This is a genomic window from Streptomyces sp. NPDC101152 (assembly GCF_044768275.1).
GTDB lineage: Bacteria > Actinomycetota > Actinomycetes > Streptomycetales > Streptomycetaceae > Streptomyces.
This window is the reverse complement of the sequence record NZ_JBIWPO010000005.1, coordinates 203911-254137: the sequence shown is the minus strand read 5'-3', so window position 1 is coordinate 254137 and position 50227 is coordinate 203911. Positions and strand designations below refer to the sequence as shown.

At 70.7% G+C, this 50227-nt stretch carries 45 protein-coding genes and 1 pseudogene (1 of these 46 cut by a window edge); 10 read left to right on the top strand and 36 right to left on the bottom strand.

Going from position 1 to position 50227, the window contains the following annotated elements:
* Positions 1-202 precede the first annotated feature (202 nt).
* From nusB to ACIRVK_RS09195, 13 genes are all read right to left on the bottom strand, one after another.
* Entirely contained in the window at positions 203-637 is a 435-nt protein-coding gene (gene nusB / locus ACIRVK_RS09255) for a transcription antitermination factor NusB (protein WP_404244817.1), read from the bottom strand.
* Between the two features lie 2 nt (positions 638-639).
* Complete coding sequence (gene efp / locus ACIRVK_RS09250; protein ID WP_037742222.1) at positions 640-1206, bottom strand: elongation factor P; 567 nt, start codon at positions 1204-1206, stop codon at positions 640-642.
* Positions 1207-1255: 49 nt separating this feature from the next.
* On the bottom strand, positions 1256-2359 hold the full coding sequence (locus tag ACIRVK_RS09245; protein WP_404244816.1) for an aminopeptidase P family protein: 1104 nt from the start codon (positions 2357-2359) through the stop codon (positions 1256-1258).
* Between the two features lie 98 nt (positions 2360-2457).
* Complete coding sequence (locus ACIRVK_RS09240; RefSeq protein ID WP_404244815.1) at positions 2458-3306, bottom strand: Pro-rich N-terminal domain-containing protein; 849 nt, start codon at positions 3304-3306, stop codon at positions 2458-2460.
* A 162-nt stretch (positions 3307-3468) separates the two neighbouring features.
* On the bottom strand, positions 3469-4560 hold the full coding sequence (gene aroB / locus ACIRVK_RS09235) for a 3-dehydroquinate synthase (protein WP_404244814.1): 1092 nt from the start codon (positions 4558-4560) through the stop codon (positions 3469-3471).
* Positions 4557-5072 (bottom strand): shikimate kinase, encoded by a 516-nt coding sequence (locus ACIRVK_RS09230; protein ID WP_404244813.1) that lies wholly within the window; start codon positions 5070-5072, stop codon positions 4557-4559. Before ACIRVK_RS09230 ends, aroB begins: the two co-directional genes overlap by 4 nt.
* Entirely contained in the window at positions 5069-6253 is a 1185-nt protein-coding gene (gene aroC / locus ACIRVK_RS09225) for a chorismate synthase (protein ID WP_404244812.1), read from the bottom strand. The genes ACIRVK_RS09230 and aroC overlap by 4 nt, the downstream gene beginning before the upstream one ends.
* Before the next feature lie 154 nt (positions 6254-6407).
* Positions 6408-7223, bottom strand: a complete 816-nt coding sequence (locus ACIRVK_RS09220; RefSeq protein WP_404244811.1) for a shikimate dehydrogenase — start codon at positions 7221-7223, stop codon at positions 6408-6410.
* Complete coding sequence (gene mltG / locus ACIRVK_RS09215; RefSeq protein WP_404244810.1) at positions 7223-8887, bottom strand: endolytic transglycosylase MltG; 1665 nt, start codon at positions 8885-8887, stop codon at positions 7223-7225. The genes ACIRVK_RS09220 and mltG overlap by 1 nt, the downstream gene beginning before the upstream one ends.
* Before the next feature lie 130 nt (positions 8888-9017).
* Positions 9018-9482 carry a Holliday junction resolvase RuvX gene (ruvX, locus tag ACIRVK_RS09210; protein WP_404244941.1) on the bottom strand — a complete coding sequence of 155 codons (465 nt, stop codon included), beginning with the start codon at positions 9480-9482 and terminating at the stop codon, positions 9018-9020.
* Positions 9483-9484: 2 nt separating this feature from the next.
* A complete protein-coding gene (gene alaS / locus ACIRVK_RS09205) occupies positions 9485-12157 on the bottom strand; it encodes an alanine--tRNA ligase (RefSeq protein ID WP_404244808.1) in 2673 nt (890 codons plus the stop codon).
* Positions 12157-12510: a hypothetical protein gene (locus tag ACIRVK_RS09200; protein ID WP_404244807.1), complete on the bottom strand. Its 354-nt coding sequence runs from the start codon at positions 12508-12510 to the stop codon at positions 12157-12159. The genes alaS and ACIRVK_RS09200 overlap by 1 nt, the downstream gene beginning before the upstream one ends.
* 8 nt (positions 12511-12518) lie before the next feature.
* On the bottom strand, positions 12519-12983 hold the full coding sequence (locus ACIRVK_RS09195) for a DUF948 domain-containing protein (protein WP_404244806.1): 465 nt from the start codon (positions 12981-12983) through the stop codon (positions 12519-12521).
* Between the two features lie 152 nt (positions 12984-13135).
* Between ACIRVK_RS09195 and ACIRVK_RS09190 the strand changes: the two genes are divergently transcribed.
* On the top strand, positions 13136-15289 hold the full coding sequence (locus ACIRVK_RS09190) for an ATP-binding protein (protein ID WP_404244805.1): 2154 nt from the start codon (positions 13136-13138) through the stop codon (positions 15287-15289).
* A gap of 27 nt (positions 15290-15316) precedes the next feature.
* On the opposite strand, the gene rpsD is transcribed toward ACIRVK_RS09190, so the two are convergent.
* From rpsD to ACIRVK_RS09175, 3 genes are all read right to left on the bottom strand, one after another.
* The gene (gene rpsD / locus ACIRVK_RS09185; RefSeq protein WP_133044873.1) at positions 15317-15931 is read right to left on the bottom strand and encodes a 30S ribosomal protein S4; all 615 of its coding nucleotides are present in this window, start codon (positions 15929-15931) and stop codon (positions 15317-15319) included.
* A gap of 299 nt (positions 15932-16230) precedes the next feature.
* Entirely contained in the window at positions 16231-17586 is a 1356-nt protein-coding gene (locus ACIRVK_RS09180; protein ID WP_404244804.1) for a replication-associated recombination protein A, read from the bottom strand.
* A 56-nt stretch (positions 17587-17642) separates the two neighbouring features.
* On the bottom strand, positions 17643-18299 hold the full coding sequence (locus tag ACIRVK_RS09175) for a vitamin K epoxide reductase family protein (protein ID WP_404244803.1): 657 nt from the start codon (positions 18297-18299) through the stop codon (positions 17643-17645).
* Positions 18300-18445: 146 nt separating this feature from the next.
* Between ACIRVK_RS09175 and ACIRVK_RS09170 the strand changes: the two genes are divergently transcribed.
* From ACIRVK_RS09170 to ACIRVK_RS09155, 4 genes are read left to right on the top strand one after another with little or no spacing between them, the layout of a single operon-like run.
* Positions 18446-19312 (top strand): ABC transporter ATP-binding protein, encoded by an 867-nt coding sequence (locus ACIRVK_RS09170; protein ID WP_404244802.1) that lies wholly within the window; start codon positions 18446-18448, stop codon positions 19310-19312.
* Positions 19309-20154 carry an ABC transporter permease gene (locus tag ACIRVK_RS09165; RefSeq protein WP_404244801.1) on the top strand — a complete coding sequence of 282 codons (846 nt, stop codon included), beginning with the start codon at positions 19309-19311 and terminating at the stop codon, positions 20152-20154. Before ACIRVK_RS09170 ends, ACIRVK_RS09165 begins: the two co-directional genes overlap by 4 nt.
* Complete coding sequence (locus ACIRVK_RS09160) at positions 20151-21350, top strand: sensor histidine kinase (protein ID WP_404244800.1); 1200 nt, start codon at positions 20151-20153, stop codon at positions 21348-21350. Before ACIRVK_RS09165 ends, ACIRVK_RS09160 begins: the two co-directional genes overlap by 4 nt.
* Complete coding sequence (locus tag ACIRVK_RS09155; RefSeq protein ID WP_404244799.1) at positions 21347-21970, top strand: response regulator; 624 nt, start codon at positions 21347-21349, stop codon at positions 21968-21970. The genes ACIRVK_RS09160 and ACIRVK_RS09155 overlap by 4 nt, the downstream gene beginning before the upstream one ends.
* Before the next feature lie 59 nt (positions 21971-22029).
* Here ACIRVK_RS09155 and hisS read toward each other — a convergent pair whose 3' ends face one another.
* Positions 22030-23292: a histidine--tRNA ligase gene (gene hisS / locus ACIRVK_RS09150; RefSeq protein WP_404244798.1), complete on the bottom strand. Its 1263-nt coding sequence runs from the start codon at positions 23290-23292 to the stop codon at positions 22030-22032.
* Positions 23293-23304: 12 nt separating this feature from the next.
* Positions 23305-24018, bottom strand: a complete 714-nt coding sequence (locus ACIRVK_RS09145; protein WP_404244796.1) for an MBL fold metallo-hydrolase — start codon at positions 24016-24018, stop codon at positions 23305-23307.
* A 190-nt stretch (positions 24019-24208) separates the two neighbouring features.
* Here ACIRVK_RS09145 and ACIRVK_RS09140 point away from each other — a divergent pair, with 190 nt between their 5' ends.
* Together ACIRVK_RS09140 and ACIRVK_RS09135 are read left to right on the top strand one after the other, a co-directional pair.
* Positions 24209-25033: a peptidylprolyl isomerase gene (locus ACIRVK_RS09140; RefSeq protein WP_404244794.1), complete on the top strand. Its 825-nt coding sequence runs from the start codon at positions 24209-24211 to the stop codon at positions 25031-25033.
* Between the two features lie 157 nt (positions 25034-25190).
* A complete protein-coding gene (locus ACIRVK_RS09135) occupies positions 25191-26420 on the top strand; it encodes a DUF349 domain-containing protein (RefSeq protein WP_404244792.1) in 1230 nt (409 codons plus the stop codon).
* A gap of 73 nt (positions 26421-26493) precedes the next feature.
* Here the strand turns inward: ACIRVK_RS09135 and relA are convergent, their stop codons facing one another.
* The 15 genes and pseudogenes from relA to pgsA all read right to left on the bottom strand — a co-directional run bounded on the left by relA (position 26494) and on the right by pgsA (position 41799).
* Positions 26494-29022 (bottom strand): GTP pyrophosphokinase, encoded by a 2529-nt coding sequence (relA, locus tag ACIRVK_RS09130; RefSeq protein WP_404244791.1) that lies wholly within the window; start codon positions 29020-29022, stop codon positions 26494-26496.
* Between the two features lie 231 nt (positions 29023-29253).
* Positions 29254-29793: an adenine phosphoribosyltransferase gene (locus ACIRVK_RS09125; protein WP_404244790.1), complete on the bottom strand. Its 540-nt coding sequence runs from the start codon at positions 29791-29793 to the stop codon at positions 29254-29256.
* Complete coding sequence (gene secF, locus ACIRVK_RS09120; RefSeq protein WP_404244788.1) at positions 29790-30905, bottom strand: protein translocase subunit SecF; 1116 nt, start codon at positions 30903-30905, stop codon at positions 29790-29792. The genes ACIRVK_RS09125 and secF overlap by 4 nt, the downstream gene beginning before the upstream one ends.
* Position 30906: 1 nt before the next feature.
* On the bottom strand, positions 30907-32685 hold the full coding sequence (secD, locus tag ACIRVK_RS09115) for a protein translocase subunit SecD (RefSeq protein ID WP_404244787.1): 1779 nt from the start codon (positions 32683-32685) through the stop codon (positions 30907-30909).
* A 135-nt stretch (positions 32686-32820) separates the two neighbouring features.
* Positions 32821-33312 (bottom strand): preprotein translocase subunit YajC, encoded by a 492-nt coding sequence (yajC, locus tag ACIRVK_RS09110; RefSeq protein ID WP_404244939.1) that lies wholly within the window; start codon positions 33310-33312, stop codon positions 32821-32823.
* 187 nt (positions 33313-33499) lie between these two features.
* Positions 33500-34570 carry a Holliday junction branch migration DNA helicase RuvB gene (gene ruvB, locus ACIRVK_RS09105; RefSeq protein WP_404244786.1) on the bottom strand — a complete coding sequence of 357 codons (1071 nt, stop codon included), beginning with the start codon at positions 34568-34570 and terminating at the stop codon, positions 33500-33502.
* Positions 34571-34623: 53 nt separating this feature from the next.
* On the bottom strand, positions 34624-35232 hold the full coding sequence (gene ruvA, locus ACIRVK_RS09100) for a Holliday junction branch migration protein RuvA (protein ID WP_404244785.1): 609 nt from the start codon (positions 35230-35232) through the stop codon (positions 34624-34626).
* Positions 35229-35768: a crossover junction endodeoxyribonuclease RuvC gene (gene ruvC / locus ACIRVK_RS09095; protein WP_404244783.1), complete on the bottom strand. Its 540-nt coding sequence runs from the start codon at positions 35766-35768 to the stop codon at positions 35229-35231. The genes ruvA and ruvC overlap by 4 nt, the downstream gene beginning before the upstream one ends.
* A gap of 133 nt (positions 35769-35901) precedes the next feature.
* Complete coding sequence (locus ACIRVK_RS09090; protein ID WP_208781059.1) at positions 35902-36654, bottom strand: YebC/PmpR family DNA-binding transcriptional regulator; 753 nt, start codon at positions 36652-36654, stop codon at positions 35902-35904.
* Positions 36655-36706: 52 nt separating this feature from the next.
* The gene (gene pdxT, locus ACIRVK_RS09085; RefSeq protein ID WP_404244782.1) at positions 36707-37339 is read right to left on the bottom strand and encodes a pyridoxal 5'-phosphate synthase glutaminase subunit PdxT; all 633 of its coding nucleotides are present in this window, start codon (positions 37337-37339) and stop codon (positions 36707-36709) included.
* Positions 37340-37345: 6 nt separating this feature from the next.
* The gene (gene pdxS, locus ACIRVK_RS09080) at positions 37346-38257 is read right to left on the bottom strand and encodes a pyridoxal 5'-phosphate synthase lyase subunit PdxS (protein WP_404244781.1); all 912 of its coding nucleotides are present in this window, start codon (positions 38255-38257) and stop codon (positions 37346-37348) included.
* Positions 38258-38373: 116 nt separating this feature from the next.
* Positions 38374-38916, bottom strand: a complete 543-nt coding sequence (locus tag ACIRVK_RS09075; protein WP_404244780.1) for a hypothetical protein — start codon at positions 38914-38916, stop codon at positions 38374-38376.
* 49 nt (positions 38917-38965) lie between these two features.
* The gene (locus ACIRVK_RS09070; RefSeq protein WP_404244779.1) at positions 38966-40135 is read right to left on the bottom strand and encodes a glycosyltransferase family 4 protein; all 1170 of its coding nucleotides are present in this window, start codon (positions 40133-40135) and stop codon (positions 38966-38968) included.
* Positions 40132-41073, bottom strand: a complete 942-nt coding sequence (locus tag ACIRVK_RS09065) for a phosphatidylinositol mannoside acyltransferase (RefSeq protein WP_404244778.1) — start codon at positions 41071-41073, stop codon at positions 40132-40134. The genes ACIRVK_RS09070 and ACIRVK_RS09065 overlap by 4 nt, the downstream gene beginning before the upstream one ends.
* Positions 41070-41799 (bottom strand): annotated as a pseudogene (pgsA, locus tag ACIRVK_RS09060) (phosphatidylinositol phosphate synthase). Before pgsA ends, ACIRVK_RS09065 begins: the two are co-directional and overlap by 4 nt.
* Before the next feature lie 222 nt (positions 41800-42021).
* On the opposite strand from pgsA, the gene ACIRVK_RS09055 reads away from it, so the two are divergent.
* Positions 42022-44220 (top strand): elongation factor G-like protein EF-G2, encoded by a 2199-nt coding sequence (locus tag ACIRVK_RS09055; protein WP_404244776.1) that lies wholly within the window; start codon positions 42022-42024, stop codon positions 44218-44220.
* Between the two features lie 199 nt (positions 44221-44419).
* Positions 44420-46081, top strand: coding sequence for a hypothetical protein (locus ACIRVK_RS09050; RefSeq protein ID WP_404244775.1), 1662 nt, complete (start codon positions 44420-44422; stop codon positions 46079-46081).
* Between the two features lie 61 nt (positions 46082-46142).
* On the opposite strand, the gene ACIRVK_RS09045 is transcribed toward ACIRVK_RS09050, so the two are convergent.
* The gene (locus ACIRVK_RS09045) at positions 46143-46700 is read right to left on the bottom strand and encodes an HIT family protein (RefSeq protein WP_404244773.1); all 558 of its coding nucleotides are present in this window, start codon (positions 46698-46700) and stop codon (positions 46143-46145) included.
* Positions 46701-46767: 67 nt separating this feature from the next.
* Here ACIRVK_RS09045 and ACIRVK_RS09040 point away from each other — a divergent pair, with 67 nt between their 5' ends.
* On the top strand, positions 46768-47424 hold the full coding sequence (locus tag ACIRVK_RS09040) for a potassium channel family protein (protein WP_404244772.1): 657 nt from the start codon (positions 46768-46770) through the stop codon (positions 47422-47424).
* Positions 47425-47456: 32 nt separating this feature from the next.
* Here ACIRVK_RS09040 and thrS read toward each other — a convergent pair whose 3' ends face one another.
* Complete coding sequence (thrS, locus tag ACIRVK_RS09035; RefSeq protein ID WP_404244771.1) at positions 47457-49433, bottom strand: threonine--tRNA ligase; 1977 nt, start codon at positions 49431-49433, stop codon at positions 47457-47459.
* A 110-nt stretch (positions 49434-49543) separates the two neighbouring features.
* Positions 49544-50227, bottom strand: the 3' portion of a protein-coding gene (locus tag ACIRVK_RS09030; RefSeq protein WP_404244770.1) for a hypothetical protein. It continues 552 nt past the right edge of the window; the window shows 684 of its 1236 coding nt (coding positions 553-1236); its start codon lies off the right edge, out of view — the gene reads right to left on this strand; it ends in the stop codon at positions 49544-49546.

The window sequence follows — 50227 nt, the reverse complement described above, 5'->3', positions numbered from 1 at the left end:
GCGGGGGGGCGGGGCGCCCCCCCCCCGCCGGGGCGCGGCCCGGCCCCGGCCCCCCTCTCCCCCGGCGCGGGGGGGGGGCCTTTTTCGCGGCCCCCCCCCCCCCCCCGGCGGCTTTCTGCGGCCATGGGACCACGCTGGGGCACCGGAACGCCAGGGGGCCCGCAGCGTCACCGCTGCGGGCCCCCTGGCGTTGCCGTACCTCTCAGGCCTCTTCGCGGCGCAGCGAGGGCTTGAGTTCCTTGAGCCGGCCCAGCAGTCCGTTGACGAACGCGGGCGACTCGTCCGTGGAGAACTCCTTCGCCAGCTGCACCATCTCGTCGAGGACGACGGCGTCCGGGGTCTCGTCGACCCAGATCAGCTCGTAGGCGCCGAGGCGCAGGATGTTGCGGTCCACGACCGGCATCCGGTCCAGCGTCCAGCCGACCGAGTACTGCGCGATCAGCTCGTCGATGCGCTTCGCCCGCTTGGCGTAGCCCTCGACCAGCTGCATCGTGTACTCGCTCACCGGCGGCTGCCGGGTGTCGTCCCGGGAGAGCCGGATCCAGTCCGCGAGGACCGTCAGGACGTCGGCGCCGCGCTGGTCGCCCTCGAAGAGGATCTGGAAGGCGCGCTTGCGGGCCGTGTTGCGGGCAGCCACGGTTAGCTGTTCACCCGGCCGAGGTAGTCGCTCGTACGGGTGTCGACCTTGATCTTCTCACCGGTGGTGATGAAGAGCGGGACCTGGATCTGGTGGCCGGTCTCCAGGGTGGCGGGCTTGGTGCCACCGGTGGAGCGGTCGCCCTGGACGCCCGGCTCGGTCTCCTGGACGACGAGTTCGACGGCGGCCGGCAGCTCGACGAAGAGCACCTCGCCCTCGTGCTGGGCGACGGTGGCGGTGAAGCCCTCGATGAGGAAGTTGGCGGCGTCGCCGACGGCCTTGCGGTCGACCATCAGCTGGTCGTACGTCTCCATGTCCATGAAGACGAAGTACTCGCCGTCCATGTACGAGAACTGCATGTCGCGCTTGTCGACAGTGGCCGTCTCGACCTTGACGCCGGCGTTGAAGGTCTTGTCGACCACCTTGCCGGAGAGCACGTTCTTGAGCTTGGTGCGCACGAATGCAGGGCCCTTGCCGGGCTTGACGTGCTGGAACTCGACGACGGACCAGAGCTGGCCGCCTTCGAGCTTGAGCACCAGGCCGTTCTTGAGGTCGTTCGTGGAAGCCACGGTTGCGGAATCTCCTGGACTGACGTGGACGACCCCGGGGCACGCACTCCTACAGCGCGAGCAGCTCCTTGGTCGTGATGGTGAGTAGCTCGGGTCCGCCGTCCGCCTCGGGGCGGACGACGAGCGTGTCATCGATCCGGACGCCGCCCCTGCCCGGGAGGTGGACCCCCGGTTCGACGGTGACCGGCACGCAAGCGTCCAGTTTACCCATGGCCGCGGGGGCCAACTGCGGGTCCTCGTCGATTTCGAGCCCGACGCCGTGACCGGTGAGGGGCGACAGGCCCTGGGTGTGCCCCGAGGAGTCCAGCACCTGGCGTGCCGCGCGGTCCACGTCGCGACAGGCGGCGCCGGGGGCGAGAGCCTCGCGGCCGGCCCGCTGAGCGGCGAAGACGAGGTCGTAGAGGTCGATCTGCCAGTTCGCGGGAGACGTGCCGATGACGAAGGTCCGGCCGATCTCGCAGCGGTAGCCGCGGTAGGTCGCGCCCAGGCAGACGGAGAGGAAGTCGCCCTCCTCCACGCGGCGGTCGGTGGGGCGGTGCCCGCGGCGGCCGGCGTTCGGGCCGGTGGCGACCGAGGTCGGGAAGGCGGGGGCGTCGGCGCCGTGGTCGATCAGGCGGCGCTCCAGCTCCAGCGCGAGGTGGCGTTCGGTGCGGCCGACCAGGATCGACTCCAGGAGTTCACCCAGGGCCTGGTCGGCGATCTCCGCGCCGATGCGCAGGCAGGAGATCTCCTCCTCGTCCTTGACGATCCTGAGCTGGTCGACGGCGCCGCCCAGGTCCCCGACGCGCAGCGCCGGGGCGACCGAGCGCAGTGCCCGGTGCCGGGCGACGGTCAGGTGGTGTTCCTCCACGGCCAGGGAGTCGGAGTTCTGGGCCGCGGCGAGGTCGGCGGCGGCGACCGCGGGGTCTCCGGGGCCGGGGAGGGTGTACAGACGGAGGGCGTCGTCGGGACGGCCGTCGGCCGGGCGGTCCTCCGGGGGATCGGCGCTGACCAGGACGTCCTCGGTCTTGCCGAGGAGGAGGACGGCGCCCTGCGGGGCGGGGCCGGCGAGGTAGCGGACGTTGGCGGGGCGGGAGACGAGCGCTGCCGCGTTGCCGGCGGCGTTGAACTGCTCCCTGAGCCGGGTTCGGCGGATCGCGTACATCTCTGACATGAGATGAGCGTAGGAGGGGTGGGTGATTTGTGCCGGTTGGGAGGGTGCCGTTCGGGGGACGGGATACCCGAAGGACCACGCTCGACCCCCGACCGGGCCTACCAGTTCGGTGGGCTCGCGATCGCGCGGGCCAGGACGTCGTCGAGGAGCCTTGCCGTCCGGGGGATGTCCAGCTGGCTGTTGTCGATGATCGGGAGGCCCGAGCCGTACCAGCCCGCCATGCGGCCGTGGATGCGGGCCACCTCCTCGTCGGTGAGGCGGCGGTTGCCGGAGCGTTCGGCGTTGCGTTCCAGCACGATCTCCAGGCCGGGGAGGAGGACCACGGGGAGGAGGCCGGGGCCCACATGGCGCTTCCAGCCGCCGAGGCCGACCACCGGACGGTCGGGGAAGACGGCGTCGTCGAGGATGCAGGAGATGCCGTTGGCGAGGAAGTTGCGGGCGGCGAAGCCGCAGGTGCGGCGGGCCAGGCGGTACTGGGCCTCGGAGTGCTCGTTCCAGCCGGACTGGGGGTCGGCGAAGCCCGAGCGGACCCATTCGCGGACGTCGTCCAGGCTGATGTGGGCGGTCGGGACGCGGCGGTGGTCGGCCCAGTACTTGGCGACGCTCGTCTTGCCGGCGCCCGCGGGGCCGATCAGCAGGACGGCGAGCGTGGTGCTGGTGGCATCGGGGGCCGTCGAGGTCGCGGGCGGGGCGCTGGGCACGGCGACCGGGCCGCCGGGAGGCAGCGGGACGTGGCCCGTGGCGTCCGGGGGCGGCGGCGCGTGGTGCGGGGCCGGGGGCGCGGGTGCCGCGGGGAAGCCCGGGGCGGGGGGTGGCGGCGGCACGGGGGCCGGACCCCGGGGTGGGCCCGGGTGACCCGGGTGGTGTGCGGCCGGCGGCCAGCCGACGGCCGGTCCCTGCCCCGGCTGGTGGGGCGGCGGCAGCGGAGAACCCACTGCGTGCTGCATCCGGTGCCACTCCGTCTCATCAGGCTATGGGCGCTGACAGCGGGGCGGGACCCCGCTTCCTACCGAACGGTACCGTCCCCGGCCGTCGTTTGGTGAACGGCCGGGGACGGCCCCAAGTGCCCGTTTCCGTAAGGCAAATCGGACGGATGGCGCCCTGGCGGACTACTCGCCCACTTCGCCGTACGCGGCGAGCAGCACCGCGGGATCGGGGCCCTCCAGGACGGTGGGCTTGGCCAGGCCGTCCAGGACGATGAAGCGCAGCAGGTCGCCGCGGGACTTCTTGTCGACCCTCATCGTCTCCAGCAGCTTGGGCCACTGGTCGTAGCGGTAGTGCAGGGGAAGGCCCACGGATTGAAGGACGGTGCGGTGGCGGTCCGCCGTCGCGTCGTCCAACCGGCCCGCCAGGCGGCCGAGTTCGGCGGCGAAGTGCATGCCGACCGCGACCGCGGCGCCGTGCCGCCACGTGTAGCGCTCGTTCTTCTCGATGGCGTGGCCCAGCGTGTGGCCGTAGTTGAGGATCTCGCGCAGACCCGATTCCTTCAGGTCGGAGGAGACCACCTCGGCCTTGACCCGGATGGACCGTTCGATCAGTTCGGCCGTGTGCGGGCCGGCCGGGGTGCGGGCGGCCTGCGGGTCGGACTCGATCAGCTCCAGGATCACCGGGTCGGCGATGAAGCCCGCCTTGATGATCTCGGCGAGCCCGGAGACGTAGTCGTTGACCGGGAGGGAGTCGAGGGCGGCGAGGTCGCACAGGACGCCGGCCGGCGGGTGGAAGGCGCCGACGAGGTTCTTGCCCTCGGCGGTGTTGATGCCGGTCTTGCCCCCGACCGCCGCGTCCACCATCGCCAGGACCGTGGTCGGAACGGCGATCCAGCGCACCCCGCGCAGCCAGCTCGCGGCCACGAACCCGGCGAGGTCGGTGGTCGAGCCGCCGCCCACGCCCACGATGACGTCCGTTCGGGTGAACCCGGACTGGCCCAGCGCCTTCCAGCAGTAGGCGGCGACCTCGGCGGTCTTGGCCTCCTCGGCGTTGGGCACCTGGATGGCGACGGCCTCGTAGCCCTGTTCGGCCAGGTCGGCCCGCAGCGCGTCACCGGTCTCGGCGAGCGCCTCGGGGTGGATCACCGCCACCCGCTTGGCCCTCTCGCCCACCAGACCGGCCAGCTCGCCCAGGAGCTGACGGCCCACCAGAACCTCGTACGGGTCGGTGCCCGCCGTCCCGCCGACCTGGATCCGGGTGACTGCCTCGCTCATACTTCGTTCAACTCCAGTGTGTCCAGGGCGACTTGCGTGACCTCTTCGGGGGTACGGCCATCCGTCGCGACAACCGCCGTCGCGACCTCCTCGTACAGGTGACGCCGGGCCTCCATCAGCTCGCGCCACTGCTTGCGCGGGTTGACCGCGAGCAGCGGGCGCGCCTGGTTCAGCCCGGTGCGCTTGACGGCCTCCTCGACGTCCATCGAGAGGTAGACGACCCGCTGCCCGGCGAGCAGCGCGCGCGTGTCCGCGTCCAGGATCGAGCCGCCCCCGAGCGCGAGGACCCCCTCGTGCCCGGCGAGCGCCCGGTGCACGGCGGCCTTCTCGATCGCCCGGAAGACCTGCTCTCCCTCGTCGACGAAGATCTCCGCGATGGTGCGGCCCTGCTCGGCCACGATGTCGTCGTCGGTGTCCCGGTAGCCCACGCCCAGCCGCTCGGCCAGCAGCCGGCCGACGGTGGACTTGCCCACGCCCATCGGGCCGACCAGCACCAGCTGCGGACCGCTCATCGGATGGCCAGGTTCTCGAGGTAGGAACGCACGTTGCGGCGGGTCTCGGTCACGCTGTCGCCGCCGAACTTCTCCGCCACCGCGTCCGCCAGCACGAGCGCCACCATCGCCTCGGCCACGATGCCGGCGGCGGGGACCGCGGAGACGTCCGAGCGCTGGTGGTGGGCCTGGGCGGCCTCGCCGGTGGTCACGTCCACGGTCTGCAGGGCCCGCGGCACGGTCGCGATCGGCTTCATCGCCGCCCGTACCCGCAGCAGCTCACCCGTGGACAGCCCGCCCTCCGTGCCGCCGGAGCGGCCCGACGTGCGCCGGATGCCCTCGCCCGTGTTCACGATCTCGTCGTGCGCCTTCGAGCCCGGCACGCGGGCGAGCTCGAAGCCGTCGCCGATCTCGACGCCCTTGATCGCCTGGATGCCCATCAGGGCACCGGCGAGACGGGCGTCCAGCTTGCGGTCCCAGTGCACATGCGAACCCAGGCCGACCGGCACCCCGTAGGCCAGGATCTCGACCACGCCACCGAGGGTGTCGCCGTCCTTGTGGGCCTGGTCGATCTCCGCGACCATCGCCTTCGACGCGTCCGCGTCCAGGCAGCGCACCGGGTCCGCGTCCAGCCTCTCCACGTCGGCCGGCGTCGGGTACACCCCCTGCGGAGCCTTCGCCGAGGCCAGCTCCACCACGTGCGAGACGATCTCGATACCGGCCGTCTCCTTCAGGTACGACCGGGCCACCGCGCCCAGCGCGACGCGGGCCGCGGTCTCTCGCGCGGAGGCCCGCTCCAGGATCGGCCGGGCCTCGTCGAAGCCGTACTTCTGCATGCCCGCCAGGTCGGCGTGGCCGGGCCGCGGACGGGTCAGCGGGGCGTTGCGGGCCAGACCGGCGAGGATCTCCGGGTCGACCGGGTCGGCCGCCATGACCTGATCCCACTTGGGCCACTCGGTGTTGCCCACCATGATCGCGACCGGGGAGCCGAGGGTGAGACCGTGCCGGACGCCGCCGAGGAAGGTGACCTCGTCGCGCTCGAACTTCATGCGCGCACCGCGTCCATAGCCGAGCCGACGCCGGGCCAGGTGGTCCGCCACCATCTCCGTGGTGATCGGCACGCCGGCCGGGAGGCCCTCCAGCGTCGCCACGAGTGCGGGACCGTGGGACTCCCCCGCGGTCAGCCAGCGCAACCTGCTCAACGGTGCTCCTCAGTGCTCGCGCTCCGGTACTGCGCTGCGTACGCGCGTCCTCGCGTACGGCGACGGCGTGACCAGGTGCGCGGTTCTGGCCCGCCACCTCCGATCCTCCCACGTCCGCGGGACGGCCCCGATCCGAGTCCGGCAGACGGACAGATCACACCGACCGGGCGGCCTCGCGCATCGCGGCCAGCGGTGAGCGCGGATCGCCGGTGAACTGGCCGAACTGGAAGACGGCCTGGTGCACGAGCAGGTCCAGGCCGCCGAGCACCGGGGCGCCCCGCTCCTGCCAGGCGGCGGCGAGCGGGGTGGGCCAGGGTTCGTAGAGCACGTCGAAGAGGGTTCCGACCTGCGCGGGGAGCTGCCCGGCCAGCTCGTCGGTGCCCCCGGCGGGCGTCGTCGAGATCACCAGGGGTGCCTCGAAGGCCCGTACCGCGTCCGCCCAGTCGGCCGGGCGGACCCGTACCCCGAGCCGGTCGCCCCACTGCCGCATCTCGTCGGCGCGCCGCTTGCTGCGGACGTACACGGTCACCTCGCCCGTGCAGATCCGGGCGAGCGCGGCGAGGGCCGAGGAGGCGGTGGCGCCGGCCCCGAGAATCGCCGCCGACTCGGTCTTCTCGATGCCCCGTTCGTGCAGCGCGGCGATCAGGCCGGGGATGTCGGTGTTGTCGCCGGCCTTGCTGCCGTCGGGCCGCAGGACCACGGTGTTGACCGCCTCCACCGAGGCCGCCGTGTCGCTGATCTCGTCCAGCAGCGGGATGACCGCGCGCTTGAGCGGCATGGTCAGCGACAGCCCCGCCCACTCGGGACCGAGCCCGCCCAGGAATCCGGGCAGCGCCGGCTCGTCGATCTCGAACCGGTCGTACGACCAGTCGTCCAGGTCGAGCGCCCGGTACGCCGCGTTGTGCAGGCGCGGCGACAGGGAGTGGGCGATGGGCGAGCCGAGCACGGCCGCCCGGTGGGGTGTTGCCATCAGTTCTTGTTCCTCGACGCGTTGAACTCCCGGACCAGCTTGTCGTGCTCGGCGAGCGTCTTGGTGAACTTGCTGGTCTTGCCGTCCAGTGAGATGAAGTAGTACCAGCCGTCGTGCGTCGGGTCGAGCGCGCCCTTGAGCGCGTCCTCGCCGGGGTTGTCGATCGGGCCGGGCGGCAGTCCCTTGACGTAGTACGTGTTGTACGGGTTGTTGTACTTGCGCAGCTCGGCGATGCTCAGGTCGATCTTGCTCTGGTCCTTGACGTAGTTGTACGTGGAGTCGAACTCGAGCGAGCCGTAGGTCTCGGGGTTGCCGGGCTTGAGGCGGTTGTAGACGACCTCCGCCATCTTGCGGAAGTCCTCGTGGCTCGTGCCCTCGGCCTGCACGAGGCTGGCCACGGTGAGCAGCTGCCAGGGGCTGCCGAGGCCGAGGCTCTTGGCCTTCTGCTGCAGGCCCAGTTCCTCGTACTTGTCGTTGGCCCGGGTGACCATGTCCTTCAGGACCGCCTCGGGCTGCTGGCCCTTGCTCGCCGCGTAGCTGGAGGGGTAGAGGAATCCTTCCAGCGGATCCTTGAGGTTCGGGTGGTCCAGTGCCCAGGAGGGCAGGCCGAGCTTCTTGTAGTCCTGCTTGGCGGCCTTCGCCGTGGTGCCGTCCGCCACCCCGAGGCGGGCGTCGATGAGCTTGTAGATCTGCGAGTTGCGCAGGCCCTCGCGGATGATCAGGTTTGCGCGGCTCTTCGGACTGAGCATCAGCTGGACCGCGCTCGCGGCCGACATGTGCTCCTCCATCGTGTACACGCCGTCCTGGATCTTCTTGCCGTCGGGGTTCGACTGCTGCGCCGAGACGAACGCGTCGACGCTCTTGACGACGTCCTTCTCCTTCAGCTTCTGCCCGATCACATAGCCGCCGGCCCCCTTGGGGATGACCACGGTGACCTGGGTGCCGTCGCCGGAACCCGCGTAGTCGGGGGACGGGCCGAAACGGTTTTGGTAGAAGTGGTAGCCGAAGTAGCCGACCGCGCCGATGCCTCCACCGAAAATCAACACCAGGACGAGGCAGGCGCGCCCGCTGCGGCCCTTCTTCTTGGGCTTCTTGCCGCCCTTGCCCTTGCCGCCGTCTGCCGACCCGTCGTCGTCCTCGTACTCCTCGTCGTCGTCACCGCCGGCGAAGAAGGCGTGCTCACCCTGGTCGGGGCCGGGGTCCCAGTCCGTCTGCGGCGGCTCCGGCTCGGCCTGCCGCCGGCTCGGCGGCTCGGGCGGCGGGTACGCCTCCGGGGTGGCGTAGTAGTCGGGCTGATCGCCGCCGTACCCGTCGGCGGAGGCCTGCTGGGCGTACGGGTCCTGCGGGTCCGTGTACTGGACATGCGTGTGCGAGCCCTGGCCCCAGGCCTGCTGGTCGTACGACTGCTGCTGTCCCTGGCCCGCGTAGTACTGCTGGTCGTAGTGCTGGTACTGCTGCGCCTGACCGTAGTGGCCCTGTTGGCCCTCGCCCCAGCCGCCGTCGTAGTACTGCTGCTGCGGCTGCTCTGGATAGTGCTGCGGCTGGCCGCCGTAGGGGGACTGCTGGCCCGCGTGGGCCTGCTGTCCACCCCATCCGTCGTCCCCGTACAACGGGTCCTCCGGATGCCACGGTTCGGAGCCTTGGCCCCGGCCATACTCAGTCATCAAACCCCTAGAGCCGCGAGGCGGGGCGATCAGGCGGCCCTGTGCGGGGCCCTCTCACCGTTCCGCCTCTTGCTGTGCACCGGCTGTTCGAATCAGCGGCGCAGTCGCGCGGAACGTTACCGTATCGCGATCAGATGACCACTTCGACGCCCTCGCCGGGTGCTTTGCCTGACACCCGTTCGGATTCCAGGGCCTGCTGGAGGATGATCACAGCGGCTGCCTGGTCGATGACCGAGCGGCCCTCCTTCGCCTTCACCCCGGAGGCGCGCAGTCCCTGCGTGGCCGTCACCGTCGTCATCCGCTCGTCGACCAGGCGGACCGGGACGGGTTCGATGCCCTTGGCCAGCTCCTGGGCGAAGGCCCGGACCTTCACCGCGGCCGGGCCCTCGCCCCCCTTGAGGGAGCGCGGGAGCCCGACCACGACCTCTATCGGTTCATACTCCTCGACCAGTTGGCGAAGCCGGCGGTGAGCCGCCGGGACGTCCCGGCCGGGGACCGTCTCCACCGGGGTGGCGAGGATCCCGTCGGGGTCGCAGGAGGCGACCCCGATGCGGGCGTCCCCGACGTCGACGGCGAGCCGGCGGCCTCTGCGCATGGTCACTTGGCGGTGTCCGCGACCAGTCGCTCGACCGCGTCGACGGCCTCGCCGACCGCGGCCGGGTTCTGGCCGCCGCCCTGGGCGACGTCCGGCTTGCCGCCACCGCCGCCGCCGAGGGTCTTGGCGGCCGCCCGGACGAGGTCGCCGGCCTTGAGGCCGCGCTCCCGGGCGGGCTCGTTGGTGGCGATGACCGTGAGGGGCTTGCCGTTGTTGACCGTGAAGAGGGCGACAACGGCGGCGCGTCCGCCCTGGATGCGGCCGCGCACGTCGAGGACCAGCTTGCGCAGGTCGTCCGGGGTGGTGCCGTCCGGGACCTGACCGGTGACGACGGCGATCCCGCGAATGTCCTTGGCGGACTCGGCGAGACCGGCGGCGGCCTGCAGCACCTTCTCGGCGCGGAACTTCTCGATCTCCTTCTCGGCGTCCTTCAGCTTGCCGAGCATCGCGGAGACCTTCTCCGGCAGCTCCTCCGGACGGCCCTTGAGCAGCTCGGTCAGCTGGTTGACGACCGTGTGCTCGCGGGCGAGGAAGCTGTAGGCGTCCACGCCGACCAGCGCCTCGATACGGCGCACGCCCGAGCCGATCGACGACTCGCCGAGCAGCTTCACCAGGCCCAGCTGGGAGGTGTTGTGGACATGCGTGCCGCCGCACAGCTCCTTGGAGAAGTCGCCGATGGTCACCACGCGGACCCGCTCGCCGTACTTCTCGCCGAACTCGGCGATGGCGCCCTGCTTCTTGGCCTCGTCGATGCCCATGATGTCGGCGCGGACGTCGAGGTCACGGGCGAGGACCTCGTTGATCTTCTGCTCGACGTCGGTCATCACGGCCGTCGGGACGGCGGAGGGCGAACCGAAGTCGAAGCGGAAGCGGCCGGGCTGGTTCTCGGAACCGGCCTGAGCGGCCGTCGGGCCGAGCGCGTCACGCAGCGCCTGGTGGGTGAGGTGGGTGGCCGAGTGGGCGCGGGCGATGGCCGTGCGGCGGCGGGCGTCGATGGAGGCGTGCGCCTTGGCGCCGACGGTGACCTCGCCGACCTGTACGACGCCCTTGTGGACGTACACGCCCGGCACGGGCTTCTGGCAGTCGCGGACCTCGATGACGGCACCGGAGTCGATCCTGATCCGGCCGGTGTCGCCGATCTGGCCGCCGCCCTCGGCGTAGAACGGGGTGCGGTCGAGGACGATCTCGACCTCGTCGCCCTCCGTGGCGGCCGGGGAGGAGGCGCCGTCGACGAGGATGCCGACGACGGTGGACTCGCCCTCGGTGTCGCTGTAGCCGATGAAGTCGGTCTCGCCGACCTTGTCGGCGATCTCCCGGTAGGCGCCGGCGCCGGCGTGGCCGGTCTTCTTGGCCTGGGCGTCGGCCTTGGCACGCTCCCGCTGCTCCTTCATCAGGCGGCGGAAGCCGTCCTCGTCCACGGACAGGCCCTGCTCGGCGGCCATCTCCAGGGTGAGGTCGATCGGGAAGCCCCAGGTGTCGTGGAGCAGGAACGCCTTGTCGCCGGAGAGGACCGAGGAGCCGGCCTCCTTGGTCTCGGTGACGGCGGTGTCGAGGATGTTGGTGCCGGCCTTGAGCGTCTTGAGGAAGGCGTTCTCCTCGGCGACGGCGACCTTCTCGATGCGCTCGCGGTCGGTGACCAGCTCGGGGTACTGCTGGCCCATCATCGCGATCACGGTGTCGATCAGGTCGAGCACGACCGGACCGGTGGCGCCGAGCAGGCGCATGTTGCGGATGGCGCGGCGCATGATGCGGCGCAGGACGTAGCCGCGGCCCTCGTTGCCGGGGGTCACGCCGTCACCGATGAGCATCACGGAGGTGCGCATGTGGTCGGTGACCACGCGCAGGGACACGTCCGAGGCGTGCGCGTCGCCGTAGTGGACGCCGGTCAGCTCGGTGGCCTTCTTGATCACGGCCATGGAGGTGTCGATCTCGTACATGTTCTGCACGCCCTGCAGAATCATGGCGAGACGCTCCAGGCCGAGGCCCGTGTCGATGTTCTTGCTGGGCAGTTCGCCGAGGATCTCGAAGTTGTCCTTGCCGACGCCCTCGCCGCGCTCGTACTGCATGAAGACCAGGTTCCAGATCTCCACGTACCGCTCGTCGTTGACGGCGGGGCCGCCCTCGACGCCGAACTCGGGGCCGCGGTCGTAGTTGATCTCGGAACAGGGGCCGCAGGGGCCGGGGACCCCCATGGACCAGTAGTTGTCCTTCATGCCGAGGCGCTGGATGCGCTCCTTCGGCACCCCGACGACCTCGTGCCAGATGCGCTCGGCCTCGTCGTCGTCCTTGTAGACGGTGATCCACAGCCGGTCGGGCTCGAGGCCGTAACCGCCCTTGTCCTGGGGGCTGGTGAGCAGCTCCCAGGCGTACTTGATGGCGCCTTCCTTGAAGTAGTCGCCGAAGGAGAAGTTCCCGCACATCTGGAAGAACGTGCCGTGCCGCGTGGTCTTGCCGACCTCTTCGATGTCGGGCGTGCGCACGCACTTCTGCACGCTGGTGGCACGGTCGAAGGGCGGCTTGACCTCACCCAGGAAGTAGGGCTTGAAGGGCACCATGCCGGCCGGGACGAGGAGCAGAGTCGGGTCGTCCGCGATGAGCGACGCCGAAGGGACGACGGTGTGCCCGCGCTCCTCGAAGAAGCTCAGCCAGCGGCGGCGAATCTCGGCCGACTCCATCAGTGGTCCTCATTCCGGTTGTACGGGTACGTCTGGTACGTCGACCCCTCGACGTACTTCGGGTTGTTGCGGTTCTCGATGGCGGTGTACCGCCGGGGCGCGGGGAGTTCGGGGACCGCGTTGATACCGAGGGCCTCCCCCAGCTCCTCCTCCCGCCGGGCCATGTTGTCGCGGACGTCCAGCGCGAAGCCGACCGCGCGGTCCTTGATGCGGTGACCTGCCTCGAGCGCCTTGTTGGCCGCGCCGACGGCGAGGTTCTCGGGGGTGAGCTGCCGCAGCTTGCGGTTGACCTTGGTGGTGGCCCACACACCGGCGGCGACGCCCGTGCTGAACCAGAACGTACGGCGGAACATCGGTTGGCTCAGTCCCTCTTCCCGCGGTTCCCGCGATCCTTGCGCTTCTCCCGCCGCGCGGCCGGGACCGTCCGGCCCACGATCACGGTACGCCGGGACTCCTTGGCGGGCACGTCCTCCCGGCGGGCGCCGAGGGCACGGCGGACGCCGTAGCCGAACGCGGCGACCTTGACCAGGGGGCCGCCGAAGGTGGAGGCGACGGTGGAGGACAGGGCCGAGGCGTTCGACGTGACCTCCTGGACGTCGCTCGCGATCGCGTCGACCCGGTCGATCTGGGTCTGTGCGGACCGCACGGCCGCCGAGGCGTCGGCGAGCAGCGGGACGGCCTGGTCGGTCACGTCCGCCACCAGCTTGGTGGTCGCCCGGAGCGTCTGGGCCAGTCTCGCGAGTGCCACCGCGAGGAAGGAGACCAGGATCGCCCAGAACACGGCCACCAGGATCCCGGCCACCTCACCACCGGACACCACGCGCACCCGCTCCCTGATACGTGCCTGAACATCGAAAAGTCGTAGGCCGAGCCTATCGCGCCGGGAGTGGGGCTCCGCACCGGATTACCGCCCCCGCCCGGCCGGGTTGCGTCCGGCGATTTTACGGAATGAATACGATTCAGTACGCTCCGTATCCCATGCGGGATCATCAGCGCGGCCTCGGGCCGGTCGACGGCAATCTGCCCCTGGAGCTCGACTCGTTCGTGGGGCGCTCGGCCGAACTGGCCGGGCTGGCGGGGGCGCTCGACGCCGCGCGTCTGGTGACGGTGACCGGTGCGGGCGGCATCGGCAAGTCGCGGCTGGCGGCCCGGGCGGGTGCGCGGTGCGCTCCGCGCGACGGGGTGTGGCGGGTGGAGCTGGCGCCGCTGCGCGATCCGGAGTTCGTCGACCACGCCGTCGTGGAGGCGCTCGGCCTGCGGGACCACACCACCCGGCTGCCGCGCGAGACGCTGCTCGCGCATCTCGCCGAGCGTGAACTCCTGCTCGTGCTCGACGGGTTCGAGCATCTGGCTCAGGCGTGCGCCGAGCTGGCGGGCGACCTGCTGCAGGCGGTGCCCGGCCTCCGGGTGCTCGCCACGGGGCGCCGGACGCTGGACCTGGCGGGCGAGCGGGTGTTCCCGCTGGCGCCGCTGGGCGAGGACGAGGCGGTCGAGCTGCTGGCCGACCGGGCCGCTCTGCACGGGGCGCCGGTCGCGGACGGTCCGGAGGTCCGGGAGCTGTGCCGACGCCTCGACGGCATCCCGCTCGCCGTCGAGCTGGCGGCCGGACGGCTGCGGGCGCTGTCTCCCGGGCAGTTGCTGGAGCGGCTGGACGACCGCTTCCGGCTGCTGACCGGCGGCGGGCGGGACGTGCTCCCGCGCCATCGGACGCTGCGCACGGCGATCGGCTGGAGCCACGAACTGTGCGCGCCCCGGGAGCGGTTGCTGTGGTCGCGGCTGTCGGTGTTCGCCGGGCAGTTCGAGCTGGAGGCCGTGGAGTACGTGTGCAGCGGGCACGGCCTGGCCGCCGACGACGTCCTCGACGTGCTCGGCGAACTGCTCGCGCAGTCGGTGATCGCGCGCGAGGAGTCCCCCACGGGCGCGGGCTACCGGATGCTGGACACCGTCCGGGCGTACGGCGCCGAGTGGCTGGCCGCGACGGACGAGACGGAACGCCTGCGGCGACGGCACCGCGACTGGTACCTGGGGCTGGCCACCTGGTGCGAGCTGGACTGGTTCTCGCCGCGCCAGGCCGAGGTGGCCGCACGGGTGGAGGCGGAGCTGCCGAATCTGCGCCGCGCTCTGGAGCACTGCCTGGCGGAGCCTCAGGAGGCGCATCTGGGCCAGTACCTCGCGGGCTCGCTGTGGTTCTACTGGGCGGGCTGCGGGCGGCTGTCGGAGGGGCGGCACTGGCTGGAGCAGGTCGTGCGGCTGGACTCGGGTCGCGACCAGTCGCGGCTGAAGGCGCTGTGGGTGCTCGGTTACGTGGCGATCCTGCAGGGCGACACGGTGCCCGCGCTGGCCGCGCTCCAGGAGTGCCGCGAGGAGGCGGAACGCTCCGGCAACCCGACGGCGGTGGCGTACGCCGAGCACCGCACCGGCTGCCTGGCCCTGGTCACCGACGACATGCCCCGTGCCGAGTCCCTGCTGCGTTCGGCGCTGGAGCGCTACCAGGAGATCGGCGAGCTCAACAGCACCGTCCTGATGGCCCAGGTCGAGCTGGCGATGGCCCGTGCCTTCCAGGGCGACCTGCCGGGCGCGGTACGGCTGTGCGAGGACGTGCACCGCGTCTGCGAGGACCACGGTGAGCGCTGGAGCCGCTCCTACGCCCTGTTCGTGCTGGCGTACGCGGCCTGGGCCGAGGGCGATCCGGCGCGGGCCCGCGCCCTGCTGACGGAGTGCCTGGGCAGCGCCCACGCCTTCCACGACCTGCTCGGCTCGGTGCTGGCGGTGGAGCTGCTGGCGCTGGTCACGGCGGTGGAGGGCGACGCGGCGGAGGCGGCGGTGCTGCAGGGGGCGGCCGGCCGGATGTGGCGGTCGGTGGGGCTGCCGCTGTTCGGCTCGGCGTACTACAACGCCCCGCACGAGCTGTGCGAGGCGACGGCGCGGGAGCGGCTGGGCGACGCGCGGTACGAGGAGTGCGTACGGGAAGGGGCGCGGCTCGTGCGGGAGGCGGCGGTGTCCAGGGCGCTGGAGCGGCCGCCGGCCGCGCTGCCGGCTCCGCGCGGCCCGGTGCGGTACACGACGGCGAGCGCCCCGACGCACGAACCCGCCGCCTCCCGCACCCACAAGGGCGGGGAGACGGCGGGCTGAGGTGGTGCTGTCGCCTGCCGACGAGGGTCAGCGGGCGTAGTACTCGACGACGAGCTGCTCGTCGCAGATGACCGGGACTTCCTTGCGGTTGGGCTCGCGGTCCAGGCGGAACGCCAGGGCCTTGAGGTTCACCTGCAGGTAGCGCGGGGTCTCGCCGTCGGGGGCGAAGCCGCCCTCGCGAGCGATCTGGAAGAGGGTCTTCTCGCGGCTGCGCTCGCGGACCATCACGACGTCGTCGGGACGGACGCGGAACGACGGCTTGTCGACCTTCTGGCCGTTGACCTCGATGTGGCCGTGGACGACCATCTGACGGGCCTGGTAGATGGTGCGGGCGATGCCCGAACGCAGCACCAGGGCGTCGAGACGGCGCTCGAGCTCCACGATCAGGGCCTCACCGGTCTTGCCCTGCACCTTGGAGGCACGCTCATAGGCGCGGACCAGCTGACGCTCGGAGAGGTCGTACTGCGCGCGCAGACGCTGCTTCTCCAGCAGACGGACCTTGTAGTCCGAGTTCTGCTTGCGGCCGCGGCCGTGCTCGCCCGGCGGGTAGGGGCGGGCCTCGAAGTACTTGACGGCCTTCGGGGTGAGCGCGATGCCGAGGGCACGCGACTTCTTGACCTTGGGGCGGGACTGGTTCGCCACTGTCTCTTTCTTCCTTCTGACTGTTCGGCTCGTCAGGGTTAGGGGAGGTCGCATCCGCAGCCGGGGAATCCCGCCTGGCCCCTCACGGGACCTGGTGGGCAGCCGCTCCCCTGGTCTGGGCACATACGTGCAGCACGCGAGTGGCCCACCGACCGGTCCCGTCCTGCGACGGGTGGTGGTGGGCTGCCCGCGACACCGTTCGACGGTGCGCGACGCTCCTGGAACCCGCTGGGGGTTCCGGCCGACTGTCCCGCTCTGACTGCGCGGGACTCGGCACTCCGAGGGATTCTACAGGGTACTCAGGACCGCTTCCGCCCGAGGTGCTTCCTGGTCCACTCCACGGCGTCGGCGTACCGCGCCTCCGCGCCGTGCCGGGTCGGTGTGTAGTACTCGCGGTCCTTGAGGGCGTCCGGCGCGTACTGCTGCTCGGCGATGCCCTCGGGCAGGTCGTGCGGGTAGACGTACCCCTGAGCGTGCCCGAGTTTGGCGGCGCCCTTGTAGTGCCCGTCGCGCAGATGCGGCGGCACGGGACCGGCCAGTCCCTTGCGTACGTCGTCCAGGGCGGCCCCTATCGCCGTGGTCGCGGCGTTGGACTTCGGGGCCAGGGCGAGGGCGATGGTGGCGTGGCTGAGGGTGAGGGCGGCCTCGGGGAAGCCGATCATGGCGACGGCCTGGGCGGCCGCGACGGCCGTGGGCAGGGCGTTCGGATCGGCGAGGCCGATGTCCTCGCTCGCGGAGATCATCAGGCGGCGGGCGATGAAGCGGGGGTCCTCGCCGGCCTCGATCATGCGGGCCAGGTAGTGCAGCGCGGCGTCGACGTCCGAGCCCCTGATGGACTTGATGAGGGCGCTGGCGACGTCGTAGTGCTGGTCGCCGTCGCGGTCGTACTTGACCGCGGCCCGGTCGACGACCTCCTCCAGGGTGGTGAGGGAGATCTCCGTCTCCCCCTTGTCGAGGGCGGCGCCCGCGGCGGCCTCCAGCGCGGTCAGGGCGCGGCGGGCGTCGCCGCCGGCGATGCGCAGGAGGTGGTCCTCGGTGTCCTCGGGGAGGGCGACGGCGTCCTTCAGGCCCCGCTCGTCGCTCAGCGCGCGCTGGAGCAGGCCCCGGACGTCGTCGTCGGTGAGGGGTTCGAGGGTGAGCAGGAGGGAGCGGGACAGGAGCGGGGAGATGACCGAGAAGTACGGGTTCTCGGTGGTGGCCGCGATCAGGGTCACCCAGCGGTTCTCCACGGCGGGCAGCAGGGAGTCCTGCTGTGCCTTGCTGAAGCGGTGGATCTCGTCCAGGAAGAGGACGGTCTCCTTGCCGTAGCCGCCGGTGGCGCGGCGGGCGCCGTCGATGACCGCGCGGACCTCCTTGACGCCCGCCGTGATCGCCGACAGTTCGACGAAGCGCTTGTCGGTGGCCTTGGAGACGACGTACGCGAGGGTCGTCTTTCCGGTGCCGGGCGGGCCCCAGAGGATCACCGAGGAGGGTCCCGCGGGGCCGCCCGCGCCCTCGCCGACCAGTCGGCGCAGGGGCGAGCCGGGCTTCAGCAGGTGCTGCTGGCCCACCACCTCGTCGAGGGTGCGCGGGCGCATCCGTACGGCCAGGGGGCTTCCTGCCGGATCCTTCTCCTGGCGGTCCTCTGCGGCTGCGGTGAACAGGTCGGGTTCCACGTCCAAAACCCTAAATCACCGCACTGACAACGCGGCGGGCCCCCGGAAGTCCGTGGTCAGCTGGTCCAGAAGTCCCACCAGCGGGTCAGCACCAGCATGCCGATGATGCCCACGTGCAGCACGGGCACGACCCAGGTGAACTCGCCGAAGAAGCTCTTCAGCCAGCGCGGGGCCGGCAGGAAGTCGTTGCGGATGTTGAAGGACGTCACGTACCAGAACATGGTGATGGTGGCGACCCAGGCCAGCGAGCACCACAGGCACAGCGCGTTGATCCGGTACAGCGACTGGAACTGCAGCCAGGTCACGAACCCCACGCCGAAGAGCGTGCCGAAGTTGAAGGTCAGCCAGTACCAGCGCGGGAAGCGGGCGCGGGCCAGCAGGCTCATGCCGACGCAGATGACGATGCCGTAGCAGACCAGGCCCAGCATCGGGTTGGGGAACCCGAAGGCCGCGGCCTGCTTGGACTCCATGACGCTGCCGCAGGAGACGACGGGGTTGAGGCTGCAGCCGGGTGTGAAGGTCTTGCCCTCGACCTTGGCCTCGAGGAGCTTGAACTTGTCGATCGTGATGACCCACGCTGCGAGCAGACCGGCCGCGCCGGTGATGACCAGCAGCAGGGCGAAGGCGCGGCTGCCGCCGACCGTGCGCGTCTTTGGGGCCGCGCTGTTCGGCTCGGGCACGGTGGAGACGTCTTTGACTGTGGTCTTGCTCATCACGTCGATTCCGTCTGCTGGGGAGGTGGACCTTCTTCGGGCAGGGGCCATTGTGCCGCACCGGGGCCCCTGTCCACCGTTCGGTGGACATAAGGAGGTACGCACGGTCGTCCCTGAGGGTTCGGTTCCGGACGAGGATTGACGGCATGACAACAGAAGCGGACGAACTCGCGGTCGACGTACGGGGACTGCGCAAGCGGTACGGGGACCTGACCGCGGTCGACGGCATCGATCTCGGTATCCGGCGCGGCGAGGTGTTCGGCCTGCTCGGACCGAACGGCGCGGGCAAGTCCACCACGGTGGAGATCCTCCAGGGCAACCGTTCCCGGGACGGCGGCGAGGTGTCGGTGCTCGGTGCGGACCCGGCGACCGGCACACGCGCGTGGAGGTCCCGTGTAGGCATCGTCTGGCAGGACGAATCGGCGCCCGCGGAGTTGACGGTCCGCGAGACCGTACGGCACTTCGCCCACTACTACCCGCGGCCGCGCGACCCCGAGCAGGTGATCGGCCTGGTCGGTCTTGAGGCGAAGGCGGGCAGCAGGATCAAGGCGCTGTCGGGCGGTCAGCGCCGGCGCCTCGACGTGGCCCTGGGGGTGATCGGCGATCCGGAGCTGCTGCTCCTGGACGAGCCGACGACCGGGTTCGACCCGGCGGCCCGGCGACAGTTCTGGGACCTGATCCGGCTGCTCGCCCAGGAGGGCACCACCATCCTGCTGACCACGCACTATCTGGAGGAGGCGGAGGCGCTCGCCGACCGGCTCGCCATCATCTCCCGCGGCCGGGTCGTCGCCGAGGGCGAACCGGCCGCCCTGCGGGAGCGCTACGGCACGGAGGCCACCGTCGAGTGGACCGAGCCGGACGGCGTCACCCGCGCCGAGCGCACCCCCAACCCGACCCGGACGGTCGCCGAGCTGATGCTCCGCTTCGACGGCGAGATCCCGGGTCTCAGGGTGACCCGTCCCACGTTGGAGGACGTCTACCTCCGGCTGACCGGACAGGAGGACGCGCGATGACCACGACCACCGTACGGACCCGGACCGACGCGCCCGCCGGGCGGCTGCCGGGCACCTGGGGTCTCGGGCTGCGGCGCGGCGGGCTGGAGATCAGGCAGTTCTTCCGGCAGCGCGACCAGGTGGTGTTCACCTTCGCCTTCCCGGTCGTCTTCCTGTTCCTGTTCGCGTCGATCTTCCACAACGCCCTGCACGGCACCGGCATCACCGCCTCCCAGCTCTACGTCCCCGCGATGATGGCCTCCGGCATCATGTCCACGAGCTTCCAGTCCCTCGGCATCTCGATCGCCGTCGAACGGGACGAGAAGGTGCTGCGCCGGCTGCGCGGCACCCCGATGCCGCCGTCCGCCTACTTCCTCGGCAAGATCTGGCTGGTTCTGTTCACGGGTGTCGTGGAGACGGCGATCCTGCTGCTGGTCGGCACCACCCTGTACGGCGTGGACCTGCCCTCGGACGCGTCCCGGTGGTTCGACTTCGCCTGGATCTTCGTGCTCGGCCTGACGGGGTGCGCGCTGCTCGGCATCGCGGTCAGCTCGGTGCCCAAGTCCGCGAAGAGCGCCAGCTCCGTGGTCGTCCTCCCCTTCCTGGTCCTGCAGTTCATCTCCGGGGTGTACATCTCCATCGACACGATCCCGGGCTGGATGCTGGACGTCGGTGCCCTGTTCCCGCTGAAGTGGCTGTGCCAGGGGCTGCGGGGGGTGTTCCTGCCGGACTCCGCGAAGGTCCTGGAGCAGGCCGGGAGCTGGGAGTTCGGGAAGGTCGCGCTGGTGCTGGCGGCCTGGTGCGTCGGAGGATTGGTGCTGTGTCTGCTGACGTTCCGCTGGAAGGACCGGCGTACGGGATGACCGGTCCGGTCGTGGCCGGTGAAGCACATGCCTGGGACCGGACGATCCGGCTCTGGGACGGGTACTTCGCGGTCGCCTGGGCGGCCACCCTCGCCTTCGTGCTGGGCGCGGCGCAGCCGGGCTGGCCCGTCCGCGCGACCGCGGCGGCCCTGCTGGTGCCGCTGGTCCCCTGGTACGGCGTGGTGGGGCGGCCGCTGCTCCAGGAAGACCCGCCTGACCAGCGGCGGGCGCTGCGCTATCTCGCCGGGGCGATCGCGCTGTTCCTGCCGTCGGCCGTGCTGGTCGGCGAGACCCGGCTGATGGCGTTCGCGCTCATCCCCCAGTGCTTCATGACGCTGCGCATGCGGTGGTCCCTGCTGACCGTCACCGTGATCAACCTGGCGCCGGTCGCGGGCTGGGCGCTGCTGTGGCGGCCGGCCGCCGAGGACCTGTTCGCCAACGGCCTCTTCTCCGTCGTCACCCTCGTCTTCTCGGTGGTGATCGGCAGCTGGATCATCCGCATCATCGAGCAGAGCGCGGAACGGGCCGAGCTGATCGCGGAGTTGGAGGCGAGCCGCCACGAGATCTCGCGTCTGTCGGCGGCCCACGGCGCCCTGACCGAGCGCGAACGCATGGCCCGGGAGATCCACGACACCCTCGCGCAGGGCTTCACCAGTCTGCTGATGCTGATCCAGGCGGTGGATGCCGAGCTCGACGACAACCTTCCGCAGGCCCGCCGCCACCTCGCCCTGATGGACGAGACGGCGCGGCAGAACCTCGCGGAGGCACGCGCGCTGGTCGCCGGCGCCGCCCCCGCCGACCTCGACGGATCCTCTCTCCCGGACGCTCTGCGCCGCCTCGCCGCCCGTCACCGGGCGACCGTGGAGGTGACCGGCCCGGTACGGCCCCTGCCGGCCGGCCCCGAGGTCGTGGCCCTGCGCTCCTGCCAGGAGGCCCTTGCCAACGCCCGCAAGCACGCCGGGAGTTCGGCGGCCGTGGGCATCTCGCTGAGGTACGCCGACGACACCCTCACCGTGTCGGTACGGGACGACGGCCGCGGCTTCGACCCCGGCACCCCCTGCGAGGGCTACGGCCTCGCCGGACTGCGCGCCCGCGCCGCCGAGGTCGGCGGCACCGCGCGGATCCACAGCACGATGGGCGAGGGCACGACGGTGACGGTCAGCCTGCCGGTGACGCCCGTGGGGAGCCTGTCATGATCCGGATCGTCCTCGCCGACGACCACCCCGTCGTCCGGGAGGGTCTGCGGGCGATGCTCAGCGCCGAGCCGGACCTGGAGGTGGTCGCCGACGCGGCGAACGGACCGCAGGCCGAGGCCCTGGCCGCCGAACTGCGGCCGGACATCGTGCTGATGGACCTCAGAATGCCGGGCGGCGGGGGCGTCGCCTCGATCGAGCGGATGGCCGAGGCGGGTCTGCCGTGCCGGGTGATCGTCCTGACGACCTATGAGACGGACCGGGACATCCTGCGGGCGGTCGAGGCGGGCGCGGCCGGCTACCTGCTCAAGGACATGCCGCGCGGTGAACTGGCCGAAGCCGTCCGGGCGGCGGCACGCGGCGAGACGGTACTGGCGCCCTCGGTGGCGGCCCGGCTGGTCGACCGGCTGCGCACGAAGCCGGGGCGGCCACGGCTGTCCGAGCGGGAGACGGCGGTGCTGCGACTGGTGGCGGAGGGCTGCACGAACGCGGAGATCGGGCGGCGCCTGTTCATCGGCGAGTCGACGGTGAAGACCCATCTGCTGCGGGCCTTCGGCAAGTTGGGGGTGGACGACCGGACCGCGGCGGTGACGAGCGCGATGCGGTTCGGCCTGCTCGACTGAGTCTCAGCGCGAACGCCGGACGAGCTGGTGTCCAGCTCGTCCGGCGTTCGCGGACCGGCTCAGCCCAGCCGGGCCTCCAGTTCCGCCACGATCTCGTTCACGCCGACCGCCGTCTGCTCGCCGGACTCCATGTCCTTGAGCTGCACGACACCTTCGGCGAGGTCGCGTTCACCGGCCACGATCGTGTAGCGGGCGCCGCTGCGGTTGGCGTTCTTCATCGCGCCCTTGAGTCCTTTGGCCCCGTAGGAGAAGTCCGCCGCGATACCGAGCTTGCGCAGCTCGGTGATCTTGGTGAACAGGACGCGGCGCGCCTCCTCGCCGAGCGGCACCGCGAACACGCTGGTGGTGGAGGGGAGTTGGAGTTCCACGCCCTCCGCCTCCAGGGCCAGGACGGTGCGGTCGACGCCGAGGGCCCAGCCGACGGACGGGAGCGCGGGGCCGCCGATCATCTCCGACAGTCCGTCGTAACGGCCGCCGCCGCCCACCGCGGACTGGGAGCCCAGACCGTCGTGGACGAACTCGAAGGTCGTACGGGTGTAGTAGTCGAGGCCCCGGACCAGCCTGGGGTCGTCCTCGAAGGCCACGCCCGCGGCTGTGATCAGCTCGCGGACCTCCTCGTGGTACGCCTTGCAGGCGTCGCAGAGGTAGTCCCGCAGCAGGGGGGCGTCGCCCAGCTGCTTCTGGACCGACTCCCGCTTGTCGTCGAGGACGCGCAGCGGATTGATCTCCGCGCGGCGCAGGGTGTCCTCATCGAGGTCGAGGCCGCGCAGGAAGTCCTGGAGGGCCGCGCGGTAGACCGGACGGCACTCCTTGTCGCCCAGGCTGTTGAGCAGGATCCGGAAGTTGCTGAGGCCGAGCGAGCGGTACGCCTGGTCGGCGAGGATGATCAGCTCGGCGTCCAGGGCCGGGTCCTCCGCACCGATCGCCTCGGCGCCGACCTGGGAGAAGTGCCGGTAACGGCCCTTCTGCGGGCGCTCGTAGCGGTAGTAGGAGCCCGAGTACCAGAGCTTGACCGGGAGGTTGCCCGCCTTGTGCAGGTTGGCCTCCAGCGCCGCGCGCAGCACGGAGGCAGTGCCCTCGGGACGCAGGGCGAGCTTGTCGCCGCCCTTGGTCTCGAAGGCGTACATCTCCTTCGTCACGATGTCCGTCGACTCGCCGACACCGCGCGCGAAGAGCTCGACGCTCTCGAAGCCGGGGGTCTCGATGTAGCCGTAGCCGGAGTTGCGCAGCGGCGCGGCGATCGCCTCGCGGACCGCCAGGAACTTGGCGCTGTCCGGCGGGATCAGGTCGTACGTGCCCTTGGGGGCCTGAAAGGTGCTCACGGAAGTCTCTCGTCACATTCCTCGTCGGGGAGCGTCGACATCCGCTCCCTGGCCGGCGGCGGCCACCTGCCGCAGATACGGGTTGGTGGCGCGCTCCTGGCCGATGGTCGTCTGGGGGCCGTGGCCGGACAGCACCACGGTCGAGTCCTCGAGCGGCAGGCACACGCGGGCCAGCGAGTCGAGCATCTCGGCCATGTCACCGCCGGGCAGGTCGGTGCGTCCGATGGAGCCGGCGAAGAGCAGATCCCCGGAGAAGAACACGGACGGGATGTCCGTGGTCTCCGGCATCTGGAAGGTCACCGACCCCTTGGTATGGCCGGGCGCGTGCGCGACGGAGAACTCAAGGCCCGCGAGGGTCAGCCGGCTGCCGTCGGTCAGCTCCCTGACGTCGTCAGGCTCCCCCACGGTCAGCTCGCCCATCAGCGGCATCCCGATGGAACGGCCGAGCGCCTTCTCCGGGTCCGCCATCATGTAGCGGTCCTCGGGGTGGATCCACGCCGGGACGTCGTGCGCGCCGCACACCGGGACGACCGAGGCCACGTGGTCGATGTGGCCGTGGGTGAGGACGACGGCGACGGGCTTGAGCCGATGCTTCCTGAGCGCTTCCTCGACGCCTTCGGCGGCCTGGTGGCCGGGGTCGATGATCACGCACTCCTCGCCGGCGGCGGGGGCGACGAGATAACAGTTCGTCCCCCAGGCCCCGGCGGGGAACCCGGCAATGAGCACGATCGTCCCTCGTTGTGTCGGTTACGGGCGGCTGCAGCTGCTGTCGACGATGGGACACAGCTGCCGTCAGAGCCTACCGGCGCTGCCGAATCCTCAGCGAACCCATATACGGTACGGGACACACGCAGGCGGTCGGCTCACCAGACGCACGCGTCCCAGCAGCGTACGAGACGCATGAGGAGAAAACCCCGTGGTCACCCAGGAACAGCGGAAGCGGCAGCTCGCGCGGGAGAAGTTCTTGCGGCAGCAGCAGCGGCGCACGGCCGCTCGGCGCAAGGCGAAGATGCGCAACTCGGTGATCGCGTCGGTCCTCGGCGTGGTCGTGATCGGCAGCGTCGCGCTCTACACGACCGGAGTCCTCAAGAACGACAACAAGAACAAGGCGAACGCGAGCTCGCAGACGACGCCCAGTGCCGCGCCGACCAGCAAGGCTCCCGACCCGTGCGCGAAGCCCGCCGCGGGCTCGGTGCAGAAGCTGAGCTGGAAGAAGGAGCCGGCGATGGCCATCGACACGTCGGCGAACTACACGATGAAGCTCGCGACGACGTGCGGTGACATAGACGTCGCGCTGAAGACGTCCGCGGCCCCGCACACCGTCAACTCCTTCGACTTCCTCGCGGGCAAGGGCTTCTTCGACCACACCAAGTGCCATCGGCTCACCACCAACGGCATCTACGTGCTGCAGTGCGGCGACCCGACGGGCACCGGCAGCGGCGGTCCGGGGTACACGATCCCGGACGAGAACCTCAAGGACAAAAGCCTCAAGGGCGGGGTCTACCCGGCGGGCACGGTCGCGATGGCGAACACCGGCCAGAAGCACAGCGGCGGCAGCCAGTTCTTCCTGGTCTACCAGGACAGTCAGTTGCCGCCCAGCTACACGCCGTTCGGTACGATCTCCGCTTCGGGCCTGAAGGTCCTGAAGAAGATCGCGGCCGCCGGCGAGAGCTCGGGCCAGGGCGACGGGGCGCCCAACGCGACCGTCGTGATCAACAAGGCGACGGTCACCAAATCCTGATCGGATCAGGACCGCATCCCGACTCCGAGGTGCGAAATTTCGGTCGCGCGGGATGCGGACAGGCAACCCGCCGGTCGCCTATGTTGGCCGTGACGAAACTGTGGACGATGCCCGGGGGTACGGAAGCCCTCCGCAGGCATCATGTGGAGGAGGCGCTGTGAGCAGCGACCCGTGGGGCCGCGTCGACGAGACGGGGACCGTGTACGTGCGTACGGCCGACGGCGAGCAGGTCGTCGGTTCCTGGCAGGCGGGCTCCCCCGAGGAGGCGCTGGCCTATTTCGAGCGCAAGTACGAGGGCCTGGTTGTGGAGATCGGCCTCCTCGAGAAGCGGGTGAAGACCACCGACCTGTCCGCCAAGGACGCGCAGGCGGCGATCGACCACATCCGCGAGCAGGTCGACGCCCACCACGCGGTCGGCGACCTGGACGCCCTCAAGGTCCGTCTGGACAAGCTGGTCGCGACCGTGGAGGCGCGGCGCGAGGAGCGCAAGCAGCAGCGGGCCAAGCAGTCGGACGAGGCACGGCACGCCAAGGAGGCGCTGGTCGTCGAGGCGGAGCAGCTGGCCCAGTCCGACCAGTGGCGGGCGGCCGGTGAGCGGCTGCGGGCACTGGTGGACACCTGGAAGGGTCTGCCGCGCCTGGACCGCAAGTCGGACGACGAGCTGTGGCACCGCTTCTCGCACGCCCGCTCGGCGTTCTCCAAGCGCCGCAAGGCGCACTTCGCGTCACTGGACGCGCAGCGCGAGGACGCCCGCAAGGCCAAGGAGCGGCTGGTCGCGGAGGCCGAGGCGCTGTCCGGGTCGACGGACTGGGGTCCGACGGCCGCGCGCTACCGCGAGCTGATGACGGAGTGGAAGGCCGCGGGGCGGGCGCAGCGCGAGCACGAGGACGACCTGTGGAACCGCTTCCGCGGCGCCCAGGACGTGTTCTTCGCGGCCCGCAGCTCGGTCTTCGCCGAGCGGGACGCGGAGCAGTCGGAGAACCTGAAGCTGAAGGAGGAGCTGGCCGAGGAGGCCGAGAAGATCCTCCCGGTGACGGACCTCAAGGGCGCGCGGGCCGCGTTCCGTTCGATCAACGAGCGCTGGGAGGCCATCGGCCACGTCCCGCGGGACGCCCGCCCGAAGGTCGAGGGCCGGATGCACGCGGTGGAGCGTGCCATCCAGGAGGCCGAGGAGGCCGAGTGGCGCCGTACCAACCCGGAGGCACGCGCGCGTGCCGAGGGGCTGACCGGTCAGCTGCAGGCCGCCGTGGACAAGCTGAGGTCCCAGATCGAGCAGGCGCGCGCCCAGGGCAACACCGCCAGGGCCGACAAGCTCGAGCGTGAGCTGGAGGGCCGCCAGGCGCTCCTGGACCAGGCGCTGAAGGGCCTGCAGGAGTTCGGCGGCTAGCAGTCAGCTGTACCTCGAAGAAGGGCCCCGTACGCGCGTACGGGGCCCTTCTTCGAGGTATGCGTCATATGCCCTACGACCTGCGAGCCGAGGTCACCCGGTACACGTCGTAGACGCCCTCCACGCCTCGCACGGCCTTCAGGACGTGCCCCAGGTGCTTCGGGTCGCCCATCTCGAAGGTGAAGCGTGAGGTGGCCACGCGGTCGCGGGAGGTCTGGACGGCCGCGGAGAGGATGTTGACGTGCTGGTCGGACAGGACGCGGGTCACGTCCGACAGGAGCCGGGAGCGGTCGAGGGCCTCGACCTGGATGGCGACGAGGAAGACCGAGGACTGGGTGGGCGCCCACTCGACCTCGAGGATGCGCTCGGGCTCACGGGACAGTGACTCCACGTTCACACAGTCACTGCGGTGAACCGATACGCCACTACCCCGGGTGACGAAGCCGATGATCGGGTCGCCGGGGACGGGCGTGCAGCAGCGGGCCAGCTTGACCCACACGTCCTCGACGCCCTTGACGATGACGCCCGGATCCGCGTTGGAACGGCGCTTGCGGCTGCGGCTGCGGGTCGGCGGGACCGACTCGTCGATCTCCTCGGTGGCCGCCTCCTCGCCGCCGAGCGCCTGCACGAGCTTCTGCACGACGTTCTGCGCGGACACATGGCCCTCGCCGATCGCCGCGTACAGCGCGGAGATGTCCGGGTAGCGCATCTCGTGCGCGAGCGTGACGAGCGAGTCGCCGGTGAGGATGCGCTGGATCGGCAGGTTCTGCTTGCGCATGGCACGCACGATGGCGTCCTTGCCCTGCTCGATGGCCTCGTCGCGGCGCTCCTTGGAGAACCACGCCCGGATCTTGTTGCGGGCGCGCGGCGACTTGACGAAGCCGAGCCAGTCCCGGGAGGGGCCGGCGCCGGCCGCCTTGGAGGTGAAGACCTCCACCAGGTCGCCGTTGTCGAGCGTCGACTCGAGGGGGACGAGCCGGCCGTTGACCCGTGCTCCTATCGTCCGGTGGCCGACCTCGGTGTGGACCGCGTACGCGAAGTCCACCGGGGTGGCACCGGCCGGCAGCGCTATGACGTCGCCCTTGGGGGTGAAGACGAAGACCTCGTTGCGGGACAGGTCGAAGCGCAGGGACTCCAGGAACTCGCCCGGGTCCTCGGTCTCCTTCTGCCAGTCCAGCAGCTGGCGCAGCCACGCCATGTCGTTGAGGTGGTCGTCCTTCTTGCCGGCCTTGGGCACGTCGGTGCGCACCTTGGAGGCTCCGGCGACGGCCTCCTGCTTGTACTTCCAGTGCGCGGCGATGCCGTACTCGGCGCGGCGGTGCATGTCGAAGGTGCGGATCTGCAGCTCGACCGGCTTGCCGTTGGGGCCGATGACCGTCGTGTGCAGCGACTGGTACATGTTGAACTTGGGCATCGCGATGTAGTCCTTGAACCGGCCGGGGACCGGGTTCCATCGCGCGTGCACGGTGCCGAGGGCCGCGTAGCAGTCGCGGACGGTGTCCACGAGGACGCGGATGCCCACCAGGTCGTAGATCTCCGCGAAGTCACGGCCGCGGACGATCATCTTCTGGTAGACGCTGTAGTAGTGCTTCGGGCGGCCCGTGACGGTGGCCTTGATGCGGGCCGCGCGCAGGTCCTGCTGGACCTCGTCGGTCACTATGGCCAGGTACTCGTCACGCTTCGGTGCCCGCTCGGCCACCAGCCGTACGATCTCGTCGTACATCTTGGGGTAGAGGATCGCGAAGGCGAGGTCCTCCAGCTCCCACTTGATGGTGTTCATGCCGAGACGATGAGCGAGCGGCGCGTAGATCTCGAGGGTCTCGCGCGCCTTCTTCTCCTGCTTCTCGCGCTTGAGGTAGCGCATGGTGCGCATGTTGTGCAGCCGGTCGGCGAGCTTGATGACCAGGACGCGCGGGTCCTTGGCCATGGCGACGACCATCTTGCGCACGGTCTCGGCCTGGGCGGCCTCGCCGAACTTGACCTTGTCCAGCTTGGTGACGCCGTCGACGAGCAGGGCGACCGAGTCGCCGAAGTCGCGGCGCAACTGGTCGAGGCCGTACTCGGTGTCCTCGACGGTGTCGTGCAGCAGGCCGGCCATCAGGGTGGCCGGGTCCATGCCGAGCTCGGCGAGGATGGTGGTGACCGCGAGCGGGTGCGTGATGTACGGGTCGCCGCTCTTGCGCTTCTGGCCACGGTGCCAGCGCTCGGCGACCTGGTAGGCGTTCTCGATCTGGCGGAGGGTGGCCGTCTCGATCTTCGGGTCGTTGCTGCGCACTATCCGCAGCAGGGGCTCCAGGACCGGGTTGTACGGGTTGGAGCGCTGGACGCCGAGGCGGGCGAGGCGGGCACGGACGCGGTTGGAGGAGCCGGAGCGGGCGGGCTGGCCGGTGTTGGGGCGGGGCGCCGAGGACTGGAGGTGCTCGGGCGGGGCCGGCTTGGGGCGCGACTGCTCGGCCGACTTGTCGACGGGCGCGGACTGGGCGTGCTCGACCGGCCCGGCGATGTCGTTCGTCGCGTGCGGCGCGCTCGGCGCGGGCTTGGCCGCGGCTGCCGAGGCGGACTCGGGCTTGGCGGCGGTCAGGTGCTGGGCCTCGTCTGGCAAGAGGACTCCTCGTGCGCGATCCGGGTCCCCCGGTCAGGCTCCGGAGGAACCATGGTAGCGATCCTGGGCTCCTGGATCGCCTTCAGACCGATGTGAGGACGGTCTACGCGGGTAACAAGGGGGGCCGTCGCCAGATTCCGCGACCGCGCACCGATACGGTCCCGCGCCCTTACCCGCGTGCGAAACGGCCGCCCCCGTTGTTCGGGGACGGCCGTTTTCGTCCGGTGCGCCTCAGACCACCAGCAGGGCTTCCAGGGGAGCGCCCGCCAGGGCCGGTTCCAGACGGGGGCGGCCGTTCAGGAACCCGAGCTCCATCAGGACCGCGAGGCCCACCACCTCGGCGCCCGCCCGGCGGATCAGCTGGATCGAGGCCTCCGCGGTGCCGCCCGTGGCGAGGACGTCGTCGACGACGAGGACGCGGTCCTCGGGCGACAGGTCCTCCGCGTGGATCTCGATCTCGGCCGAGCCGTACTCCAGGTCGTACGCCTGGGCCAGCGTGGCTCCGGGCAGCTTGCCCGCCTTGCGCACGGGGATGAAGCCGAGGCCGGCCCGGACGGCGACCGGGGCGCCCAGGATGAAGCCGCGGGCCTCCAGGCCGACGACCTTCGTGGCCCCAGTGGCCGTCGCGATCCCGGCGAGGGCGTCGGTGAGTGCGGTGAACGCCGCCGGGTCCGCCAGCAGTGGGGTGATGTCCTTGAACATCACGCCCGGCTCCGGATAGTCCGCCACGTCACGGATCCGGCTGAGCAGCAGTTCCTCGATGTCGGTCATCGGCGCTTCCCGGAGGGACGGCCACGGCCGCGGTTGCGGGACGCGGGCTGGTTGCGCGGGCCGACGACCGCGGGAGCGGCGTCCTCGGACTCGTCGCCGTACTCGTCGGCCTGCTCCGGCTGGACCGGTTCGCCGTGCGCGGCGGCCTGGGCGCGCTTGGCGAGGACGCGCTTCCTGAGCGCCTTCATCTGCGGCTCGCGCTCCTTGAGGTCGGCGACGAGCGGCGTGGCGATGAAGATCGAGGAGTACGCACCGGCCGCGAGGCCGACGAACAGCGACAGCGAGATGTCGTTGAGGGTGCCCGCGCCGAGGAAGCCACCACCGATGAACAGCAGACCCGCCACCGGCAGCAGCGCGACGGCCGTGGTGTTGATGGACCGCATCAGGGTGCTGTTGATCGAGCGGTTGGCGATGTCGCTGAAGGTCCAGCGGGTCTGCCGGGTGATGTCCTTCGCCTGCTCCTTGAGGCTGTCGAAGACGACGACCGTGTCGTAGAGCGAGTAACCGAGGATCGTGAGCAGACCGATCACCGTGCCCGGCGTGACCTCGAAGCCGACGAGGGCGTAGATGCCGGTCGTGATGGTGATGTCGTGGATCAGCGCGACGAGGGCCGCGACCGCCATCCGCCACTCGAAGGCGATCGCCAGGTAGATCACCACGAGCACCATGAAGATCGCCAGGCCCTGCCAGGCCTTGCTGGCGATCTGCTCGCCCCAGCTCGGGCCGACCAGGTCGGCGTTGATGCTCTCCGCGTTGACGTTCAGGTCCTTGGCGAGCGTGTTCTTGATCGTGTCGGACTTGGCGGTGTCGATGCCCGCGATCTGGATGCGCAGGCTGCCGTCACCGAGCTTCTGGACGATGGCCTGGTGCCCGGAGGCGTCCTGCGCGTACGTCTCGGCCTGGGTGACCGAGGCGTTCGTGTTCTTCGGGGTGGTGAAGACGGCACCGCCCTGGAACTCGATGCCCATGTTCAGGCCGCGCACCGTCAGGCCGAGGATGGCCGTGATGGTGATCAGGATCGAGATGCCGTACCAGATCTTGCGGTTGCCGACGAAGTCGTAGCCGACCTCGCCGCGGTGCAGTCGGGCGCCGAGGCTGCCGAGTTTCGACATCTCAGGCCTCCTTCGGGTCGGCGGGACGGGTACGGCGGGTGCTGCGCAGCGGCGGCTTGGCGCCCAGGGCCTTCGGGTCGAGCCCGGAGAACCTGTGGCCGCTCGCGAAGAACTTGCGGCGGGCCAGCAGCGTCATCAGCGGCTTGGTGAACAGGAAGACGACGACCACGTCGAGCACGGTGGTCAGGCCCAGCGTGAACGCGAAGCCCTGGACCTTGCCCACGGTGACGATGAACAGCACCGCGGCGGCGAGGAACGACACGAAGTCGGAGACCAGGATGGTGCGCCGGGCACGCGGCCAGGCCCGCTCCACGGCGGGGCGCAGTGAGCGGCCCTCGCGGATCTCGTCCCGGATGCGTTCGAAGAACACGATGAACGAGTCCGCGGTGATACCGATCGCGACGATCGCACCGCAGACGGCCGGCAGGTTCAGCGCGAAGTGGATCGCGGAGCCGAGCAGCGACATGATCACGTAGGTCAGGACCGCCGACACGAGCAGCGAGGGGATCGCGATGACCGACAGACCGCGGTAGAAGACCAGCAGGTAGACGACGACCAGGGCGAGGCCGATGGCGCCCGCGATCAGACCGGCGTGCAGCTGCTCACCGCCGAGCGCGGCGGTCACGGTGGTCACGCTCTGCTCCTTGAAGGAGAGCGGGAGCGCGCCGTAGGACAGCATGTTGGCGAGGCCCTGGGCCTGCTGCTGGGTGAAGCTGCCGGAGATCTCCGCGTTGCCGCCGGTCAGCGCCTCCTTGACGTACGGGTCGGAGACCACGTTGCCGTCGAGGACGATCGCGAACTGGTTCTGCGGGGTCTGGTTCTTGGCGAGCTGGCCGGTGATGTCGGCGAACTTCTTGGAGCCCTTGGACGTGAACTCCATGGTGACGGTCCAGCCGGCGGCGGTCTGCGTGTTGAAGACGGCCTGGGCCTTCTTGACGTCGGTGCCGTCGACGGCGGCGGGGCCGAGGACGTACTTCTGCCACTGGCCCTGCGAGTTCTTGCCGCAGGCGACGGTGGGGTCGGTCGCCTTGGCGTTCTTGCCGGCGGTGGTCTGAGCCGTCTTCTTGGTGCAGTCGAGGGCGGCGTACTGCGCCTGGAGCTGGGCGGCCGCGGCACTGGCGGCGGAGCTGCCGCTCGCGGACGGGGAGGGGCTGGCGGAGGCCTTCGCGCTGGAGGAGGCGCCGGGGCTCGGCGTGGAGCCGGCCTTGAGCGCGTCGGTCACGGCGCGGCCCTGCGAGGTGGCGGTGGCCGAGGGGCTGGCGGTGGAGGACGGGCTCGCCTTGCCGGTGGCCTTCTGCGTCGCCTTGCCGGTGGCCTTGCCCGAGGGGCTGCTGGAGGCGCTCGGCGACGGGCTGGTCTTGGCTGCGCCGCCGGAGACCTCGGTGGCGAGCACCGGGCGGAAGTACAGCTTGGCGGTGGTACCGACCTGGTCCCGGGCCTCCTTGGAGTTCGTGCCCTTGGGGATGTTGACGATGATGTTCTTGTTGCCCTGGGTCTGAACCTCGGCCTCGGAGACACCAAGACCATTGACACGGCGGTTCATGATGTCGACCGCGGTGTTCATGTTGGTCTTGTTGATCGCGGCTCCCTGGCCAGGCTCGGCCACCGCTTCGAGCGTGATGCTCGTACCACCGGCGAGGTCGATACCGAGTCGCGGAGTGGTGTTTCCGGAGGCGAACATTCCCCCGGTGAGCGCCAGAACGGCGATCAGGAAGAGGGCCAGAGAGCGCCCTGGCTTGCTCTGGGCGCTCGCGCTCCGGCCCCTTTTAGGTGCTGCCACCTTCTCGTACTCCCTCTCGGGCCGCCGCCGCGCCGGGTCGGCGCGGTCTCGGCCATGACATGGTGTCGGGATCCCCGTGTGCGAGATGCACAGGTCCCGGGGCGCGCGGGGTCCGCCGCGCACCCCGGGACATGGCTACTTCGCGCCGGAGTCGCCGTCGGTCTTCTTCGGCTCCTCGTCCGACTTCGCCTCCGCGGCGACGGTCTCGTCGGCCTGCTCCTCGGGCGCGTCCTTCTTGCCGAGGTCGACGGACTTGTCGTCGGAGGCGGCGGCAGCTTCGTCGGCGTGGTCGTCGGTCTCGGTGAGGGAGGAGGCGTCGTCCGGGACGACGTCGGAGTCGGACTTCAGGTCGTGCTCGATGCCGTGCACGATGCGGTTGTACTCGTCGTCGCTGAGCACGGAACTGATGGCGTTCTTCGCGAAGAGGAGTTCGACGCCGGGACCGGCGTCGAGGAGGACGGTGTCCTCATTGATCTCCTTGACCGTCGCGTACATCCCCCCGATCGTGCGGACGCCGCTGCCGGGCTGCATCTCGTTGCGCATCTGCGCGGCCTGCTGCTGCTTGCGCTTGGCCGAGCGGGTCATGAGGAACATGGCCCCGATGAGCACGATGAACGGGAGGAGCATGGTGATATTCACGGGACGGAATTTCCTTCGCACGACCGCGGCGGACAGCGGCCTGATGGATGGGGGTATGTATACCGCCGACAAAGGCGGCATCGGCGGAGTCTAAGCGAGTCCGCGCGCATGGAACAACGCTCAGCATGGCACCTGGGTTCCTTGCCCGGCCAATGTCCGCACCGTCACGAAGGCATCACGTCCCGAACAGGTCCTGTTGTCCGTTTCCCGCAGTAGCCGAGCGGGGCGGGGTGAGTCCGAGATGCGCCCATGCGGCGGGCGTGGCGACCCGGCCGCGCGGGGTGCGGGCGAGCAGTCCCTCCCGTACGAGGAAGGGCTCGGCGACCTCTTCCACGGTCTCGCGCTCCTCCCCCACGGCGACGGCGAGCGTGGACAGGCCGACCGGGCCGCCGCCGAACAGCTTGAGCAGAGCCTCCAGCACACCGCGGTCGAGGCGGTCGAGGCCGCGGGCGTCGACCTCGTACACCGCGAGGGCGGCAGCGGCGATGTCCCGCGTGATGATCCCGTCGGCCTTGACCTGGGCGTAGTCACGCACCCGGCGCAGCAGGCGGTTGGCGATACGGGGGGTGCCGCGGGAGCGGCCGGCGATCTCCGCGGCGCCGTCGGCCTGGATCTCCACGTCGAGGAGGTTGGCGGAGCGGTGGATGACGCGTTCCAGTTCGGCCGGCTCGTAGAACTCCATGTGCGCGGTGAAGCCGAAGCGGTCGCGCAGCGGGGGCGGCAGCAGGCCCGCGCGCGTGGTGGCGCCCACCAGGGTGAACGGAGGCAGTTCGAGGGGGATGGCGGTGGCGCCGGGCCCTTTGCCGACGATGACGTCGACCCGGAAGTCCTCCATCGCCATGTACAGCATCTCCTCGGCCGGCCGGGACATGCGGTGGATCTCGTCGAGGAAAAGGACCTCGCCCTCCTGGAGGGAGGACAGGATCGCGGCCAGGTCGCCCGCGTGCTGGATGGCGGGGCCGGAGGTGATGCGGATCGGGGCGCCCATCTCGGCCGCGATGATCATCGAGAGCGTGGTCTTGCCGAGGCCGGGGGCGCCGGAGAGCAGCACGTGGTCGGCGGTGGCGCCGCGCGCGCGGGCTGCCCGCAGGACCAGGTCGAGCTGTTCGCGGACCTTCTCCTGACCGATGAACTCGCCCAGGTCCTTGGGGCGCAGGGCGGCCTCGACGGCCTGGTCCTCGCGGTCGGCGACAGAGTCCACCAGCCGCTCGGGGGCGGGGGTGTCGGTGGTGTCGTCCCAGTTCATGGAGTGTGCCTCGGGTCTCGGGGGGTCGTGCGGCGGGCGCGGTGGTCAGCGGTTCAGCGGGCTCGGTTGAGGGTCTGCAGGGCGGCCTTCAGCAGCTGGCCGACCTGGGGCGTGCCCTGGGCCGCCTCCGCCTGCGGGGTGACGGCGGCGACCGCCTCGTCGGCCTCGCGGGTGGCGTACCCGAGGCCGAGGAGGGCGGCGTGCAGCTGGTCGCGCCAGCCCTGGGTGACCGGGGCGCCGATCGCGGGGGCGGCGCCGACGGGCCCGCCGAGCCGGTCCTTGAGTTCCAGGAGCAGCTTCTGGGCGCCCTTCTTGCCGATGCCGGGGACGGCGATCAGTGCCCTCTCGTCGCCGGTGGCGACCGCCCTGCGCAGGGCGTCCGGGCTGTGCACCGCCAGCATGGCCTGGGCGAGCCGGGGGCCGACTCCGCTCGCCGTCTGCAGCAGCTCGAAGACCTGGCGCTCGTCGTCGTCCACGAAGCCGTACAGGGTGAGCGAGTCCTCCCGTACGACCAGGGAGGTGGCGAGCTTGGTCTGCTGCCCCATGCGCAACCCGGAGAGGGTGTTGGGGGTGCACTGGACGGCGATGCCGATCCCGCCGACCTCGACCACGGCGGAGTCGGGGGCGAGGGCGGCGACGGGGCCGCTGACGAAGGCGATCATGCGAGGCGGCCTTTCGTTGCTTTGGCTGCGTGCAGGGCGACCGCCTGCTGGAGGCGGTTCTGGGCGGGGGCGCGCCAGATGTGGCAGATGGCGAGCGCGAGGGCGTCCGCGGCGTCGGCGGGCTTCGGGGGCGCGTCCAGCCGCAGCAGACGCGTCACCATGGCGCCGACCTGGGCCTTGTCGGCGCGGCCGCTGCCGGTGACGGCGGCCTTGACCTCGCTGGGGGTGTGCAGGGCGACGGGGATGCCACGGCGGGCGGCGCAGAGCATGGCGACGGCGCTGGCCTGGGCGGTGCCCATCACGGTGCGGACGTTGTGCTGGCTGAACACCCGCTCCACGGCGACGTATTCGGGCCGGTGCTCGTCCAGCCAGGCCTCGATGCCCCGCTCGATGGCGACGAGCCGGTGTCCCAACTCGGCGTCCACGGGCGTGCGTACGACACCGACGCCGACCATGGTGAGCGGCCGGCCCGCGACCCCCTCGACGACGCCGACACCGCACCGGGTCAGCCCGGGGTCCACCCCCAGTACGCGCACCGAACCCCTCCCTTCGATCGCCTGTTTGTGCAGGCTATCGGGTGCCACCGACAACGGCCGACATGGCGACGGGCCGACGGGGCGTGTCCCGTCGGCCCGTTGAGCCGTTGCGTCCGCTCAGCTCGCGGCAGCGTTACGCGTCGACCTTCTCCATGACCTCGTCGCTGACGTCGAAGTTGGCGAAGACGTTCTGCACGTCGTCGCTGTCCTCCAGCGCGTCGATCAGCTTGAAGATCTTCTTGGCGCCCTCCTCGTCCAGCTCGACCTGCATGGTCGGGACGAAGTTGGCCTCGGCGGAGTCGTAGTCGATCCCGGCGTCCTGGAGGGCGGTGCGGACCGCGACCAGGTCGGTGGCCTCGCTGAGCACCTCGAAGGACTCGCCGAGGTCGTTGACCTCCTCGGCGCCCGCGTCCAGGACGGCGGCGAGGACGTCGTCCTCGGTCAGCTCGCCCTTGGGGACGATCACGACGCCCTTGCGGTTGAAGAGGTACGACACCGAGCCCGGGTCGGCCATGGAGCCGCCGTTGCGGGTCATCGCGACGCGAACGTCGGAGGCGGCACGGTTGCGGTTGTCGGTGAGGCACTCGATGAGCACCGCGACACCGTTCGGGCCGTAGCCCTCGTACATGATCGTCTCGTAGTCGGCGCCGCCGGCCTCGAGGCCACCGCCGCGCTTGATCGCGGAGTCGATGTTCTTGTTCGGGACCGACTGCTTCTTGGCCTTCTGGACGGCGTCGTAGAGCGTCGGGTTACCGTCGAGATCCACGCCGCCCATGCGCGCCGCGACCTCGATGTTCTTGATCAGCTTCGCGAAGAGCTTGCCGCGCTTGGCATCGATCACGGCCTTCTTGTGCTTCGTCGTGGCCCATTTAGAGTGGCCGGACATCTGCCTGTCTCCTTCGCGTAACCCATCTCTGCAACGAACGCCAGGAATCCTACTAGGGCCGCGGACGTTGCCAGCCGCGGCGCTGGGACTCCGTCGCCCGGTTCGCGTGCACCATGTCGACGAACAGGGAGTGCACGCGGTGGTCGCCGGTCAGCTCCGGGTGGAACGACGTGGCGAGCGCGTTGCCCTGGCGGACCGCGACGATGTGGCCGTCGTGCTCGGCGAGCACCTCGACGTCGGCTCCGACGGACTCGACCCAGGGGGCGCGGATGAACACGCCCTCTACAGGATCGCCCGCGACGCCCCGCACGTCGACCGCCGCCTCGAACGACTCGTTCTGCCGTCCGAAGGCGTTGCGGCGCACGATCATGTCGATGCCGCCGATGGTCTCCTGGCCCGAGCGCGGGTCGAGGATCTTGTCGGCGAGCATGATCATGCCGGCGCAGGTGCCGTAGACGGGCAGGCCGGCCCGCACGCGCGCGCGGAGGGGCTCCATCACGCCGAACAGGACGGCCAGCTTGGAGATGGTGGTGGACTCGCCGCCGGGGACGACGAGGCCGTCCACCTCGGCGAGTTCCTCGGGGCGCCTGACGGGCCTGGCCACGGCGTCGGCCGCGGCCAGGGCGACGAGGTGCTCCCGGACGTCACCCTGGAGGGCCAGGACGCCTATGACAGGAGTGCTCATGACTGGTTACCAGCCGCGGTTGGCGTAGCGCTCGGTCTCGGGGAGGGTGTCGCAGTTGATGCCGACCATGGCCTCGCCGAGGTTGCGGGACGCGTCCGCGATGATCTTCGGGCCGTCGTAGAAGGTGGTCGCCTTGACGATGGCGGCCGCGCGCTTGGCCGGGTCACCGGACTTGAAGATGCCGGAGCCGACGAAGACGCCCTCGGCACCGAGCTGGCGCATCAGCGCGGCGTCGGCGGGGGTGGCCACACCACCGGCGGAGAACAGCACCACCGGGAGCTTGCCGAGCTCGGCGACCTCCTTGACCAGCTCGTACGGGGCACGCAGGTCCTTGGCGGCGGCGTACAGCTCGTTGTTGTCGAAGCCGCGCAGCCGGGCGATCTCGTTCTTGATCTGGCGCAGGTGACGGACGGCCTCGACGACGTTGCCGGTGCCGGCCTCGCCCTTGGAGCGGATCATCGCGGCGCCCTCGGCGATGCGGCGCAGGGCCTCGCCCAGGTTGGTGGCGCCGCAGACGAAGGGCGTGGTGAAGGCCCACTTGTCGGAGTGGTTGACCTCGTCGGCCGGGGTGAGGACCTCGGACTCGTCGATGTAGTCGACGCCGAGGGACTGCAGGACCTGGGCCTCGACGAAGTGACCGATGCGGGACTTGGCCATGACCGGGATGGAGACCGCGTTGATGATGCCCTCGATCATGTCCGGGTCGGACATCCGGGCCACGCCGCCGTCCTTGCGGATGTCGGCCGGGACCCGCTCCAGGGCCATGACGGCGACCGCGCCCGCGTCCTCGGCGATCTTCGCCTGCTCCGGCGTGACGACGTCCATGATCACGCCGCCCTTGAGCTGCTCGGCCATACCGCGCTTCACGCGCGCGGTGCCGGTCTCGGGGCTCTGGTTGTCAAAGATCGTGCTGGACACGGATGACCTCGCTGAAGGGAAAGAGGGTTTCTGCAATCACCGAGGAAACGGGATTGGGCCAGTCCACAGCAAGAGCCAATGGGAAGCCTGTGGATCCTTTTCTTGCCACCGGGCCGTCATGCCGCGCGGTCGGCGAGGGCCGCCGGCGGTTCGTCGTCCATCTCGAAGGCCATCGGGAAGGGGGCGTGACCGGCCAGGCGGAACCAGCGGACCTTGCGGTGTCCGCGCAGCCTGCGGGCCGCGCCGACCGCGTCGTTGTGGAAGCGCCGGGCCATCGGGACCCGGCGCACGGCCTCCGTGAGCTCGTGGGCCGCCGCCTCGCCGCCGGGCGCCTCGCGCACCGCCTCCACCTGGGCCGGCTCGGCGAACACCGCCCGCAGCGCCTGGCTCAGCTCGCTCTCGGCCACCTCCCGCTGCTCCTCCTCGGCCTGCCGTGCCGCGTGCGCGGCCTCGTACAGGACGATCGAGGCGGCGGGGTCCAGGACGCCGGAGGTCGCCAGTTCCTGCGCCACGGAGGCCCTGCGCAGGAGTTGGGCGTCGAGGGCGGCCCGGGCGGCGTCGATGCGCGCGTGCAGCCGGTCCAGGCGGCCTGCGGTCCAGCTCAGGTACAGGCCGACCGCCGCGAGGACGACGAGGATCCAGATCAGGGTTGCGGTCACGGGCGCACACGTTACCGGGGCCCGTCACCACGCCCGGGCCCCCGTCCGGTCAGTCCCGCGCCAGCCCGAACCGTGCTCGCAGTCCCGGTCCCCGGTCGTCGTCCGCGGCCGCCACCGCCGCCGCCCCGGCCGTCACCGTCTCGTACACCGACAGGATGTCCGCGCCGACCGTCGACCAGTCGAAGCGGCGCACGTGCGCGCTGCCCCGGGCGCGCAGTTCGGCCCGGCGGGCCGGGTCCGCCAGGAGCCGCAGCGCCGCCCGGGCGAGCGACTCGGGGTCCTCGTTGGTGAACAGCTCACCGGCCGCGCCCTGGTCGAGGACCTGCGCGAAGGCGTCCAGGTCCGAGGCGAGGACAGGCGCGCCCGCCGACATCGCCTCGACCAGGATGATGCCGAAGCTCTCGCCGCCGGTGTTGGGCGCGACGTACAGGTCGATGCTGCGCAGGAAGCGCGCCTTGTCCTCGTCGCTGATCATGCCGAGGAACTCCACCCGGGAGCGGAACTCGGCGGGCAGCGGCTCCAGCGCCTCCTCCTCGTCCCCGCGGCCGGCCACCAGCAGCCGGGTCTGCGGACGGGCGGCGAGGATCCGGGGCAGGGCCTTCATCAGCACCGGCAGGCCCTTGCGGGGCTCGTCGATGCGGCCGATGAAGCCGATCGTGTCGCCCTGCCACTCCGGATCGGGCTCGGCCCCGGCGAAGAAGTCGACGTCGACGCCGTTCGGGATGACCACGGCGTCACCGCCGAGATGCTCGACGAGGGTGCGGCGGGCGTACTCGCTGACGGCGATCCGCGCGCTGATCTTCTCCAGCGCCGCCTGGAGGATCGCGTACGCGGCGATCATCGCCTTGGAGCGCGGGTTGGAGGTGTGGAAGGTGGCGACCATCGGGCCCTGCGCCGCCCAGCAGGTCAGCAGGCCCAGCGAGGGCGAGGTCGGCTCGTGGATGTGCACCACGTCGAAGGCGCCGTCGTGCAGCCAGCGCCGCACGCGCGCGGCGCTGAGGAAGCCGAAGTTCAGCCGGGCCACCGAGCCGTTGTACGGCACCGGAACCGCGCGGCCGGCCGAGACGACGTACGGCGGCAGGGGCGTGTCGTCGTCGGCCGGGGCCAGGACGGAGACCTCGTGGCCCAGGCGGATGAAGTACTCGGCGAGGTCGCGGATGTGGAACTGGACGCCGCCCGGCACGTCCCAGGAGTACGGGCAGACGATGCCGATCCTCACGACGTGCCCTTCTCGGCGGCCGGGGGTGTGCGGTCGGGGTTCCTCGCCGGATCGAGGTCCTTGAGCCACAAGCGCTGGAGCATGTGCCAGTCCTCCGGATGGTCGGCGATCCCCGTGGCGAAGGCGTCGGCCAGCGCCTGTGCCATGACAGACGTCTTTTCGGCCCGGGTGCCTGACTCGGGTACCTCGATCGGGGGATGGACGCGGCCCTGCATGACGGGCGAGTCGTCGTACCAGAGCGTCACCGGCAGGAGCAGCGCCCCGGTCTGCTGGGCGAGCAGGGCGGGCCCGGCCGGCATCCGGGTGGCCTCGCCGAAGAACCGCACCTCGACGCCGGAGGACGACAGATCGCGCTCGGCGACCAGGCAGACCAGGCCGCCGTCGCGCAGCCGCCGGGCCAGCGTGCCGAAGGCCGTGCCGCCGCTGTGCGGGAGGACCTCCATGCCGAGGCCCTCGCGGTAGGCGACGAAACGGTCGTAGAGCGTCTCGGGCTTGAGGCGCTCGGCGACCGTGGTGAACGGCGTCTCGAGCCGGGTGGTGACCCAGGCGCCGGCCAGGTCCCAGTTGGCCATGTGGGGCAGTGCGAGTATGACGCCCCGCCCGGCGGCGAGCCCGTCCGTCAGGTGGTGCAGGCCCTTGGGGTCGAAGCCGCCCTTGATGCGTTCCTCGCTCCAGGCGGGCAGCCGGAAGGACTCCATCCAGTAGCGCAGGTAGGAGCGCATGCCCGCGCGCGAGAGTTCGGCCAGGCGCTCCGGGCTCGCGTCCGGCACCACGCGCGCGTAGTTGCTCTCCAGCCGCTGGACGCCCTTGCCGCGTCTCTTCCAGGCGAGGTCGGCGATGCTCCGGCCGAGGCGTACGGCGACCGGCTCCGGGAGCTTCTTGACCGTCCCCCAGCCGAGCCCGTAGAGCGCGTCCGTCATCCGGTCCCGGGCACTCACTTGGCCGCCCCGCTCTCCTGCTCGGCCCCCGCTGCCCGGGCCTCCGCCTCCGCCGACTCGCGGCGGACCGTGACCACCCGCTGGACCAGGGTGACCAGGCTGCCGACGGCGACGACCCACAGGGCGACCGGCAGCAGGTACTGGATGCCGGGCACGCCGAACTTGTGCAGGCCCGCGAGCCCCGCCGCGACCAGCGAGATCACCAGCCGTTCGGCACGCTCCACGAGGCCGTTCACGGCGACGGGCAGGCCGATCGACTCGCCGCGGGCCTTGGTGTACGACACCACCTGGCCACTGGCCAGGCAGAAGATCGAGACGGCGCACAGCACGTTGTCGTCGCCGCTGCCGGCGTACCACAGGGCGAAGCCGCCGAAGATCGCGCCGTCGGCGACCCGGTCCAGGGTGGAGTCGAGGAAGGCGCCCCAGCGGCTGGAGCGGCCCAGTTGGCGGGCCATGTTGCCGTCGACGAGGTCGGAGAAGACGAACAACGTGATCACGACGGTGCCCCAGAAGAACTCGCCCATGGGGTAGAAGACCAGCGCACCCGCGACCACGCCGGCGGTGCCGAGGAGCGTGACCGTGTCGGGGCTGACGCCCCGCCGGATGAGAAACGCGGCGAACGGTGTGAGGACACGCGTGAAGAATGCACGCGCGTACTTGTTCAGCATGGCCTTCCCGACGGTCGGTGTGGCCGGCTCGGCCCCTGCTGGCCACCGGCGCGCCCATCGTAGCCACGCGCGCGTGTGTACGAGGGCCGGGCACTCACCCACCCAAGGACCGGTGGCCCGTTCCCGACGGGGCCGGTCGGCACGATCACGTCTCTCGTATGGACGCACCGTGACGGGAGTGGAAAGCTCGAAGGACCGCGGGCGTCATCGGAGCCGCCACCGCACGCGGCCCGGCACGCCCGCGCCCACAGTGACCTCACCGTGCACGGGAGGCAAGGTTATGGGCGACAAGGCGAACGCACACCCCGGAGCCGCCGGCAGGGCTACGGCGGCCGACCACCCCGCGTCCGTACGGAATGTGGTGCTGGTCGGCCACTCCGGATCGGGCAAGACCACTTTGGTGGAGGCTCTCGCGCTGACCGCGGGAGCGGTGAACCGGGCGGGCCGCGTGGAGGACGGCGGCACCGTCTCCGACTACGACGACATCGAGCACCGGCAGAACCGTTCGGTGCAGCTGTCCCTGGTGCCGGTCGAATGGGACGGCATCAAGGTCAATCTTCTCGACACCCCCGGGTACGCCGATTTCGTCGGGGAGCTCAGGGCCGGTCTGCGAGCGGCGGACGCGGCCCTCTTCGTCGTCTCGGCCTCGGACGGCGTGGACGGGTCGACCCGCATGGTGTGGGAGGAGTGCGCGGCCGTCGGGATGCCCCGGGCGATCGTGATCACGCACCTGGAGGCGGCCCGGTCCGACTTCGAGGAGATGACGCGGGTGTGCGCGGAGGCCTTCGGCGGGGACGACCCCGACGCCGTGCTCCCGCTCTACACCCCTCTGCACGGCCCGAAGGGCCCGGACGGGCACGCGCCCGTGACGGGGCTGGTCGGGCTGCTGTCGCAGAAGCTGTTCGACTACTCCACCGGGGAGCGCAAGGAGTCCGAGCCCGGCGAGGACCAGTTGCCGGAGATCGAGGAGGCACGCAACCGGCTGATCGAGGGGATCATCTCGGAGAGCGAGGACGAGACCCTCATGGACCGCTACCTGGGCGGCGAGCAGATCGACTTCAAGACGCTCGTCCAGGACCTGGAACGGGCGGTCGCACGCGGGGTCTTCTTCCCCGTCCTGGCCGCCGCCCCCGCGGCCGACGGCGCCAAACAGGGGCTCGGCACGGTCGAGTTGCTGGAGCTGGTCACGGGCGGCTTCCCGACGCCGTTCGAGCACCCCACGCCCGGGGTGACCACCATCGACGGCAAGCCGCGGGAGATCAAGGCCTGCGACACGGACGGTCCGCTGGTCGCCGAGGTCGTCAAGACCGCGTCCGACCCCTATGTGGGCCGGGTCTCGCTGGTCCGCGTCTTCTCCGGCACCCTGCGCCCCGACGAGACGGTGCACGTCTCCGGGCACGGGCTGGCCGACCGCGGGCACGAGGACCACGACGTCGACGAGCGTGTCGGCGCGCTGTCCACGCCCTTCGGCAAACAGCAGCGGCCGGTGACGCACGCCATCGCCGGCGACCTGGTGTGCGTGGCGAAGCTCAGCCGCGCGGAGACCGGGGACACACTCTCCGCCAAGGACGACCCGCTGCTGATGGAACCCTGGGAGATGCCCGACCCGCTGCTGCCGCTCGCCATCCAGGCGCACAGCAAGGCGGACGAGGACAAGCTCTCGCAGGGGCTCGCCCGCCTGGTCGCCGAGGACCCGACGATGCGGCTCGAACAGAACCAGGACACCCACCAGGTGGTTCTGTGGTGCCTGGGCGAGGCCCACGCGGACGTGGCGCTGGAGAGGCTGCGCAGCCGCTACGGCGTCCAGGTCGACGTCGTACCGCACAAGGTGTCCCTGCGGGAGACCTTCGCGGGCACGGCGGCGGCGCGCGGGCGGCACGTGAAGCAGTCCGGCGGGCACGGGCAGTACGCCATCTGCGAGATCGAGGTGGAGCCGCTGCCCGGCGGCTCGGGCATCGAGTTCGTGGACAAGGTCGTCGGCGGCGCGGTGCCCCGGCAGTTCATCCCGTCGGTCGAGAAGGGCGTGCGGGCCCAGGCGGCCAAGGGGGTCGCCGCGGGCTATCCGCTCATCGACGTCCGGGTGACGCTGCTGGACGGCAAGGCGCACTCCGTGGACTCCTCGGACGCGGCCTTCCAGACTGCGGGCGCGCTCGCACTGCGGGAGGCGGCCGCCGACGTGAAGATCCATCTCCTGGAGCCGGTGGCCGAGGTGAGCGTCCTGGTCGGCGACGACTACGTAGGCGCCGTGATGAGCGACCTGTCCGGACGGCGCGGCCGGGTACTGGGCACGGAGCAGACCAGCGGCGGCCGCACGCTCATCAAGGCCGAGGTCCCCGAGATCGAGATCGGGCGGTACGCCGTGGACCTGCGCTCCCTCTCGCACGGCACGGCGCGCTTCAGCCGCTCGTACGCCCGGCACGAGCCGATGCCCCCGCAGATCGCAGAAAGGATTCGCGAAGAGGCCCGCGAGGCCTCCTAGTTGAACGCTCCCCTCCGGGTGGGCGGGCGGCTTCGGCCGTCCGCCCACCGATGTCGGTGCCTGGGGATACGCTGATGACAAGCTGATCAAGTTGTCGCGGGATCAAGGGATCACCACGACGACCTGATCAACAGGTGTGCGGGGCAGCGAAGTCGGGAAGAGCCGCAGAGGTGGCTTCGGGCGGCGATCGGGGGCGGGAATGACCGTTGACAGCGGCTACGGGGACATCTTCGGTCCACAGGTGCCGCGCACGGGCGACGAGGGCCAGACGGCGACGTTCGCGCTGGCCTCGGCGGCCTATCGGGACAACCCGGTCGCGGACATCAAGAACGCCGACAACGAGTGGCACCAGACCCAGGTCACGCCGGGCCGCTCGTGGGCGCGGATCTTCCGGCCCAACCTGGGCGAGGCCTTCTCCCGGGCGGTGGCCGACCGCATGCTGGGCGCCGACCGCAAGCCGCTGATCCAGTCCTTCGGCGCCGAGCCCCAGGTCGTGGTCGAACACGCCCTCGCGGCGAACAACATCCGCAAGGACCGTGACAACCTGCTGAGCATCGTCATGGTGATCTGCGGGCTGCTGTTCCTGCCCGGGCTGCTGGTGTGGCTGCTGATCTTCCAGATCCGTACGACCGTCGCCCGGCGCGACGACAAACGGGCCGGAGCGCTGGCCACGACGTTGCTGGTGGCGGTGGGCGCGCTCGCCGTGATCTTCCTGATCCGAATGCCGTTCAACGGCTTCTGGGCCTGGTACGCACGCGCGTGCGTCGTGATGCCGGTGGTCGGCTGGTTCTGGGCCAAGCAGATCTGCGAGCGCACGGCGAAGGACCTGCGGGAGCGCTGGGACAGCCTGCTCGCCGGCAGCAGCGTCGGCGCCAAGGTGCCCGAGGCGGTACCGACCGGCCCCGGCGAGACGAAGGCGGACGCGCTGCGCCAGTCGCTGGCCAAGCTCGCCGCCGAGCAGCAGTCCAACTCCGTGTTCTACGCCGGCCCCAAGGGCATCCTCGGCATGGGCACGCGCTGGGGCAGCTGGCAGCTCGCGGAGGATCTGGTGCCGGCCGACCCGACCCGGGAGATCCACCCCTTCCGCAGCTGGGACGTCATCCGGTCGATCCACGACCAGCTGCGCATGCTGGAGCGCAACACGCTGAACACCGGCGGCTTCCCGAAGGCGTCCATACGTCACTGGATCGTCACGCCGATCGGCGAGGGCGCCACGGCGGTGTCCCGGCCCGAGGGCACGGACGTGGAGGCGTACCAGGTCAAGACCCACGCGATACAGGACATCTGCAACAAGCAGCAGTTCGGCGCGGGCGACCGGCACTACCTGGGTGTGCAGTGGACGCTGTGGGACGGGCAGTTGGTCATCACGATGATGATCACGGTGACGGTGCTGCACGAGACGCTCCGCATCGAGGTCACGGGGCACGCGCTGGGGCCGGTGAACTCGCTGTTCACCAGCAAGCCCGAGGCTCCGACCAAGGAGGTCCAGAAGTCGTTCAAGCCGTGGGAGACCCGGAAGGTGTCCCTCCCGCTGGTCACCACCGACGAGGTCGTACGCCTCGCGGTGCGCGCCCCGATCAGCTGGTACCCGCCCCTGCTGAACTGGCTGGGCGGCACCATCGTCCTGCCGGAGCCGTTCGGCCTGCGGCACGCCTGGGCCGACCAGCCCTGGCGCCACCGTTTCATGGCCGACGACGCCCTGCGCGCCGCCACTCCGGTGCTGCGGGTCGTGCACGCGGCGGCGATACGGATCCTGCGGGAGAACGGCGTGAACACGGAGGCCTTCGGCACGAGGTCTGCGTTCCTCAGCACCCAGGTCCAGGACCCGACCCCGACCAAGGCGGACGTCTACGACGCGTAGGCCATCCCTGTCGGCCTTCGGCCTCGTCCTCAAGCTCCCCCAAAGGGGGGGCCCAGACGGGCTAAGCGGGCCAGGCCTCCGCCAGCATCTTCCTCGTGTCCGCCAGGAGCTGCGGCAGCACACGCGTGTGGCCGACCACCGGCATGAAGTTCGTGTCGCCGCCCCAGCGGGGGACGATGTGCTGGTGGAGGTGGGCGGCGATGCCGGCGCCGGCGACCGAGCCCTGGTTCATGCCGATGTTGAAGCCGTGGGCGCCGGAGGCGGTGCGCAGGGCCGTCATGGCCTGCTTGGTGAGCGTGGCGAGCTCGGCCGTCTCGTCGTCCGTGAGGTCGGTGTAGTCGGCGACGTGACGGTAGGGGACGACCATGAGGTGGCCGCCGTTGTAGGGGTACAGGTTGAGGACCGCGTAGACCTGCTCCCCGCGACGGACGATCAGCCCGTCCTCGTCGGACTTGGCCGGAATCGAGCAGAAGGGGCAACCGTCGTCGGCACCCGGGCCGGTCGGCTTGTTCTCACCCTGGATGTAGGCCATCCGATGGGGCGTCCACAGACGCTGGAAGGCGTCCTGCGTCCCCACTCCCCACTGCTGCTCCGGCTCACTCGTCATGCAGTGCAGCATATGGCGTCGCCCGTTCGCGGCGTGTCGCCGGGGTTGTGCGAAAAGCCCGCCGCGTCAAGCTGGGCCCGTGGACGATGACACTCGCAAGGACCGCTGGGAGCAGCGCACCGAGCTTCCGCTCGCCTTCGCCTCACTGGCTTTCCTCGCCTCGTACGCGGTCCGCGTCCTGGCGCCCGGTCTGCGGGACCCCCTGCAGGACCTGGCGCTCGCGGTGCTGCTGGCCTCCTGGGTGTTGTTCGCCGTCAACTACGCGGTTCTGTGGCGGCTGAGCGGGCAGGGACTTAGCTTCGTACGGAAGCACCCGCTGGACGCGCTGGTGGTGATCCTGCCGCTGCTGCGCCCGCTTCGGGTCGTCAAGGTCTACGAGGCGGTGCAGAGACGGCACGGCAAGCCGCGGCTCGCGTTGCACGCGCGCGTGATCTGGTACTCCGGGATCGCGACGGTACTGCTCGGCTTCGCCGGTGCCCTCGCCGTCTACCAGCAGGAACGCGGCGCGCCGGGCGCGTCCATGAAGACGTTCGGGGACGCCCTGTGGTGGACCTGCGCGACCCTGACGACCGTCGGTTACGGCGACATCGTCCCGGTGACGCCGACGGGCCGCTCCATCGCGGTCGTGATGATGGCCATCGGCCTGGCCCTGCTGGGCGCGGTGACCGGCACCTTCGCCTCCTGGCTGCTGCAGGTCTTCGCGCGGGAGGACGACGAGAGGCCCCCGGGAAGCTGACCTCCCGAGGGCCACACGGCAGCGAGAACGGGTCAGACCTGCGCCCGCTCCTGAACGACCTTCACGATCTTCGCGATGGCCTCCTCGAACGGGATGCCGTTCTCCTGGGAGCCGTCCCGGTAGCGGAAGGACACCGAGCCGCCCGACATGTCCTCGTCGCCCGCGATGACCATGAAGGGCACCTTCTGCTTCTGGGCGTTGCGGATCTTCTTCTGCATGCGGTCGGAGGACGAGTCCACCTCGACCCGCAGGCCCTTCTTCTTGGCCTCGGCGGCGAACTTCTCCAGGTATTCGACGTGCGCGTCCCCGATCGGGATCCCGACCGCCTGCACCGGGGCGAGCCACGCCGGGAACGCGCCCGCGTAGTGCTCCAGAAGCACGGCGAAGAACCGCTCGATCGAACCGAACAGGGCGCGGTGGATCATCACCGGGCGCTGCTTGGAGCCGTCGGGGCCGGTGTACTCGAGGTCGAAGCGCTCGGGCAGGTTGAAGTCGAGCTGGATCGTCGACATCTGCCAGGTGCGGCCGATTGCGTCCTTGGTCTGCACGGAGATCTTCGGGCCGTAGAAGGCGGCGCCGCCCGGGTCCGGGACCAGGGGCAGGCCCTGCTTCTCGGCGACCTGGCGCAGGGTCTCCGTGGCCTCCTCCCAGACCTCGTCGGAGCCGACGAACTTCTCCGGGTCCTTCGTGGACAGCTCGAGGTAGAAGTCGGTCAGGCCGTAGTCGCGCAGCAGGCCGAGGACGAAGGTGAGCGTCTTGTCGAGCTCCTCCGACATCTGCTCGCGGGTGCAGTAGATGTGCGCGTCGTCCTGCGTGAAGCCGCGGGCACGGGTGAGGCCGTGCACGACGCCCGACTTCTCGTACCGGTACACGGTCCCGAACTCGAAGAGGCGCAGCGGCAGTTCGCGGTAGGAGCGGCCGCGCGCGTCGAAGATCAGGTTGTGCATCGGGCAGTTCATGGGCTTGAGGTAGTAGTCCACGCCCTCGTCGAGCTGCATGGGCGGGTACATGCCGTCGGCGTACCAGTCCAGGTGCCCGGACGTCTCGAAGAGCTTCCCCTTGGTCGCATGCGGGGTGTAGACGAACTCGTAGCCCTCCTCCTCGTGCCGGCGACGCGAGTAGTCCTCCATCACGCGGCGGACGATGCCGCCCTTGGGGTGGAAGACGGCGAGGCCGGAGCCGATCTGCTCCGGGATGGAGAACAGGTCGAGTTCGGAGCCCAGCTTGCGGTGGTCGCGCTTCTCGGCCTCGGCGAGGAAGTCGAGGTACGCCTTCAGCTCGTCCTTGGAGGGCCAGGCGGTGCCGTAGATGCGCTGGAGCATGGGGTTCTTCTCGCTCCCGCGCCAGTAGGCGGCCGCGTTGCGCATCAGCTTGAACGCCGGGATGAGGCGGGTGGAGGGCAGGTGCGGGCCGCGGCAGAGGTCCTTCCAGCACAGCTCGCCGGTCCTGGCGTCCAGGTTGTCGTAGATCGTCAGCTCACCTGCGCCGACCTCGACGTCGGCGCCGTCGTCGGAGGACGCCGAGCCCTTGAGGCCGATCAGTTCGAGCTTGTACGGCTCCGACGCCAGCTCCTCGCGGGCCGCCTCGTCGGTCACCACCCGGCGCGAGAAGCGCTGGCCACGCTTCTGGATCTCCTGCATCTTCTTCTCGATGGCCTTGAGATCCTCGGGCGTGAACGGCTTCTCCACGTCGAAGTCGTAGTAGAAGCCGTCCTTGACCGGCGGGCCGATGCCCAGCTTGGCCTCGGGGAAGATCTCCTGCACGGCCTGCGCCATGACGTGCGCGGTGGAGTGGCGCAGGATGTTCAGGCCGTCCTCGGAGGAGATCTCGACGCCCTCGACGGTCTCGCCGTCGCGCAGCTCGTAGGCGAGGTCCTTCAGCTCCCCGCCCACGCGGGCGGCGACGATCGAGCGCTCACCGGCGAAGAGCTCGGCGGCCGTAGTGCCCGTCGTCACCACGCGCTCTTCCCGCTCGGAATCGCGTTGGATGATCACACGGACGTCTGACACCGGTCTCTCCTGACTGAAGGTGGGTGCGGCGCCATACCAGGAGCGCGCGCAATAGGGGATCGTACCGACCCCGACCCACCGACCGCGAAACGGTCATCGGCCGCGGGCGCTCAGTCGCAGTCGTCGCCGCTGCACGCCTCCTCGAAGAAGGCCCCGTTTTCCGCGTGCTCGTGCAGGGACTTCATCAGCCGGTCCCGCTCCGCGTCGTCCACCTGTACCGGTACGACCCCGCGGGCGCCGGTCACCCGCCGGAAGCCGCCCCTGCTCTCCAGCCGCCCGTGCACCCGCACCGGCAGTCCCACCAGGTGCGCGTGCCCGGCGACGTGGTAGTCCTCCTCGTCCAGCGTGATCCGGACGTGCGGTATGTCGGCGCCGGCCAGCACCCGCAGCCGTACGCTGCCCTCGCCGCGCGGCCCCGACCTGCGCATCCGCACCACCGTGCCGGTGATCCGGACGGGCACGGACGGCTCGTCGCGCAGGAAGCGCGCGCCGGCCTCGCGCAGCACGGTGAGGTCGCCCGGCGAGAACTCCACGGGCTCGGCGCCCGCCCCGCAGTCCTCGGGGACACCCGCAGCGGGCGCCCACTCGACGCCGATCCGGGCCCCCTCGGTGCCCCGCACGAGCCCGATGAGCGCCTCGGTGAGTTCCCGGCTGACGCCCGCCTCCACGGCTGCGTCGAAGGCGTCCATGCCGCCGGTGGCCCGCTGGTAGTCGATGGCCTCGCGGGCCGCGTAGAGGGCCTGGTGAAGCCGTACGGCGAGCGGGCGCCCGGTGTCGACGGGCACGAAGGCGGT

Bases quoted from the DNA above. Each gene is read 5' to 3' on its own strand.
- secF (WP_404244788.1), bottom strand. From the start codon at position 30,905: ATGTCGAAACTCGGCAGCCTCGGCGCCCGACTGCACCGCGGCGAGGTC.
- ACIRVK_RS09170 (WP_404244802.1), top strand. From the start codon at position 18,446: ATGACAACAGAAGCGGACGAACTCGCGGTCGACGTACGGGGACTGCGC.
- ACIRVK_RS09200 (WP_404244807.1), bottom strand. From the start codon at position 12,510: ATGTTCCGCCGTACGTTCTGGTTCAGCACGGGCGTCGCCGCCGGTGTG.
- ACIRVK_RS09245 (WP_404244816.1), bottom strand. From the start codon at position 2,359: ATGTCAGAGATGTACGCGATCCGCCGAACCCGGCTCAGGGAGCAGTTC.
- pdxT (WP_404244782.1), bottom strand. From the start codon at position 37,339: ATGAGCACTCCTGTCATAGGCGTCCTGGCCCTCCAGGGTGACGTCCGG.
- ruvA (WP_404244785.1), bottom strand. From the start codon at position 35,232: ATGATCGCCTTCGTCAGCGGCCCCGTCGCCGCCCTCGCCCCCGACTCC.
- ACIRVK_RS09165 (WP_404244801.1), top strand. From the start codon at position 19,309: ATGACCACGACCACCGTACGGACCCGGACCGACGCGCCCGCCGGGCGG.
- mltG (WP_404244810.1), bottom strand. From the start codon at position 8,887: ATGACTGAGTATGGCCGGGGCCAAGGCTCCGAACCGTGGCATCCGGAG.
- ACIRVK_RS09055 (WP_404244776.1), top strand. From the start codon at position 42,022: ATGGGCGACAAGGCGAACGCACACCCCGGAGCCGCCGGCAGGGCTACG.
- ACIRVK_RS09175 (WP_404244803.1), bottom strand. From the start codon at position 18,299: ATGAGCAAGACCACAGTCAAAGACGTCTCCACCGTGCCCGAGCCGAAC.
- ACIRVK_RS09045 (WP_404244773.1), bottom strand. From the start codon at position 46,700: ATGCTGCACTGCATGACGAGTGAGCCGGAGCAGCAGTGGGGAGTGGGG.
- ACIRVK_RS09090 (WP_208781059.1), bottom strand. From the start codon at position 36,654: ATGTCCGGCCACTCTAAATGGGCCACGACGAAGCACAAGAAGGCCGTG.
- ACIRVK_RS09230 (WP_404244813.1), bottom strand. From the start codon at position 5,072: ATGAGCGGTCCGCAGCTGGTGCTGGTCGGCCCGATGGGCGTGGGCAAG.
- yajC (WP_404244939.1), bottom strand. From the start codon at position 33,312: ATGCTCCTCCCGTTCATCGTGCTCATCGGGGCCATGTTCCTCATGACC.
- ruvB (WP_404244786.1), bottom strand. From the start codon at position 34,570: ATGAACTGGGACGACACCACCGACACCCCCGCCCCCGAGCGGCTGGTG.
- ACIRVK_RS09125 (WP_404244790.1), bottom strand. From the start codon at position 29,793: ATGACCGACATCGAGGAACTGCTGCTCAGCCGGATCCGTGACGTGGCG.
- ACIRVK_RS09220 (WP_404244811.1), bottom strand. From the start codon at position 7,223: ATGGCAACACCCCACCGGGCGGCCGTGCTCGGCTCGCCCATCGCCCAC.
- ruvX (WP_404244941.1), bottom strand. From the start codon at position 9,482: ATGCGCAGAGGCCGCCGGCTCGCCGTCGACGTCGGGGACGCCCGCATC.
- alaS (WP_404244808.1), bottom strand. From the start codon at position 12,157: ATGGAGTCGGCCGAGATTCGCCGCCGCTGGCTGAGCTTCTTCGAGGAG.
- ACIRVK_RS09050 (WP_404244775.1), top strand. From the start codon at position 44,420: ATGACCGTTGACAGCGGCTACGGGGACATCTTCGGTCCACAGGTGCCG.
- ACIRVK_RS09160 (WP_404244800.1), top strand. From the start codon at position 20,151: ATGACCGGTCCGGTCGTGGCCGGTGAAGCACATGCCTGGGACCGGACG.
- ACIRVK_RS09240 (WP_404244815.1), bottom strand. From the start codon at position 3,306: ATGCAGCACGCAGTGGGTTCTCCGCTGCCGCCGCCCCACCAGCCGGGG.
- ACIRVK_RS09155 (WP_404244799.1), top strand. From the start codon at position 21,347: ATGATCCGGATCGTCCTCGCCGACGACCACCCCGTCGTCCGGGAGGGT.
- aroB (WP_404244814.1), bottom strand. From the start codon at position 4,560: ATGAGCGAGGCAGTCACCCGGATCCAGGTCGGCGGGACGGCGGGCACC.
- ACIRVK_RS09190 (WP_404244805.1), top strand. From the start codon at position 13,136: ATGCGGGATCATCAGCGCGGCCTCGGGCCGGTCGACGGCAATCTGCCC.